The following is a 43,256-nucleotide window of genomic DNA, read 5'->3' as shown; positions in this document are numbered from 1 at the left end:
GCTGGCTTACTACTGAAGCGGGTTGCTGTCTTTGAACAACTTCAGCTTAGCGTCAGGCAGTACAGCCAGTCCACCTGTTTTCTTTACGTAGCGCTTAAGGTAGTGCCATGGGGATCTGACCCCAATTCATTGACCGCCAGTGACCCGCTGCCCAACACACCAGGAAACCCACCATGTTCCCCACCCCCCAACCCTTGGTGCCCTCGCTGCAAGCGCGTGTGCACCCCGATGAATGGCAAGCGCGTTTGCAGCTGGCCGCGTGCTACCGGGTGTTCGCACTGCTCGGCTGGACCGAGATGATCTACAACCACATCACGCTGCGCCTGCCGGACAGCGTCACGGGGGGTGAGAAACATTTTTTGATCAACCCCTTCGGGCTGCACTACAGCGAAGTCACCGCCAGCAACCTGGTCAAGATCGACGTGCAAGGACGCAAACTCGATGGCTCTCCCTACCCCGTCAACCCGGCGGGTTTCACGGTGCATGCGGCGGTGCACGAAGGCCTGGCCGGGGCGCACTGCGTGATGCACACCCACACCACCGCAGGGGTGGGTGTGGCCTGTTTGCAAGGCGGCTTGCAGCAGACGAATTTTTACAGCGCTCAGTTGCACAACATGGTGGCCTACCATGACTTCGAAGGCATCACCATCCACGCCGAAGAAGCACCGCGCCTGCTGCGCAGCATCGGCAACAAGCAAGCCGTCATTTTGCGCAACCACGGCCTGCTGGCCTGGGGCCACACCTTGGCACAGACCTTTGCGGTGCTGTGGACTTTGCAGCGCGCCTGTGAAATCCAGCTGGCCACGCTGAGCATGGGCGAGCCCATTGTGGTGCCCGAAGCGGTTGCGGACCAATGCACCCGTGACGCGCTGCAGTTCAACCCGAACCACGGCGCGGGTGAAGACGTTTTCCAAGCACTGGTTCGCCAGATTGACCGACAAGACACAGGGTGGCGCGCATGAAAGTTTGTATCTACGGCGCAGGTGCCATTGGCGGCTGGATCGGGGCGCACCTGGCGCAGCAAGGCTGCAGCCTGAGCGCGGTGGCGCGAGGCGCCACACTCGAAGCCTTGCAACAAAACGGCCTGGTGCTGCTGCAAGGCGGCCAAGAGATGCGCACCTCATTGGTCGCCCGCGAGAACCCGGCCGATCTGGGCGTGCAAGACCTGGTGATCGTGGCCGTGAAAGCCCCCGCCATGGCCGACGTGGCCCGGCGCATCGGACCACTCATCGGCCCAGACACGGTGGTGCTCACGGCCATGAACGGCGTGCCGTGGTGGTTTTTGCAGGGCTTTGGTGGTGCGCTGTCGGGCACCCATCTGGACTCGGTGGACCCGGGCGGCGTGATCGCGCAGCACATCCCGGCGGCGCACATTGTGGGTGGCGTGGTGCACGCCAGCTGCTCGGTCGATGTGCCGGGCGTGATCCGGCACCACTTTGGCAATGGCCTGATTGTGGGTGAGCCCAGCGGGGTGGATTCGCCCCGCGTGCAGGCGCTGGCCGCCTTGTTGGTGCAAGCGGGCTTCAACGCCACGGTCTCGCCCCAAATCCAGAAAGACGTCTGGTACAAGCTCTGGGGCAACATGACCATCAACCCCATCAGCGCCTTCACCGGGGCCACCACCGACGTGATTTTGGACGACCCGCTGGTGCGCGATTTTGTCTCGCGCATCATGCTCGAAGCCAAGGCCATTGGTGAGCACATCGGCATCCCGATCGCGCAAACCCCCGAAGACCGCCACGCCGTCACACGCAAGCTGGGGGCGTTTCGCACCTCGATGCTGCAAGACGTGGACGCGGGCAAACCGGTCGAGCTCGACGCCCTGGTGGCCGCCGTGCGCGAGCTGGGCCAGCTGAGCCATGTGGCCACCCCCTTCACCGATGCCTTGCTGGGCCTGTCTCGCCTGCATGCCCGGGGCCTGGGTCTCTACCCGTGAGCACAATGGCCAAACCGGGCTTGAGCGGCGCGGCCTTTGGCACCTTGCTGCTGGTCGCCTTCATGATGGGGGCCAACCATGTGGCCGCCCGCACCGCTTTCAACCACGGGCTGGATGTGGTGACGGCGGTGACGGTGCGCAGCGTCATCACGGCCACCGTGGTGGCGCTGATCTTGTGGCAGCAAAAGGTGGCCTGGCGTGTTTTGCCCGGGCAGCGCAAATACCTGGGCGCGGTGGGCCTGCTGATCGCGGTGCAAAGCGTGTGCCTGTACTCGGCGGTGGAGCGTTTGCCCGTGGCGCTGGCCTTGTTGGCCTTCAACACGTACCCGCTGACCACGGCCCTGTGGGCCAGGATTTTGTACGGTCACCAACCGGAACGCGCCGTGCTGTGGGCCATGCCGGTCATGATGGCCGGGCTGGCCCTGGCACTGGACGTGCTGGGCGCGGCCTCGGGCCTGGGCGCGGAGCGTCATTGGGCAGAAATCGGGGCGGGTGTGGGTTTTGCATTGGCTGCTTCGGCCACTTTTGGCCTGGCCTTGGTGCTCACCCAGCACGAGACGGTGGGGGTGGACGGGCGTCTGCGCACCTTCACCACCATGGCCACCGTGGGTGTGCTGGCCGCCAGCGTGGCGCTCACACAAGGCGGGTTTCAGTGGCCGCAGGCTGTGCCCGGATGGTGGGGGCTGGGGCTACTCACCTTTTTGTACGGCACGGCCTTCACCATCATGTTCACCGTGCTGCCCAAGCTGGGCGTGGTGGGCAACTCGGCCATCATGAATGTGGAGCCCATCTTTGCACTGGTGCTGGCTTGGGCGCTGCTGGGTCAGGCCATCGCCCCCATGCAATTGCTGGGGGCGGCGGTGGTGGTGGCCACAGTCATGTGGCTGGGTTTGCGAAAACGCTGAAAGGGCCTTTTCTGCCGCTGGACCCGGGTTTCAAGGACCAGGGTTCAGTGGTTTGGGGGCGCTGCCTGGCCGCATGCGCTTGAGTATGAAGTACAGCCAGGACAGCACGGAACAAGCCGCAAAAGTCATCAGGGCCACCCGATAGGCCATGACAGGGTACAAGTCCATGGCCAGCCCCAAGTCAATGACCAGGCCAATGCCCCATTGCACGCAGAAAATGCCGGACAACACCACCAAGTTGTAGGCCGACAAAGCCCGGCCAGCCAAATGGACGGGAAATTTCAAGCCGACGGCAGGCTGAATCAAGGAGACGACCGAACTGCCCACACAAAACACGGTCAATACGGCAGCGGCCCCTGATCCCACCGCTGGACCTGCCGTCACCAAGACCAACAAGGCGGCAAAGGTCATGGGCAAACACCAGGTGATCAGGGTCTCCATGCGGACACCGGCCTTGGCCAGCCGTGGCGTGATCAGGCCCCACAGCCAAAAACTGATGAGCATGCCCAGATTGATCACAAACAAGCCGCCCGCCGCGTCTGTGGCGTTCCAACCAGCCACTTGGGTCATCCATTGGCCTGCCCACAAAGTCTGAATGGCGACCATGCCCCCATGACAAAAAAAGCCGATCGGCACCATTCGCCAAAAATAAGGGCTTTGCCAAATCAAGCGGTAACCGTCGGATGTTGTGGTGTTCAGCGCGACCGGGTCGGCGCGTTGGGAAGGAGGCGACCAGTGGGGTACCAGCAACAAGACCAGCGCCATGGTGACGACCACCATGGCGGCCAACACGATGAACAAGGGCCGCCAGCCCCAAAGCGGCATGAGCCATTGCACAGGCAAAGTGGCCGCCAGCATGCCCGTAGAGCCGGTCATGAGCATCCATGAATTGGCCCTGAGCTGGGTGTTGCGATCAAACCAGCGCCGGTAGGCTGTCAAGGGTGCCATCAAGCAGGCGCTCACACCCATGCCGCACAACACCCTGGCCGCCAGCAAGCTGTGAAATTGCTCTGCCCACGCAAAGGCCAGGCAGCCCATCACTGCAACGCTCAAGAAGGCCAAAATCACCTTTTTGGGGCCGTGCAGGTCCAGCCATCGACCCAGAGGCAGTTGGGTCAGTGAAAACCCCAAAAAATAGCCACCCGCCAACAAACCCAAGTCTTGTGCACTCAGGGCAAATTCAGCCGTCAGGCTGGGCGACAAGGTCGCTGTGATGGCCCGGATCAAGGATGACAGAAAGTAGGCCAGTGCAAACGCCAGAAAAACGAGGATCACCCTGCGCCTTGGCAGGTATGGTGATGCTTGGATCGTCATGCCTGCGTGCCGCAGGCCAGAGCCAGAATGGGTGGGACAGGGGCCTGCGGCCAGACAACAGTGTCAGCCCAACGGGGGAGACAAGAACCTCGGGCGGTGTGCTGCGAAGGTGGCGTGGGGCTTGGTGAAAAATCAAACCGTGAACAGCGAAAGTTGGGCAAGGCCATGTCAGCAAGGGTCATCCCCCGATTATCCAAGCTTGCGATTCAAATATGACAATAAAAAACTATTTCACTTTTAATAAATATACAAAGGTATTCATAAATTTCAGAGATAAAAAAGAAAAAACCGAAGTGCAATCCCCTGAAAATCAACGGTTTTTGAGCGCCAAGGCTTGTTCGTAAAGCCCGTTTTTGGATTCGCCGGTGATGTCTGCGGCCAGCTTGACAGCGGTCTTCAACGGCAATTCGGCCAGCAGCAACTGCAACACCTTCAGGCCTTGGCCGGTGGACTCGCTGACCGGGGTGTTGTGCAGCACCAGCACAAATTCCCCGCGCTGGCGTTCGGGCTTTTCGGCCAGCCAAGCGGGCAAATCGGCGGCCGCCAGCGTGTGCAATTGTTCAAACTGCTTGGTCAACTCGCGCCCCACCGTGACCGGGCGCGAACCCAAAGCGCTCAGCGCCAGGGCCAGGGCTTCAATGCGATGAGGGGCCTCCAACAAGACCACTGCGCGTGCTTCTTGTGCCAGGGCTTGGACGGCTTGCATGCGCTCGCCTGATTTGCTGGACAAAAAACCCGCAAAAACAAAGCCTGTCTCGCCCGTCATGCCCGAAGCGCTGAGGGCGGTGGTCACACTGCTGGGCCCAGGCAAAGGCAACACCCGAAAACCTGCTTGCCTGACGGCCGCCACCAAGCGTGCGCCGGGGTCACTGACCGCTGGCGTGCCCGCATCGCTGACATAGGCGACCCGTTCTCCCTGGGCCAAGCGGTCAATCACGCTTTGAGCCGATTGCGCCTCGTTGTGTTGGTGAACCGCCAAAAGTTGAGCAGAGGGCCGTTCCAGGCCATAAGCGCGCAGCAACTGTTGGGTGTGCCGGGTGTCTTCGCAAGCCACGGCATCGACGCGCGACAGGACGTGCAAAGCGCGAAGGCTGATGTCGGCGAGGTTGCCAATCGGGGTGGCCACGACATACAGTGTGCTGGCCGGGTGGTTTTGTGACCCGGCAGCGTCGTGCGCCGCCTCCAGGGCTTTGGCAAACGAGGCAGACAAGGGAGACGGAGTCAATGCAATTCCTCAAAAAAAACACAGGCAGAGCCACCTCGACCAAGGCCCAAGGCGATGCGGGCGAAGACGAGGCGCTGGCTTATTTGCAAGCACAGGGATTGCGCTTGCTGCAGCGCAATTATCGGACGCCCGGGCGGGGTGGGGGAGAAATCGACCTGATCATGCAAACGGCCGACGGGACGGTGGTGTTCGTTGAGGTGCGCAAGCGCAGCCGCAGCGACTTTGGAGGGGCGGCAGCGACCATTGGTGCGACCAAGCGGCGGCGCATTGTTTTTGCGGCCCAGCATTACTTTTTGAGTTGGTCTCGCTTGCCCCCGGCCCGCTTCGATGTGGTGACCTTGGACGGGGCGGGCCCCCAGTGGTTACAAGCGGCCTTTGATGCCGGTTGAGGCCATCCGGTGATTGGACACACACCGGGCGGGGCAAAGTGAAAGTTTGCCTGCGCTGGCGGTTATCATCGCGGCCATGTTAGACCTGCGCATTCAACAGCATTTCATCGACAGTGCCGACCTGCATTACCAGGTGGCACAGGGCTTGGCCAAACCGGTGGAAGCCGCCGTTCAAGCAGTCCTCGCTTGTGTGACGGGCGGGGGCAAAGTGCTCACCGCCGGCATGGGGCCTTCGACAGGCTTGGCGCAGTACCTGGCCAGCTTGCTCGTGGGGGGCTTTGAGCGTGAGCGGCCGGGTTTGTCGGCTCTGGCCTTGTCGGCCGATGCTTTGATGGCCACACTGTGGTCCGATGCACAAGGTTTGGCCAGTCAGGTGCGGGCGCTGGGCCACACCGGCGATGTGCTGTTTTTGATCAGTGCCCTCGGCGACGAGCCCATTTTGGTCCAGGCTGTCCATGCTGCTCACGAGCGGGAAATGAGTGTGGTGGCGTTGACGGGTCACCAAGGTGGCGTGTTGGCGCGTCAACTGCGCGAAACGGATGTGCATGTGTGTGTGCCCCATGACCGTGTGGCACGCATTCGGGAGGTGCAACATTTGGTGCTGCATTGTCTGTGTGATGGAATTGACACCCAGTTGTTGGGTGAACAGGAGCCTCTTTAAATGAAACGCAATCTTCAGTCCTTGGTGCTTTCGGGTGCCGTTTTGACCGCTGTCTTGTCCAGTTTGAGCGCCTGTGCCCCCTTGATTGTGGGGGGGGCGGTCATGACGGGTGTGGTCGCCACAGACCGCCGCACCGCTGGCACACAGGTCGAAGATGAAAGCATCGAAATCAAGGTCGCCAGCGCTGTTCGCCAAGAGCTGGGCGAGCGTGTGAACCTGACGGTGACCAGCTTCAACCGCAAAGTGTTGCTCAGCGGTGAGGCGCGTTCGGCGGCAGACAAAGACAGAGCTGAGAAGTTGGCGCAAAGCCAGGAAAACGTTCAGTCGGTGGTCAACGACTTGGCCGTGATGCCCACCTCATCCCTGACGCAATTGTCCAAAGACACGGTCACCACGGGCCAAGTCAAAGCGGCGTTTGTGGATGCCAAAGATTTGCAGGTCAACGCCTTCAAGGTGGTCACGCAGCGTGGCGTGGTGTATTTGATGGGGCGGGTCACCACCCGGGAAGCCAAACGGGCCACCGACATCGCCCGCAGCATCGGGGGTGTGACCAAGGTGGTGCGTGTGTTTGAAGAAATTTCTGAGCAAGAGCTGGAACGCCTGAGCCGTCCAACCCGTTAAGCCTGTCACACCGCTTCCCAGGGTGAGTCCGGCTCAACCCCAAATTGGCTGAGCCAAATGGGGTTGAGAAAGCCCTGAAGCTCAGCGCAAACGGCGGATCAGGCTCGAAGTGTCCCAGCGGCCACCGCCCATTTTTTGCACATCGGCGTAGAACTGGTCCACCAGGGCCGTGACGGGCAGGCGGGCGCCGTTGCGCTTGGCTTCGTCCAGCACCAGGCCCAAGTCTTTGCGCATCCAGTCCACCGCAAAGCCAAATTCGAACTTGTCGTCGGCCATGGTCTTGCCCCGGTTGTCCAGTTGCCAGCTTTGCGCAGCACCCTTGCCGATCACATCCAGCACCTGGTGCATGTCTAGCCCGGCTTGTTGGCCGAACGCTATGGCTTCGGACAGGCCTTGCACCAAACCGGCAATGCAAATCTGGTTGACCATCTTGGCCAGCTGACCCGCGCCCGATGCACCCAACAAGGTGAAGGCCCGAGAAAACGCCATGGCAGCGGGCTTCACATCGTCAAACGCCGCGGTGTCGCCACCACACATCACCGTCAGCATGCCGTTTTGTGCACCGGCTTGGCCACCAGAGACGGGCGCGTCCACAAAGTGCAGGCCCAGCTGTTGGGCTTGGGCATACAACTCGCGGGCCACTTTGGCGGACGCCGTGGTGTGGTCCACAAAAATCGCGCCGGGTTTCATGCCGGCAAAAGCGCCATCGGCACCGAGCACCACGCTGCGCAAATCGGCGTCATTGCCCACGCAGGCAAACACGATGTCGGCACCGCCAACTGCTTCGCGCGGGGTGGGTGCGCTGGCGTTGCCGGGGCACTCGGCGGTCCAAGCGGCGGCTTTGGCGGCGCTGCGGTTGTACACGGTGACGTGGTGACCGGCGCGGGCCAAGTGGCCCGCCATGGGGTAGCCCATGACGCCCAGGCCCAAAAAGGCCACTTTCCGGGCGGGGGTGGGTTCGTAGGTTTTGGCTGCAATCTGGCTCATGGTTGTCTCGCTGGAGGTCGTTGAAAGGGGCTAATTTAGCAGTCTGGCAGTGCACAGGTTCGTGCCGGGTGCTTTTGTCTGCCGGGTTGGCGACAGTTGGACGCGCGTCAAGAAGGCTTGTTCGAGGTTTGGTACGCTCAGGCCATGAACAACTTCATTGCCGAAAACCTGTCGCGTGTCCGGACGCAAATGGAAGCCGCTTGCCAGGCTGCTGGCCGCCTGCCTCACAGCGTGTCTTTGTTGGCGGTGTCCAAAACCTGGGGGGCAGAGGCCGTGCGGGCCGCCCATGCCGCAGGACAGACCGCTTTTGGCGAAAACTACATCCAAGAGGCGGTGGGCAAGATCGGGGCCTTGCGCGACTTGCCCCTGCAATGGCACTGCATCGGCCCCATCCAGAGCAACAAAACACGCTTGGTGGCTGAGCACTTTGACTGGGTGCACAGCGTGGACCGCCTCAAAATTGCCCAGCGCCTGAGTGAGCAGCGCCCGCCCCACTTGCCGCCCTTGCAGGTGTGCATTCAGGTGAATGTGGACGGCGGCGAGACCAAATCGGGCATCAGCCCGCAGGAACTTCCCGCGCTGGCGCAGGCCGTGGCCGCTTTGCCGCGCTTGCAGTTGCGAGGCCTGATGACCATTCCCGAGTCGGCCGAGACCGACGCCCAAATGCGGGCGGTGCACGCCCAAGCCAAAGCCTTGTTCGAGTCATTGCGCCAGCAAGGCTTGCCGCTGGACACCTTGTCCATGGGCATGAGCGCCGACATGGCGGCCGCCATTGCCGAAGGCAGCACGATGGTGCGGGTGGGTACGGCGATTTTTGGCCGCCGCTGAAGATGCCATCCCTCTCAGACCACCACCCATCGCCCCGGGGGCGGGGCTCCCACAAAGAAGTGATGCCTGACCTTTTGGGCGATGCCTGATCTTGTAGGAGCGACGCACTCGTCGCGAAAAACCGCTCGCAGACCACCACCCACCGCCCAGGGACTGGATCAATCAAAAGTCTGTAGCTGAAACACACTGCGCCGTTCACCCACCGGCACCCCCGCCACGTTCAGCAGCACCTGCGCACGCCAGGGTTCCAGTTCCTGGCGCTGCGCATCGTCCAGCCAACCCAGTTGGTCCAAGGCCTCCACGGTCGCGGCAAACAGCGCCGCTTTGTTGCCATCCATGATCTTGATGGCCAGGGCCTGGCCCCTTGAGCGGCTGCCCACCACCTGCACGCCGTCCGCGCCCACCTTGGTGACCCAGTCGCCCCGACCGGCGCGCATGAAATCGGCATCGTTGCGGCCGGTGCCCGAGACCAGCTCGGGGTGGGCGCTCATGGCCTGGCCAAGCTGCTGCAGGCTCTCGCCGTAAAGGCCGTCCGATTCGGGTTGCGCCAGTCGGGCATAGCTGCGCGCCAACCGTGACAAAGGCATGGCGTAGTTGGGTGCGGAACAACCGTCGATGCCCAGCGCCAGCTCTTGCTCATCTAACCCGGCCAAGTGCGCCACGGCCTGGCGAATTTTTTGTTGCAGCGGATGGTCCACCTCGGTGTAGCTGTCGGTGGGCAAGCCGTGCTGCACGCAATACGCCAAAAAGCCGCTGTGCTTGCCGCTGCAGTTGTGGTGCCGCTCGTCGTAGGCAAAGCCCTCAGGCATGGGGTGGTCGAAAAACGTGAAGCGGTAAGGCACATGGCAGCCGCAGCGCATCTGGCGCGTGCTGCAGCCGCTTTTGCGCAGGATGGACGACACCTGTTCAACGTGCATTTCTTCACCGTTGTGGCTGGCGCACATCATGGCAAGTTCTGAAGGCGTGAGGCCAAAATGCGCCACACCGCCCGATTGAATCAGCGGCAAGGCCTGCATGGCCTTGAGGGTGGAGCGGGTGAAGCACAGCCAGTGCGGATTGCCCACCTGAGCCAGCACGCGACCCTCGGTGTCGGTCACGGCCAGGGCACCCATGTGCACGCATTCCTGGATGCCATTGCGGGTCAGCTCAATGAGGGGGTGAAAGTTCATGGGGCCGGAGGTCCTTGTTGAAAGCCAGTGGAAAATGCCCATCCCTTGCACCGCTGTCACCGCGAAAGCGCTGGGGCAGGGTGATCAGCGGGATGAAAAAAGGCTGCCAGCGTTGCAGCCGGAGTGTCAATGGCTGCCCAGCACCACCGGAATTTCGGTGGCGGGGGGTGTGTTGCGGCTGCGGCCGCAACGCACCAGGCCGTCGATCATGACCATGCCAATGCCGGGAATGTCGCCCAGCTGAACGCTCTCCAGCAGGGTTTTGCCTGCGGTGTGCTGTGCGCGGTCCATGAATACAAAATCGGCTGCCCGACCGACTTCGATCAAGCCACAGTTCAAGTTGCGGATGCGTGCCGTGTTGCCTGTCGCAAAGCAAAACACCAACTCGGCCGGGATGTTGGCCAGACTCGACAGCAAGGCCACCATGCGCAACATGCCCAAGGGTTGCACGCCAGAGCCTGCCGGGCCATCGGTGCCCAAAATGATGCGGTGCGGGCACTTGAGTTCGAGCGCCGCACGCGCCGCTGCAATGGCCACCCGTTCGTTGCCGTTGTGCACGATCTCGATGGCGCGTGAGGATTTTTCACACAACTCGCAGACATGGGCCTCAGGCAGCGAGGTGTGCCCGCCGTTGATGTGACCAATGACGTCGGCATCGGCTTCGAGCACCACATCCTTGTCTATCATGCCCGAGCCCGGAATCGAGGGACCGCCGGTGTGGATCGTGCTTTGGATGCCGTGCTTGCGAGCCCAGGCCACCATTTGCTGGGCCTCGTACCCTGCCTTGACCGAGCCCAAGCCGACTTCGCCCAGCAGCGTGACGCCCGCGTCGGCCAGGTCCTTGAAGTCTTGCTCGGTCATGCCTTTTTCAATGATGGGCGCGCCCGCGATCACTTTCACGCCTCCGGGGCGAAAGTTGTCAAAAGCGCGTTGTGCCGTGATGGCCAGGGCCTTGAGGCCCACGATGTCTTTGGGGCGGCCAGGCAAATGCACTTCACCGGCCGAGACCATGGTCGTCACGCCGCCGTTCATGGTGGAGTCGATCCAGCCGATCTGGTTTTGGCGCGGTGTCCAGTCGCCAAACACCGGATGTACATGGCTGTCGATCAAGCCCGGGCAGACACAGGTTTGCCTGGCGTCGATCACGGTTTGGGCACCTTCCAGATCGCAATCTTTCTCGCGGCCTACGGCAGTGATGAGGCCGTCCTGCACGACGATGGTGTCAGCCTGCAAGATGGGCTGATCCAAGTCGCCCGAGAGCAACAAGCCAATGTTTTTGATGACGACTTTGCCGGATGCGCCGGTGGTGCTGATGTCTGCCATGAGGGGGCTCCTTAGGGATTGGATGGATGGGGGACATTGACCACGCGGAACACGGTGTCAATGACGAAAGATTTCCACTGCGCGACAGCCTGTGGCGCGTCGATGTTTTCGCCCAAAAATGCCGATAAGGTGTACCGGTTGGACATGTAGAAATAACCGGTGGCCGCAATCAACAGGTAAACGTCGCGTGCCGATATGTCGGCACGAAACAGACCCTGCGATACACCGGCGCGCAAGATGTCATGGATCACGGCGATCGCCGGTGAAGAGAACTCGCGCGCCCGAAGCGACTTCACGATGTGCTTGCCTTTGTGCAGGTTTTCCGTGTTGAGCAGGGTGACGAACTCCGGATGATTGCGGTAGTAGTCGAGGACAAAATGAATCACTTTCTCCAAGGCAAGCAGGGGTGTGCTCACATCGATGGCCAATTGCGCTTCAGCATCGTTCATGCGGCGGTAAATCGTTTCCAGCACTTCGATGAACAAGCCTTCCTTGCTGCCGAAGTAGTAATAGATCATGCGGTCATAGGACTTGGCCTGCCGCGAAATCTTTTCGACACTGCCGCCTTCGTAACCGTGCTGCGCAAAAACCTTGATGGCGGCGCGCAAAATGCTTTCACGTGTTTGTTGCGCGCTGTGTTCGCGCACCCCTACCACGCGCTTGGCACCAGGCTTGGCCAGGCTGGACTTGGGTTGGCGTGCTGCAGTCACCATGTGTATTTATTTCTCGACAAATGCCCGTTCAATCACAAAGTCACCAGGAATGCTGGTGTTGCCCTCTACAAAGCCCTGAGTCTCCAGCATGTGCTTGAGGTCGTTGAGCATGCCCGGGCTGCCGCACAACATGACCCGGTCCTCGGTCGGGTTTATGGCGGGCAGGGCCAGGTCCGTAAACAGTTTGCCACTTTCAATCAGCGCCGTCACACGGCCCATGTTGCGGTAAGTCTCGCGCGTGACTGTCGGGTAGTAGCGCAGCTGCTGGCCAATCATTTCGCCCAGAAATTCGTGTTGCGGCAAGTGATCGATGATCAGGTCGTGGTAAGCCAACTCATCCACCTGACGCACACCATGGACCACCACCACGCTTTCAAATTTTGCATAGGTCTCGGGGTCTCGGATGATGCTCAGGAAGGGTGCCAAGCCCGTCCCCGTTGACAGCAGGTACAAGCGTTTGGCTGGCGTCAGGTAGTCGATCAGCAAGGTGCCTGTGGGCTTTTTGCCAACGATGATGGTGTCGCCCACCTGGATGTGCTGAAGGTGGGAAGTCAAGGGGCCTTCTTCGACCTTGATGCTCAGAAATTCAAGATGTTCTTCGTAGTTGGGGCTGGCGATGCTGTACGCCCGAAGCAGCGGTTTGCCATTCAAGCGCAGTCCAATCATGGTGAAGTGACCATTTGAAAAACGCAGCGATGGATCGCGTGTGGTGGTAAATGAAAACAGGCGGTCTGTCCAATGGTGCACGCTCAATACGCGTTCTTCAAGAAAGGCGCTCATGGTTTATCAAGGTCAGGTTGAACAAAGCAAAAACCCTTTGCAGGGCTGTGCACGACAGCTTGGGGAAAACACTGTTGCACAGCAAAACAGGATGCGCTACATTAACTTTAATGTAGTGAACACAACATTTTGGTGTTGTGAATACTACACAAAATGAAAACGTCGTGCAAGCGCGCACTTCGGCTTTTTCACAGGCACACACCGAGATGACCGAACACTCAAAAACCGATGGGCTTCCCGGCATGGAGACACTGGCGATGCCGCAAGTGCCAGAGCGTGCCAAGCTGCGCAATGAGCGCATGAGTGGTGCCAAGATCGAGTGCAATGCCTGTCCCGTCCTTTGCCAAATTTCAGAAGGACGGCTCGGGGCCTGTGACCGTTATGCCAACCGCGAAGGGCTGCTGGTGCGTGTGGACCCGGTGGTTTTTTTGCGGCGCACGCTCGAGAAAGATGAGCCAGTGCTCGTGCCGTTTGCTGCAGGTGCATCCGATGAAGGGCCAACGGCGTGGAGCGGTGATCTGCTGAACAGCGATCAGGTGTTTGTGACGGGCGTGGGCTCGTCCACCACCTATCCCGACTACAAGCCAGCGCCTTTCATCGTGTCTTCGCAGGTCGACGGGGTGGACATGGTGACGGTGGTCACCGAAGGCATTTTCAGCTACTGCAGTTTCAAGGTGAAGATCGACACCGACCGTTTTCTGGGTGCTGAGCAAGCCAATGTGCGCATGAAGGGCGAGGTGGTGGGGCATGTCACCACCGCTGAATATGGCTCGCAAATGCTCTCGCTCGGCGGGGTGCACCACCTGACCGGCGGCAGCAAAAAAGAAGGCCGCGTCACCGTGGACATGATGCAGGCGTTGGGCAACAAGCAGGCGGTAGAACTGACCATTGATGGCGGCGCGCAGCTGGTGATCCAGGCTGGGCACGCGCCCATCGTCAACGGCGTGCAGGAGCAGCGCATGCGCGTGGGCTGCGGCTCGGCCGTGGTGGGTATTTTTGCCAAGCAATTTTTGGGCTTGGCCGACGAGGTGGTGGTGTTGGACGACCACATCACCGGCGTCCTGACCGAGCACCAGGCGGGGCGCTGCCTGAACATGAAGCCCTCGGGCATCGACATGCGGGGACGCAAATCGACCCCTGGGCGGTACTTTCAGGTGGCCAACCCGGGCAATGGCTGGGGGGGCACCGACATTGACGATCCCTTGTCCATCATCGAAGGCTGGGACCCACAGGTGGCCTGGCCGGGCTTGCGAATGCTCATGACCTCGACCACAGGCGAGCATGCAGCTTGGTATGTACTGAACGAGCAACTGCAGGCCGTGCAGCAAGACATGCCTGCAGCGGTGCGGGTCATTGTTGAACGCATTGGCGAGAATTGCGAGCCTTCGTTGTGCAGTGTGATGTTTCTGGGGGGTGCGGGTGGCAGTTTGCGTGCCGGCGTCACCGAAAACCCGGTCTTGCTCACACGTGCCATCAAGCAGGCTTTGGTCAATGTGACGTGTGGCGGAGCCCCAGCTTTTGTCTGGCCAGGTGGCGGCATCACCGTGATGTCGGATGTGTTGCGCATGCCAGACAACAGTTTTGGCACGGTGCCCACGCCCGCCATCATTGCCCCGATTGAATTCAGCATGCGACTGTCCGACTACCAGGCCTTGGGAGGACACATGGCGTATGTGCGCTCGTTGCAGGATGTCTTGAAGCAAGGTTCCTGGCACAGCGACGGCGCCCCAACGGCCCTGTCATGGCAGGCCCAAGCGCAGGCCAACCCCTGGCCGCTCGGGCAAGACCCGATGCTTGGATGAGGTGCCCCGCGTGAGTGCTACTCGTCACCGCTTGCCCGACGGCCGCTGGCATTTCCAACATGGCCCCATGGACATCGTGATCGGTGCCGACCCTTGGGGGCCGGACGGTGAATTGGCTGTGGCGCTCGCGCACGAACTAGCCTGGACGCGCTTTGAGCCCTTGCTGGCGGAGTTGATGGCACAGTGGCAAGTTTTGCGCTTGCCTGTGCAAGCGGGCACGGCATGTCCTTTGCAAGGCAACGTGGCGCGCCGCATGTGGCAGGCTTGCGCACCTTGGGCAGACCAGACCTACATCACGCCCATGGCCGCAGTGGCAGGCAGTGTGGCGCAAGAGCTGCTGGCTTGTTATGCCCGCGCAGGCGTGGCACGGGCCTGGGTCAACAATGGCGGCGACATCGCCTTGCACCTGGCACCCGGTCAGTCGGTGCGGGTGGGCTTGTATGCCGATTTGGCACGTTTACAAGTGCAGGAGTTGATGCATGGCCTGAAGCTCGATGGTGCATTTGAAATTGCCCACACCATGCCCGTGCGCGGCGTGGCTACCAGTGGCTGGCGGGGCCGCAGTTTTTCTTTGGGCATTGCCGACAGCGTGACGGTGTTGGCCGCTACGGCGGCGCAAGCCGATGCGGCGGCCAGCATCATTGCCAATGCGGTCAATGTGGCGCATCCAGGCATCGTTCGTCAGCCCGCCAACAGCCTGCGCGACATGACCGATCTGGATGATTTGGCGGTGACAGTGGAGGTGCCGAGCTTGCCTTTAGAGTGGGTACAGCGCGCCCTTCAGGCGGGTTGGCAGCGAGCACGAGAATGTCAGGCGCAGGGCTTGATCGCAGCGGCGGCTCTGGTGTGTCAGGGGCAAACGCGCTTGTTGCCCATGGCGGCAGCGGCTGAGCCCTTATCCTTTGAGGACAATCCTCTGGCCTTGGCCTGAGAAATGCTTATGGTGACGAAATGATTGAAATACGACGTGTGTTCACCCAGGTGGAAGAAATTTTCCATGAATTCGGTCCTGCACCGGACCAGCCCCTGCTGCGCGGCGCCATCGGTGCGGTGATGACCAACCCCTACGCGGGCCGTTACGAGCCCAACATCTTGCCGATGATGGATGCCTTGCAGGATGTGGGCATTGACATGGCGCGCCAGCTGCTGGTGGCCATGGATGTGCCAGCCGAACGCATTGCCACGTATGGCAAGGGGGCGATTGTGGGTGAGCTGGGTGAGCTCGAACATGGCGCGCTGTGGCATGTGCCGGGTGGCTACGCCATGCGCGAATTGCTGGGCTGGAAGGGTGACCGCGCCGCGTACAAGTCAGGCAAGGTCGACGAGAAGCCCACCGGCCAGCCCGGCAATGCCTTGGCCATCGTGCCTTCGACCAAAAAAGTCGGCCCGCCTGGTGCCACGCTCGACGTGCCGCTGACCAACATCAATGCTTCTTATGTGCGCGGCCAGTTTGACGCCATCGAGGTGCGTGTGCCTGGTGCCCCTTTGCCTGATGAAATCGTCTTCATTCTGGCCATGACCACCGGCTACCGCATCCATGATCGCGTGGGTGGCTTGCGTGCCAAAGACATCAACCAGTGGAACGGCCTGCGCTGATTCCGCACGACCACCCCACACACCCTCAAGGAGACGTCTTCGATGCCCGCACAAATCCGAAAAATCATTGTTCAAGTGGACGAGACACGGCTTGAAATGGGCCGTGCCGTCAACCCCCCCACGCGTCGCGCTTTGGCCATGGCCGTGATTGCCAACCCCTATGCCGGGCGTTACAGCGAAAACCTGGACGAGTTGATCGCCATAGGCGAAGAGCTGGGCGCCCTGCTGGGGCAAAAATGCGTGCAGGCTTTGGGGATCGAGCCTGGCCAGGCGCAAAGTTATGGCAAGGCCGCCATCGTGGGTGAAGCCGGTGAGCTGGAACACGCCGCCGCCATCTTGCACCCCAAGCTGGGTGCGCCCTTGCGCGCAGCGGTTGAAAAAGGCGCGGCACTGGTGCCTTCGGCCAAAAAACGTGGCGGCATGGGCACCACCATTGATGTGCCCTTGGGCCACAAGGATGCGGCTTTTGTGCGCAGTCATTTTGATGCCATGGAAGCGCGTGTGAGCGATGCGCCGCGCGCCCAAGAAATTGTGGTCGCTGTGGTGGTCACGGACAGCGGTCGTCCACTGCCGCGCATCGGCGGTTTGCAAGTGCATGAGATTCAAGGTCAGGACGGTTTGCGCTGACGTGCAGACCCCCTTATTCAGAGATCGTTTTTTTCACCCTACCCAAGGAGATCCTTCATGAAAGCAGCCAACCCTCTCCGCCGCGCGATTGCGCTGGCGGCACTTGCCTGGGTCGCCGTGCCCGCGCAGGCCCAAAACACCTTCAAAATCGGAGAACTCAACAGCTACAAAGCCCAGCCCGCTTTCCTGGAGCCCTACAAGAAGGGCATGGAGCTGGCCATTGAAGAGATCAATGCAGCGGGTGGCGTGATGGGCAAGAAGTTCGAGCTGATCACGCGCGACGACAACGCCAACCCGGGTGATGCTGTGCGCGTGGCCGAAGAGCTGATCTCGCGTGAAAAGATCGATGTGCTGACAGGCACATTCCTGTCCAACACCGGTTTGGCCGTGGCCGATTTTGCCAAGCAGAAAAAAGCTTTCTTCCTGGCCGGGGAACCGCTGACCGACAAGCTGACCTGGCAAGGCGGCAACGCCTACACTTTCCGTTTGCGCCCCGGCACCTACATGCAGGCGGCCATGTTGGTGCCTGAGGCGGTCAAGCTCAAGAAAAAACGCTGGGCTGTGGTTTACCCCAACTATGAATATGGCCAGTCAGCTGCTGCCGCATTCAAGACCTTGCTCAAAGCCGCCCAGCCTGACGTTGAGTTTGTGGCCGAGCAGGCCCCACCGCTGGGCAGGCTCGACGCGGGCAGCGTGGTGCAGGCCCTGGCTGATGCCAAGCCCGATGCGATCTACAACGTGTTGTTTGGTGCCGACCTGTCCAAGTTTGTGCGTGAAGGCAATACCCGAGGCTTGTTCCAGGGGCGTGAAGTCGTCAGCATGCTGACCGGCGAACCCGAGTACCTGGACCCACTCAAGGACGAAACCCCGAACGGCTGGATCGTGACGGGTTACCCCTGGAACAATCACAACACCCGAGAGCACAACGCTTTCTTGCAGGCTTATCAAGCCAAGTTCAAGGATTACCCTCGCTTGGGCTCCGTGGTGGGTTACGCCATGATCAAGTCGGTGGCTGCCGGTGTGGCCAAGGCCCAGAGCGCCGATTCTGAAAAACTGCGTGTGGCCTTCCGTGGCCTGCAGGTGGACACACCGTTTGGCAAGATCACCTACCGCGCTGAAGACCACCAGTCGACCATGGGTGCTTTTGTGGGCCGCACCAAGAACGAAGGTGGCAAAGGCGTGATGGTTGATTCGCGTTATCTGGATGGTGCGCAGTACCAACCTCCAGCCGCCGAAGTCAAGAAGTCGCGCAACGCGGATTGACCGATTGGATTCACGCTTGAGTGATGGACACCCACTGGGGCCGTGCCCCAGGGGGTGCCACGACCGGGCCTTTCTTGAAATGATCCCCTCATGAGCTTTTCCGGATTTCTCGTTCAACTCCTCAATGGTTTGGCTGCGGCGTCCTCGCTGTTTTTTGTGGCGGCGGGCTTGTCACTGATTTTTGGCGTGACACGCATTGTGAATTTTGCGCACGGCTCGTTTTTCATGGCGGGCATCTACATCGCCTACAGCGTGGTGGAGCGCTTCTCCAGCAGCATCGGGTTTTGGCCTTCGCTGGCCGTGGCTGCCTTGGCTGTGGGTGTGCTGGGGGCGGTCATCGAGATGCTGCTGTTGCGCCGCATTTACAAGGCCCCCGAGTTGTTCCAGTTGCTGGCCACATTTGCCTTGGTGCTGGTGCTCAAAGACGCGGTGCTGTGGCTGTGGGGCCCTGAAGAACTGTTGGGGCCACGCGCGCCGGGCCTGGCCGGTTCAGTCTCTATATTGGGTCGGCAGTTTCCCATGTATGACCTGTTTTTGATCGTGGCGGGGCCGGTGGTGCTGGCGCTGCTGTGGCTGCTGCTCACCCGCACACGTTTTGGCACGCTGGTGCGTGCGGCCACGCAAGACCGCGAAATGGTCAGTGCCTTGGGCGTGAACCAGGCCTGGTTGTTCACCACCGTGTTTGCGTTGGGTGCTTTGCTGGCTGGCTTAGGCGGTGCCTTGCAGTTGCCCCGCGAGCCCGCCAACCTCGAGATGGACCTGCACATCATCGGTGCGGCCTTTGTCGTGGTGGTGGTGGGGGGCATGGGCTCGATCCCCGGGGCGTATCTGGCGGCCTTGCTGATTGCCGAGGTCAAGGCCGTGTGCATCTGGCTTGGTGTGGTGGATGTGTTCGGTGTGTCGGTGTCTTTTTCCAAGCTCACCCTGGTGGTGGACTTTTTGGTGATGGCGGTGGTGCTGGTGTGGCGGCCCTGGGGGCTGCTGGGCAAAGCCCAAGCGCCCAGCCGCTATGTGGGCATGCGCGAGGAGCCTTTGCGCCCCGCCAGCAAGGCCTACTTGGTGGCCGCATCGGTTTTTGGTCTGGTGATGGTGGCCATGCCCCTGCTCACGGCCAGCTCGCCTTACACCACGGTGCTTTTGATTGACTTGCTGATTGCTGCGTTGTTTGCGGCCAGCTTGCACTTCATCATGGGGCCTGCGGGTATGCATTCTTTCGGGCATGCGGCTTACTTTGGTTTGGGGGCTTACGGCGCGGCGCTGTTGGTGCGCGCTTTAGGCTTGTCCATGGAGATGGCGCTGCTGGTCGCGCCGCTGGTGGCGGCCTTGGGTGCTTTGATTTTTGGCTGGTTTGCCGTGCGCTTGTCGGGCGTTTACCTGGCCATGCTCACGCTGGCTTTTGCGCAGATCACTTGGGCCATCACCTACCAGTGGGACAGTTTCACCGGTGGCAGCAATGGCTTGACGGGCGTGTGGCCTTCCGAGTTGTTCAGCGACAAGCGCATGTATTACTGGCTCACCCTGGGTCTGGTGGCGGCGGGTGTGTTGTGGCTGCGCCGTGTCTTGTTCTCGCCTTTTGGCTTTGCCTTGCGTGCTGGGCGTGACTCGGTGCTGCGGGCCGATGCGATTGGCATCGATGTCAAGCGCATGCAATGGCTGGCCTTCATTATGGCGGGCGGTGTGGCCGGTCTGGCGGGGGCGCTGTATGCCTTCTCCAAAGGCAGCATCTCGCCCGAATCCTTGAGTGTTGCCAAGTCGGTGGATGGTCTGGTGATGGTTTTGCTCGGGGGCATCCAAACTCTGGCAGGGCCTGTGGTGGGCGCTTTCAGCTTCACTTGGCTGCATGACGTGGTGGCGCGCAACACCGATTATTGGCGTGCCATGCTGGGTGCCATCATCCTGATTTTGGTGCTCTTGTTCCCCCAAGGCATTGCCGGATCGGTGCAAGGGCTGTGGGAGCGACTGCGGTCCAGATCTTCTGCCACATCTTCGACTGCAGGGAGGAACGCATCATGAGCGCACCACTTTTGCAAGTGAACAACCTGGGCAAGTCCTTTGGCGGCGTCAAGGCCGTCGACGGTATCAGCTTTGATCTGTCCCCGGGCGAACTGCTGGCCCTGATCGGCCCCAATGGGGCTGGCAAGACCACCACCTTCAACATGGTCAACGGTCAGCTGAAAGCCGACCAAGGCTCCATCCAGCTCCAGGGCCAAGAACTGGTGGGCCGAAAACCCCGCGACATCTGGCGACAGGGTGTGGGGCGGACCTTCCAGATTGCAGAAACCTTCGCCTCGCTCACGGTGGTGGAAAACGTGCAAATGGCTTTGCTCTCGCACGATGACCTCTTGTTGTCCATGTGGCGCCGTGCCGCAGGCCACCGCCGTGATGACGCGCTGGCTCTGCTCGACCAGGTGGGCATGAAGGCGCAGGCCGACCGGCCTTGCAATGTGCTGGCCTATGGCGATGTCAAACGGGTGGAGTTGGCGGTGGCCATGGCCAACAGCCCCAAGCTCTTGTTGATGGACGAGCCCACCGCAGGCATGGCGCCCAAAGAGCGCAATGAACTCATGGCCCTGACCAAAGACCTGGTCATCCAGCGCGGCATGGCGGTGTTGTTCACCGAGCACAGCATGGACGTGGTGTTTGCCTATGCCGACCGCATGATTGTGCTGGCCCGGGGCCGCTTGATTGCGCAAGGCAAACCCCTGGAAATTCGGGACCACCCCAAGGTGCAGGAAGTCTATTTCGGCACCGGCAAGACATTTGAAAAGAGCAAGGCATGAGCACATCAGACATTCTGCTCGACGCCAAAGGCCTGGCCGCCTGGTATGGCGCAGCGCAAATCCTGTACGACGTGGACCTGCAGGTGCGCCGTGGCGAGGTGGTGGCCCTCATGGGGCGCAACGGCGCGGGCAAGTCCACCACCCTCAAGGCCTTGATCGGCATGCTCGGGCGCAGACGCGGACAAATCACATTCATGGGGCATGACCTGTCGCACAGCGAACCACACCATGCCGCGCGGCTGGGTCTGGGTTTTGTGCCGGAAGACCGCCGGGTGTTCACCGATCTCACCGTCATGGAAAATCTGGAAGTCGGCCGTCAGCGCGTGCGCCAGTGGCCCGATGGCAAGGTTGCTCCGCACTGGACGCCCGAGCGCCTGTTTGAGCTGTTTCCCAACCTGGGCGAAATGCCGCAGCGCCACGGTGGCAGCATGAGCGGCGGCGAGCAACAAATGCTCACCGTGGCCCGCACCCTCATGGGCAATCCGTTTTTGGTGTTGCTCGACGAGCCTTCAGAAGGCGTGGCGCCGGTCATCGTGGAGCAGATGGTGCAGATGATTCTGGCGCTCAAGGCCCAGGGTGTGAGCATCTTGCTGTCCGAGCAAAACATGCACTTTGCCGAGCTGGTGTCTGACCGGGCCTATGTGCTTGAAAAAGGCCAGATCCGCTACCAGGCGAGCATGCAGGAATTGGCCGCCAACGAAGAGGTCAGGCGCTCGTATCTGAGCGTTTGAACTGCTTCAACCCAGCATGCCCTTGCCATGACCGAAGCCTTTGTTCAAGTCAATCAGGTCCGGCATGCCTTGACCGAGACCACGCGCCGCGCCACCTTGCTGCAATTGCTGCGCAATGACCTGCAGCTCAACGGCCCCAAATACGGCTGTGGCCTGGGCGAGTGTGGTGCCTGCACCGTGTGGGTGGACGGGGTGGCCGCAAGAGCCTGCGTGATCCCTGCGCATGGGGTGGCTGGCCGCAGCATCACGACCTTGGAGGGCTTGCCCGCGCTGCACGCTGGAGAGGGCGAATTGCACCCGGTTCAGCAAGCCTTTGTCGACGCCCAGGCTGCCCAGTGCGGTTATTGCCTCAATGGCATGGTCATGATGGCAGCCGCCTTGTTGGCCCGCAATCCAAACCCGAGTGAGGCCGATGTGCGCAGAGAGTTGTCCGGTAATTTGTGCCGTTGCGGCACGCACCTTGAAATCATCCAGGCGGTGCTGTTGGCTGCCGAACGCATGGGCCAACCGACATGACACGCCGAGCCGAACTGCCAAAGCGGCGCGCTGATTTTCATGCGGCACAGGGTGTGTTGCTCATCACGCGTGAGCCGCCACCCCCGCCGCCACCCGTCAAAGGGCAGCCCATGGCGGTGCCGGGCAACCCGGCCGAGGGTGTGGAAATATTGTTGGCCGTGTGGGACGACGGCAGTGTGACTGCGCTCAACGGCCATGTGGACTTGGGCACGGGCATTCGCACCGCGCTGTCGCAGCTGGTGGCCGATGAACTGGATGTGGCGCTGTCCGAGGTGCACACGGTGCTGGGCAGCACCACGCTGGCCCCCAACCAGGGGGCCACCATTGCCAGTGCCACGCTGCAAATCCATGCCGTGCCTTTGCGAGCCGCTGCGGCGCAGGCCCGCGCCTGGTTGCTGGCTCAGGCCGCAGTCAAAATGGGTGTTCCGGCCGATGACCTCCAAGTGCAAGGCGGTGTGGTGTCTTCGCGCTCGGACCCATCGCGGCAGTGCGCCTATGGCCAGCTGCTGCAGGCGCAACACGTCGCCCTCACCCTGGAGCTGGCGACGCCTTTGAAGCCCGCCAGTGAGCACCGCCTCATTGGTCAGAGCGTGCATCGGGTGGACATTCCGGCCAAGGTCAGCGGTGAGCAGGTGTTTGTGCACGACATGCGTGTGCCCGGCATGCTGCACGGGCGCGTGGTGAGGCCCCCGTATGCCGGGGCTGACCATGGGGACTTCATCGGCAACACGCTGGCGTCTGTGGACGAGTCTTCCATCGCGCACATTCCGGGTGTGCGTGCGGTGGTGGTGATCCGTGATTTTGTGGGGGTGGTCGCCGAGCGCGAAGAGCAGGCCGAGCAAGCCATGCGCGAGTTGCGTGTGCAATGGAAAGACTGGCCCGGACTGCCTGCGCTGGACGATGTTCAGCAAGCCCTGCGCAACAACCCGTCCACCCAGCGCCGACTGGTGGACGAGGGCGATGTGGACGCGGCGTTGGCCCAGGCCTCACAGCGTTTGTCGCGCACCTATGTGTGGCCCTACCAGCTGCACGGCTCGATTGGCCCGTCTTGTGCCGTGGCCTTGTGGCAGGGGCAAGCGCCGGATGCTGCAGAGGCGACGCCTCCCAACCAGCCTGGCCTCATCGTCTGGGCGGGCACGCAAAACCCGCATGTGCTGCGCGCTGATTTGGCCCGGCTCATGGGCTTGGCCGACACCGCCATCGATGTGGTCCGCATGGAGGCGGCCGGTTGTTATGGCCGCAACGGCGCCGACGATGTGGCCGCCGATGCCGCCTTGCTGTCCCGTGCGGTGGGCGCGCCTGTGCGTGTGCAACTCACGCGCGAACAAGAACATGCCTGGGAACCCAAGGGCGCAGCCCAGCTGATGGATGTGCGTGGTGGGCTGAACGCCGATGGTTCGGTGGCGGCCTATGATTTTGAAACCAGCTACCCCTCCAACGGTGCGCCCACATTGGCGCTTTTGCTCACCCGCACGGTGGAGCCTCTGGCGCAAGCCTATGAAATGGGTGACCGCACCGCACGCCCACCCTACGACTACAGCAATTTGCGGGTGAGTGTGAACGACATGGCTCCGATTTTGCGGGCCTCTTGGTTGCGTGGTGTGTCGGCCTTGCCCAATTCGTTTGCCCACGAAAGCTACATCGACGAGCTGGCCGCCGCCGCCGGGGTGGACCCGGTCGAATTCCGTTTGCAGTACCTCAAAGACCCGCGTGCAGCCGAGTTGCTGGCGACCACCGCCGAGCGCGCAGGCTGGCAGCAGCGCACAGCGCCCCGGCAGCAAGCGGTGGCGGGCACAAACGGTGAGGTGGTGCGGGGCCAGGGCGTGGCCTATGCGCGCTATGTGCACAGCAAGTGGCCGGGATTTGGCGCGGCCTGGGCGGCCTGGGTGGCCGATGTCGAGGTCAACCGGCGCACGGGCGAGGTGCATGTCAGCCGCGTGGTGGTGGGCCATGACGCGGGCATGATGATCAATCCCGCTGGCGTGGAGCACCAGATCCACGGCAACGTGTTGCAGACCACCAGCCGTGCATTGCATGAGCAAGTGCAAATCGAGCCGCTCAAAAACACCGTGGCCACACAAGAGTGGGGCAGCTACCCGATTTTGAATTTTCGCAATGTGCCGGTGGTCGAGGTCGTCACCATGCCCCGCCAGCACGAAGCCCCCTTGGGTTCGGGTGAGTCGTCGTCGGTGCCCGGCACGGCGGCCATTGCGAATGCGATTTTTGACGCCACCGGCGTGCGCTTTCGGGAGCCGCCCTTCACCCCCGAGCGGGTGCGTGCGGCCTTGCACGGCGACGCCCCCCCAACCGAGTCGCCGACGCCCCAGCCCATGCGCGCGCCCACGGTGATGCCGCAAGGCGTGCGCTGGCCCCAGCGCTGGCCGGTCTGGTCGCGAGCCGGAGCGGTTTTGTTGGGGGTCTTGGGTACTGCTTTTGCGCTGCTGGGCGGGCGTGCGGCCATTGCGCCGGTCAGCTACAGCCCCGGCACTTTGTACACCGCCGAAACCATTGAGCGGGGCCGCCAGTTGGCCGCAGCCGGAGACTGCGTGGTGTGTCACACTGCACCGGGCGGCGTGCCCAACGCCGGGGGACGCGCCATGAGCACCCCGTTTGGCACCGTTTTCACCACCAACCTCACGCCCGACCCCGAGCACGGCATCGGGCAATGGTCGTTCAGCGCCTTTCAACGCGCCATGCGCGAAGGCATCTCGCGTGACGGTCGGCATTTGTACCCTGCTTTCCCATTCACCTCGTTTGCCAAAATGAGCGACGACGATTTGATGGCGCTTTACGGCTACCTGATGGTCCAGCCTGCCGTGGCGTCGGCTCCGCCCACCACATCGCTGGACTTTCCTTTCAACCAGCGTGCTTTCATGGCGACCTGGAATGGCCTGTTCCACGATGCAAAGCCCTGGGTGCCCACTCCTGACCAACCCGCCGAATGGAACCGCGGTGCTTATCTGGTCAACGCTGTGGGCCACTGCGGTGCATGCCACACGCCGCGCAACGCTTTGGGGGCAGAGCGCAGCGGCCAGGCATTTTTGAGCGGTGCCATGGTGGACGGATGGGAAGCGCCAGCTCTGACGGCTTTGTCGCGTGCGCCCGTGCCCTGGAGTGCCGAAGAGCTGTACCGCTACCTGCGCCATGGGCACACCGAACACCATGGCATGGCAGCAGGCCCCATGGCCCCGGTGGTGCAGCAACTGGCCCAGGTGCCCGACAGCGACATCCGTGCCATGGCCATCTACCTGGCCAGCTTTAACCCGCCCGAAACCGACAGTGCCACCTTGGCCCGGCAGGTGGTGCAACAAGCGGCCGAGCAGCGCACCCGGCTGGTGGGCAGCGCCGGTCAGCGTTTGTTTGATGGCGCTTGCAGTGCCTGCCACCACGAAGGCGATGGCCCCAAGCTGCTGGGCGTGAACCGGCCTTTGGCGCTGAACACCAACCTGCACAGCGAACGGCCTGACAACTTGCTGCGTGTGATCCTGGATGGCGTGCAGGAAGTGCCGGGGCCACAAGTGGGGTTCATGCCGGGTTTTCGCCATGCGCTCAACGACCAGCAAATCGCCGATCTGGCACGCTACATGCGTCAGCGCTATGCACCCCAACAACCCGCCTGGACCGCGCTGGAAAGCGCTGTAGCGCGGGTGCGCAGCGTCGGCCGCGGCCACTGAGGCACCAAGATCAAGGGCCTTGGGTGATGGGGCCTGATCAGGTTGCGCCATTGTCCCGAACTTGACCGGTGGCCCTTTGGGGCGCGCCGCACAATCGTTGGATGCAAGACATTCGATCTCCCCTTCAAGCACAAGTGGTGCAGTGGCTAGTGGCTGCCGGCGATACCGTGGCCACGGGCGATGTGCTGGTGATTTTGGAAGCCATGAAGATGGAGCACGAAATCCGCTCGCCCCATGCTGGATGTTTGACCGAACTGTATTTCCAGGTGGGTGAGACGGTGGGGGATGGCGATGTGCTGGTGTCATTGGCACCGTTGACTGAGCCTGTGGCCAGCCCTGCGCCCGATCAGTCCCGGCTTGTTGAGCCGCCGGTGGCACCTGCCGAACGGGCCGATCTGAAAAAGCTGCAAGACCGCCTGGCTTTCACGCAAGACGCACAGCGCCCCGAAGCGGTGGCCAAGCGCCATGCCACGGGCTTGCGCACCGCGCGCGAGAACATTGCCGATCTGTGTGACCCTGACTCATTTGTGGAATATGGCGCTTTGGCCGTGGCCGCGCAAAGCCGCCGCCGCACGGCGGACGACCTGATGCGCAACACGCCTGCTGACGGCATGGTCACCGGCATTGGTTGCATCCACGGCCAGCGGGTGGTGGTCATGGCCTACGACTTTACCGTGTTGGCCGGCACGCAAGGCATGCGCAACCACCAAAAAACCGACCGCATGCTGGGCGTGGCCTTGCAAAACAAGTTGCCCGTGGTGCTGTTCGCCGAAGGTGGCGGGGGCAGGCCAGGTGATGTGGATGTGGCCATCGTCGCGGGTTTGAACCTGGCCACCTTCGCCTCGTTTGCCCGGCTCAATGGCCGAGTGCCGGTGGTGGGCGTGGTGGCGGGGCGCTGCTTTGCGGGCAACGCGGCTTTGCTGGGTTGCTGCGACGTGATCATTGCGACGGCAGGCAGCAACATCGGCATGGGCGGCCCGGCCATGGTCGAAGGCGGAGGACTGGGCGTTTTCAAGCCGGAGCAGATTGGCCCCAGCGATGTGCAGCACGGCAACGGCGTGATCGACATTCTGGTGGACAACGAAGCGCAAGCGGTGTCGGCAGCGCGGCATTACCTGTTGTGCTTTCAAGGCGCGCAAACCGAATGGCAAGCGCCGCCTGCCGAGGCGCTGCGCCATGTGGTCCCCGAAAACCGTGTGCGCGTGTACGACACCCGCGCCGCCATGCAGGGCATTGCCGACGAGGGCAGCCTTTTGCATTTGCGCAACGGTTTTGGCGTAGGCATCCACACGGCATTGGCGCGAATCGCGGGGCGTCCGGTGGGCCTCATGGCCAACAATCCGTTGCACCTGGGCGGCGCGATCGATGCCGACGGTGCCGACAAAGCCGCGCGTTTCATGCAGCTGTGCAATGCACACGGTTTGCCCATCGTGAGCTTGGTGGACACGCCCGGCTTCATGGTCGGGCCTGACATCGAAGCGCTGGCACAGGTGCGCCATGTCTCGCGCATGTTTGTGGCGGCCGCGCACCTGCGGGTGCCACTGCTGAGCGTGGTGCTGCGCAAGGGTTATGGCCTGGGCGCGATGGCCATGACCGGCGGAGGCTTTCATGAAACCCTGAGCACGGTGGCCTGGCCCACGGGTGAGTTTGGCGGCATGGGCCTGGAGGGCGCGGTGCGGCTGGGTTACCGCAAGGAACTCGCAGCCCTGCCCGAAGGCCCTGAGCGCGAAGCGTTGTTTGATCAGCTGCTGGCTCAGCAATACGAGAACGGCAGCGCGATCAATATGGCGGCCACGTTAGAAATTGATGCGGTCATCGACCCGGCCACCACGCGTGATTGGCTGGTGGCTGGGCTAGAGGCGGGGCAAGTCAGGCCCTTCGATGGCGCACTGGCCATCGACACCTGGTGAGCGAGGGAGGTGATGCCTGCCCCGTGTAGGAGCGACGCCCTCGTCGCGATGAGCCTGGCAGACCACAACCCATCGCCCCGGGGGCGGGGCTCCCACAAAGAGGTGATCCCTGTTTCTGGTGGGCGCGACGCCCTCGTCGCGATGAGCCTGGCAGACCACCCCCCATCGCCCCGGGGGCGGGTCTCCTACAAAAGGGTGATGCCTGCCCCGTGTAGGAGCGACGCCCTCGTCGCGATGAGCCGCTGCCGTTCAGCCCTTCAACGCCCGTGCAGGCAATACCGTGCCCGCACACTCGCCAAAGCCAATGCGCGCAGCACCCGCTTTTTCGCACCAGCCGCGCAGCACCACGCTGTCGCCGTCTTCCAGCCAGGTGCGCTGCTCGCCATTGGGCAGGGCGATCGGGTTCTTGCCGCCGGTGGTCAGCTCGATCAAAGCGCCCGCCTGGTCGAGTGTGGGGCCAGAGAGCGTGCCGCTGCCCAGCAGGTCACCCGGCTGCAGGTTGCAGCCGTTCACCGTGTGGTGCGTGACCATTTGTGCCACTGTCCAGTAAGCGTGGCGGTAGCTGGTGCGGCAGATGTTGGCCTCAAGCTGGCCGTCTGCACGCATCTTGGGCGTTTGCAGACCCACCTGCAGCTGAATGTCGAAAGCGCCGCCGCTGCGGTTGGCGGGGGAGTCCAGATAAGCCATGGGCTGCGGATCACCCTCGGGCCGTGTGAAGGCCACGCGGTAAGGGGCCAGCGCTTCGAGCGTGACGACCCAGGGCGACACGGTGGAGGCAAAGTTTTTGGCAAGGAAAGGCCCGAGCGGCTGGTATTCCCAGCCTTGGATGTCACGGGCCGACCAGTCGTTGAGCAGGCAGATGCCAAACACATGGTCTTCGGCTTCGTTCATGTGCACTGCATCGCCCAGCGCATTGCCGCTGCCGATGAAGATGCCCAGCTCCAGTTCGATGTCCAGCCGCTTGCAAGGGCCGAACGACGGCTCGGTGGCACCGGGCGGCATGGTCTGGCCCACAGGGCGGCGGAATTGCTGGCCCGACACGCCAATGCTGGATGCGCGGCCGTGGTAGCCAATCGGCACCCATTTGTAGTTGGGCAGCAGCGGGTTGTCGGGGCGGAACTGCTTGCCGATGTTGGTCGCGTGGTAGACCGAGGTGTAGAAGTCGGTGTAGTCGCCAATGCGGGCAGGCACGTCATATTCGGCTTCGGCTTGGGGCACGAGGCAGCTTTGCAGCGCGGCTTGGTCCGCTGATCCTTCACGCAGGGCGCGTGACAGGGCCAGGCGCAGGGCGCTCCAGGCCGATGTGCCCAGCGCCATCAGCGCATTGAGCTTGTCTTGTGCGCCCGCTTGCGCGGCAGCAGCAGCTTCGCCTGTCAGCACGCCTGATTGGGAGACGGCCGCCAGGTCCAGGATCTGGTCGCCAATGGCCACGCCGCCCCGAAAGACTTCACCAGCACCTTTGCGGCGGAACACCGCAAATGGCAGGTTCTGGATGGGGAAGTCGGTACCTGCGGCGTTGGCCGAGGCCACCCAGCTCTGGTGTTTGGGGTCGTGGGTTTCGTTCAGGAAGGTCATGGCAGTTGTTGAGTTGCGCAAGTCGTGTGTGTGCAGGCGTGATCGGAATCGGGCGTGTGAAAGTCTTCAGGCGGCCATGCTGCCGTCGTGCATCCAGGCGGCGTGCTTGGGGGCGCGCTTGGTTTGGCTCCACTCTTCAAGCATGTCCCACTTCACCTCGTCGAGCTTTTGCATCATCTCGGGCGTGCCGCAGTCGGCCGCCAATTCGAGGCGGTGGCCGCTGGGGTCAAAGAAGTAAATGCTCTTGAAGATGGTGTGGTCCACTGGGCCAAGCACCTCGACACCCCCAGCCACCAGCTTGTCCTTGGCCGCCAGCAGTGTTTCCATCGAGTCCACTTTCAGCGCCAGGTGCTGCACCCAGGCGGGGGTGTTTTGGTCGCGGTCCATCGGCGGCTGGCTGGGCAGCTCAAAGAAGGCCAACACATTGCCGTGGCCTGCATCCAGAAAGATGTGCATGTAGGGGTCGGGGGCTTTGGTGGAGGGCACTTCGTTTTCGGCAATGGCCAGCACGAATTTCATGTCGAGATGTTTTTGGTACCAAAGAACGGTTTCTTTGGCGTCTTTGCAGCGGTAAGCGACGTGGTGAACGGATTGAACGAGCATGGGAGTCTCCTGGGTGGTCGTGTGATCAGAGGTCTTGCAAGGCAGCGGTGATCTGCTGCTGGAACAGGGTTTCGTCGGCCAGGGCGTTGGCGTTGAGCAAGGCGAGCTTGACGAGGAACAGCTGTGCCTTGTCAGCGCCGGCTTGGTCAATGGCTGTGGCCAGGGCGTCGTAGACGGTTTCGAGGCCGCCGATGGTGAGTTGATTGTGGGTCATCATTTTCCTTATTGCGGCAAGGCGTTGATCAGAGCGGCTTGCAGCCGTGTGGCGTCCAGTGTGATCCAGCGCGCACAAACGTGTTGGTCGGGACGCAGCAAATAGGCACCGCCATTGGCCGGGATGCCATAACGCTGTCGCAGGTGGCCATCGGCGTCGGGCAAGTACTGGTCTGCACCCGCTACGGGCTGGGTCGCACCGATGGCGGTCACGTTCAATGGCATGCCTGTGATTTGCGCGGCGCTGATCACTTGTTGCAGCGCCTCGGGCAAGGTGCTGTCGGTGAAGTACAGCAGGTCAAAGCCGCCGCCCAGGTGGTCGAGCAAAAAGTCGTTCGCGCCCAGGCGCACGTTTTGTGGCGGTGCGCCGTGCGCTGGGCCGCTCTTGAACAAGCCGTTGTCGTCGCCCATGCAGTTGAGCACCGAATGCGTGTATTCATGTGGCCGCGAGGTGCGCCAGTGGTACAGCGGTCGCACAAAGTCCTGTGTGAGCGAGAGCGACAGCACCGCATCGCGCAGCAACCGAAAGCCCGGGCTGGGTGGCGCCATGAAGCGGGTGCTTTTGCCCGCTTCGGTGATGATCTCGCGCGCCGCGCCCACGCGCTCGGTGCTGTGGTTGGCCAGCAGGTTTTTACCCGCCAAGCCCTTGACCACAAAAGCCAGATGCCAGCCCAGCGACTGGGCGTCCTGGAAGGCCGTGTTCGCCCCGCGCACCCCAAAAATCGGCAGCAGGTGCGCTGCGTCACCGGTGAAGACCACGCTGCCGTGCACAAAGTCGGGCAAGGTGAGTGTGCGGGCCGAGTAGACCGAAGACCAGTCCATTTCCCACTTCAGGCCCGCGTGGCCGATCATGGCCAGCTGTGCGTCGATGCGGGTCTTGAGCGACTCGGGGCGCAGCGCTTCTTCGGGCGTTTCGCCCGGGGGCAGTTGGTAGTCCACACGCCAGATGCCGTTCGGTTCGCGGTGCATCAAGATGGTGTTGCCGGGGTTCCAGTCGGGGTCGAAATAAGCCAGTCGCTCGGTGGGAAAGGGCAGATCGATCTTGATATCGGCGATCACGAAAAAGCCTTCGTAAGAAGCGCCTTCCATTTGCAGGTTCATGGCGCTGCGGATGCTTGAGCGGCCACCATCGGCGGCCACCACCCAGTCGCTCTCCAAGGCATAAGGGCCTTCGGGTGTGTCCACTTCGAGCACGGCATAGCCGTCCTTCTGGTCAATTTTTTCCAGCTTGTTGCCCCAGCGGAAGTCGATCAGGGGGTTGGCTTTGCAAGCGTCGTGCAGGTACTCCTCCATGAACTGCTGCTGCACGTTGATGATCGGGAAAAACCGGTCATCGGGGTCGTGCGGCGCTTCCATGCGGAACACGCGCTGGCCCCGGTAATAAGAGTTGCCAAAACGCCAAGGCAAACCGCCTGCGGTCATGCGGTCAGCCACGCCGACTTGCTGCAGGATTTCCATCGAGCGGCGGGTGAAACAAATCGCCCGGCTGCCCTGCGAGAACTGCAACTCGGCTGACAGCACCACGCTGGGCACGCCGTGACGGGCCAGCTCCAGCGCAGTGACCATGCCGGCGGGGCCTGCGCCGACGATCACGACCTTTTGGCGGTCTTGTGCGGGGTGTGTCGAGGGCAGCCAGGGCTTGAAAACCTCGTAGGTGTAATAGAGCGAAGGACGGGCTTCGGTGTTGGGGGTGTGCATGGTCTGGTGTTGGGGTTTGAGGATCAGCGGTGCTGGATGAATCACTGAACACCTTGCGGGGCATCTGTCACAACACCCGGGCGGGCATGGGCAATCAGCCGGTCAAACAGGCTGCTCAATGTGGCTTGTTCTTTGTCGGTCAGGCAGCCAAAAATGTCCTGGTTGCGTTGGTGCACCATGGCCATGGCGCGCTCAAACACCTCGCGCCCGGCAGGCGTCAGCGTCAACACCACGCCCCGGCCATCACCCGGGTGGTCGGCTTTGAGCACCAGCCCTTGATCAACCAGCGCTTGTGCTGCGCGGCTGGCTTGGCCCTTGTTCAGGTTGCCTTTGTCGGCCAGTTCTTTGACCGACAAAGGTTCAAAAGTCCCAATCGTCGTCAGGCACCGCCCGTCGCTCATCGACAGGCCCGTGCGCTCTGGATAGACCGACTGGCTGCCCATGTCGGTCAGCTTGTGCAGTTGGTGCAGGCGGTAGGTCAGCGTGCGGTCGAGTGGCGTGTTCATGAAATGAGCGTGTTGTAGACGGCATATATTAAGGCAACTTGGTTGCGCGCGCAACCAAGTTGGGATTGATGAATTTTTGTAGGTCGGTGGCTTCAGCCCCGACATGGTGGAGCGCATGCACTTGTCGGGGCTGAAGCCACCGACCTACAAATGCCTTGTCAAAATGAATGCTTGATAACTCATAAAAAGAGTGGCTCAATCCATTCAAAAAGGGAGAGCCCGCCATGCAATACCGTCGATCGAACATTCCAGGTGGCACTTACTTTTTCACCGTCGTGACCCATCAGCGTGCACCGTGGCTGCGAGAGGCGTGTGCGGTGACCGCCTTGGGTGATGTGATGAGGAAAGTGCGCGAGCACCGGCCCTTTGAGACCCTGGCGATGGTGGTGATGCCAGATCACCTGCATTGCATCTGGCGCTTGCCTGCTGATGACGCTGATTTTTCGACCCGCTGGATGCTGATCAAGCAAGGCGTTGTGCATCGCTTGCGCGGGCGCAATGGCGTTCAGGCTTTATGGCAATACCGCTTTTGGGAACACACCTTGCGTGACGAGCGGGATGTGGAGCAGCACACGCATTACATCCATTTCAACCCGGTCAAGCATGGGCTTGTGCCGCAGGTCGGTGATTGGCCGCACAGCACTTTTCACCGGTATGTGAAGAACGGCATTTACCCTGCTGATTGGGGCACGGCCCCCAGCGTGTTGCCTGGCGTCAGAGAGTGAAGCGTTTGTAGGTCGGCGGCTTCAGCCTCGACAAGTGCGAGTGGTTCATCATGTCGGGGCTAAAGCCGCCGACCTACAGAAGACTACCAAGCCACGGTTTTCCGTAGGTCGGAGCTTCAGCTCCGACGACGCCTTCGGTGGCGTTGCCGATGCCAGATTTGCCAAGGTCGCACGTCGGGGCTAAAGCCGCCGACCTACAGAAGACTACAAATCCACGGGTTTCACGTAGGTCGGAGCTTCAGCTCCGACGACGTCTTGGTGGCGTCGGCGATGCCAGATTTGCCAAGGCCGCACGTCGGGGCCAAAGCCGCCGACCTACAAAAAACCAACAGTTCAAAACCTCGGCAAATCCGGGTGCTTGATGGCCCCCGCCCGCACCAGCATCTTGCCGTATTCGGCGCAGCGGTTCAGCGTCGGAATCACTTTGCCGGGGTTGAGCAAGCCCTGCGGGTCAAAGGCGCGTTTGACCGCGAACATCTGCTCGTTTTCTTCGGCTGAAAACTGCACGCACATGCTGTTCACTTTTTCGATGCCCACGCCGTGCTCGCCCGTGACGGTGCCGCCCATGGCCACGCTGGTTTCGAGGATCTCGGCACCAAACAGTTCGCAGCGGCGCAGCTGGTCGGCGTCGTTCGCGTCGAACAGGATCAGCGGGTGCAGGTTGCCGTCACCCGCGTGGAACACGTTCAGGCAGCGCAGCGCGTATTTGGTTTCCATCTCGGAGATGGCTTGCAGAATGTCGGCCAGGCGCTTGCGCGGGATGGTCGAGTCCATGCACATGTAATCAGGGCTGATGCGGCCCGACGCCGGGAAGGCATTCTTGCGGCCACTCCAGAACTTCATACGCTGGGCTTCGTCGCGGCTCACGGTGATGGCGGTCGCGCCGCAGCCCCGCAGCACGTCGCTCATGCGGCCGATTTCCTCTTCGACTTCTTCGGGCGTGCCGTCGCTCTCACACAGCAAAATCGCCGCCGCGCTCAGGTCGTAGCCTGCGTGGACAAAGTCTTCGACGGCGATGGTCATGGGGCCGTCCATCATCTCCAAACCGGCCGGAATGATGCCCGCAGCGATGACGGCAGCCACCGCGTCGCCCGCTTTGCGTACGTCGTCAAAGCTGGCCATGATGCAGCGGGCCAGTTGGGGCTTGGGCACCAGCTTGACGGTGACTTCGGTGGTCACGGCCAGCATGCCTTCGCTGCCCACCAGCACGGCCAACAGGTCGTAGCCGGAGGTGTCCAGCGCGTCGCTGCCAAATTCAATCGGGTCACCCTCGATGGTGAAGCCGCGCACTTTGAGCACGTTATGCACCGTCAGGCCGTATTTGAGGCAGTGCACACCGCCTGAGTTTTCGGCCACGTTGCCGCCAATGGTGCAGGCGATCTGGCTGGACGGGTCGGGCGCGTAGTACAGGCCATAGGGCGCAGCCGCTTCGCTGATGGCCAGGTTGCGCACGCCGCACTGCACCACGGCGGTGCGGCTCACGGGGTCCACGGTTTTGATCTGGTTGAAGCGGGCCATGGACAGCGTCACGCCCATGCGGTGCGGCATGGCACCGCCTGACAAGCCTGTGCCCGCGCCGCGTGCCACCACGGGAACCGCCAGGGCGTGGCAGGCTTTGAGCACGGCCTGAACTTGGGCTTCGGTTTCGGGGAGCGCCACCACCAATGGCCGCTCGCGGTAGGCGGTCAGGCCGTCGCACTCGTAGGGCGTGGTGTCTTCGGGGGTGTAAAGGATGGCGTCGGCCGGCAGCACCCGGCCCAGGGCCTGCACCACAGCGCGTTGGCGCTCGGCACGTTCGGTGGCGGTCAGTTGCTGTGTTTCGTCAGGGGTGTGGGCGCTCATGGCAGTCAAGACCTGTGGTGAAGCTTCAACTGTAAGCGCAAGCCCGGTGCGTGGGGCTGAAGAATCTTTGAGGGACTTGTGAATTTGCTCGCATGCGGCATGGGTCGTGTCATCGCCGAGGCTCAAATGTGAGAGCCCCGCCCTCGGGGTGAATGCCAGTGCACAGCGAAAGCCTGATCGCGGCGAGGGTGCCGTTTCTCAAGAGAAATGCCCTTCAGGCCAGTGCTTTTTTCAACCAGTCGGCAAAAGTCGCGCATTCCCAGCGCTCCATGGTGCCGGTGCGCCAGCACAGGTAGTGGGCGTGCGGGCTGGGCACGCTGCGCTCGAACAGGCGCACCAGTTGGCCGCTTTCCACCCAAGGCGCGCCCAGCTTGGTGCGGATCAGGCCCACGCCCAGGCCTTGGGCTGCGGCGTCGCACATCAGGCCGATGTCATTGAAGGACGAGCCGTCGATGGGCTCAGGCCAGTCCAGGTCGTGCGCTGCGAACCAGGTGCGCCAGGGCTCCAGCGGGCTGCGCAACAAGGGCACGCGCTGCAGATCTTCCACGCTGGCAAAGGGGCCGTTTTCGCGCAGCCAGGCGGGCGAGGCCAAGGGCGTCACATCGTCTTTGGCCAGGCAAATGTGCTCCACGTCCGAATAGCGTCCGGTGCCAAAACGCACCGTCAAATCGGCGTCTTCGGCCACCACGTCCAGCAGGGGAATGCTGACTTGCAGGGTGATGTCGATTTCGGGGTAAGCGTCCAGAAAATGTTTGAGCCTGGGCATGAGCACCGAGCGGGCAAAAGTGGGCGTGACCGCCAGGCGCAGCTTGCGGCGGCCGGGCGTGTTGCTGGCGCTGGGAAAGCGCTGCAGCGACACCAGACCTTCACGCACATGGGCCAGGTATTCATTGCCTTCGGTGGTGAGCGAAAAATCGGCCCGGCCAAACAGCTTGGTGCCAATGATTTGTTCGAGCTGTTTGACCCGGTGGCTCACCGCGCTGGGCGTGACGCACAGCTCTTCAGCGGCCTGCGTCACGCTGCGCAATCGCGCCAGGGCTTCAAAAGTCAAAAGGCACTGAATGGGCGGGATGCGTGAGTTGGCAGACATGACAGCAGGCCTTTTTTATTTGAAGATCACGGTTTTGTGGCCGTTGATCAGCACGCGGTGCTCGCTGTGCCATTTCACGGCGCGGGCCAGCACCTGGCTTTCGGTGTCGCGGCCCTGTGCGGTCAGGTCTTCGACGGTCTTGCTGTGGTCCACGCGGGCCACGTCTTGCTCGATGATCGGGCCTTCGTCCAAGTCGGCTGTCACATAGTGGGCGGTGGCACCGATCAGTTTCACGCCCCGGTCGTGCGCTTGGTAATAAGGCTTGGCCCCCTTGAAGCTGGGCAAAAAGCTGTGGTGGATGTTGATGGCGCGACCGGCCAGCTTGCGGCACAGGTCGTCGCTCAAAATTTGCATGTAACGGGCCAATACCACCAGCTCGGCACCTTCGGCCTGGATGATTTCGAATTGCTTGGCTTCAGCCTGTTGTTTGGTGGCGGCGGTCACCGGGATGTGGTGAAAGGGCACGTTGTAGCTGGCCGCCAGTTGGTAGAACTCGCGGTGGTTGCTCACGATGGCGCGGATGTCCAGTGGCAACAGGCCACTTTTCCAGCGAAACAGCAGGTCGTTCAGGCAATGGCCTTCCTTGCTGACCATGATCACCGTGCGCATGGGCTGGGCTGTGGCGTGCAGGTCCCACTTCATGTCAAAGGTCTGGGCAAATGCGGCCCACTGGGCGTTCAGGGTGTCGCCGTCGATCTGGTCACAGGCAAACTGGACGCGCATGAAAAACAGACCCGTGTCGTGGTCGTTGTACTGGGCCGCTTCTTCGATGTTGCCCCCGCGCTCCAGCAAAAAACCCGACACGGCATGCACGATGCCGGTGCGGTCAGGGCAGGAGAGGGTCAGGATGTAGGTGGTCGTCGCAATGGGATTCATGGGGTGAGATTGTCGCGCATTGCACAAAGTACCTGCCATCCGACCCCATCAAACCTTCAAGCTGGGACCCGCAGAACTTGGCCCGGGAAAATGTGTTCGGGGGCGGCCAGCACCCTGGGGTTGGCTTCAAACAGTCGTTTGTATTGGTGGGGGTCGCCGTACATGCGTCTGGCAATCGCCCAAAGGGTGTCACCTGTACGCACAACGTAGGTTTGTGCTTCGGCCTCGTGCAGGGTGGCCTCTTTTTTCAGTGCACCGGTCAGTGCATCTTGGGTGGGAAGGGCTTGTGAAGCTTTGTGCGAGGCAAGTACCGCTTTTTCTAAATCTTGGGCTGAGGCGTGGCTTGCGGTGGCGGTGACGCGATTGGTCACTGATCGGTTGTGCGCTTGCAGGGCATCAGGTTGGGTAGCTAAACGGTCCAGGTGCGCTTTGACTTGTTCCGGTGTTTCTTGTGACTGTCGCAAGTAGTCTTGTTGTGCCTGAACAAATTGCTTCTCGTTGCCCGATGGTGGGGAGACGTTTTGCAAAGAGGCCGAAACGGCGGCTTGCAGGGTTGAGGTGCTGTTTGTGGGTGAGGGGCGGGTTTGCGTCAACGATGAAGCCGCAGCTTGGGGCAATGGGGTCGTGGGCGCCGTTGCGGCCAAAGACGATGTGGGTTGGACAGGGGCTGGCCACACGGACAGTGTGGCCACTGAAGGTGTGGTGGTTGGTGGCGTGGCTTGGTATTGGCCGAACAAATAGCCTCCCATGCCGGTGGCGAGCAAGGTGGCGACGAGCCATGCGGCTTTGTAAAGGCGGCGATGTTCGGCTTCGTGGGCGGTGACGATGCGCCCGTTTTTGATGACAACGTCAGGAATGGCTTGCATGAGGGTTCTCCAAAAAAAGGGACAGGTGAGGACTTCTCAGGAGGGGGTCACCGCAGCGGGCACCACGGTGGTCAGGCCCAAGGACTTCCAGGCTTGCATGCCACCCCGGTAGTACTTGAGCTTGGCGGGCGGATAGCCCAAGCTGAGCAATGACCGAATGGCACGCGAAGATTGGTCGCACCAAGGACCGTTACACCACAAGGCCAGGGACTTGGCTTTTTGGTAGTTCCAACGTTTGTTGCTGCCTTGTTCTGCCCCCAAGGCGCTCAGGATCTGGCCAATGTGCGGGTTGTCGGCTTTGATGACCGTGAAGGGAATGTTGATGGAGGTGGGGATGGTTTCGATTTTGTGGAAATCAGGCAAGCGAGCGTCGATCACCAAGCCTTTGCCGCTGGTCACTTGCTGGCTCATGAAGTCCAACAATTCCAACTCGCCCAAGGTTTCCACGCCAGGCGCGACGACCATCGCATGGATACAGAACTCCGGACAGGGGCGAGAGGTTTTGGCGAAGTCGTCAATGATTTTGTGGCCCGTGTCTTGGATGCGTTGTATCCGCACGGCTTCCCCCCCATGAACCACATCCACAGCACTCAAAGTGGGCGTGATTTTGACTTTGAGCTCTTGTGCTGCCAAGACGCTGGAGCCCAGCGCGGCCCACAGCAGAACCCATGGCATTGTTTTTGATGTGTGCATACCACCTCATATTTAATTAAAAAGCATTCTTTTATTTTGATGGATTCTGGTCGTCAGGAACAGGGGGTATCCGTTCGGGCAGAAGAAAAATGCTGCAAACGGTGTGTCAAAGTGGCTTTGAGAGGGGGTATTGAGGTCGCGGTCTCATCAGCCCTGCATTGGCTTTGTGTCATTCACGCGCCTGCATGGGGCGTGGCCGTCCTTTAAACTAGAAGCCACCTGATTCAACCCAAGGAGTGCGTTCGTGAACAACCATGACATCCCCATGGACAACCAATGGTTGCCCTTCACCCCCAACCGCACATTCCGCCAGGACCCCCGGGTCTTTGTGGGGGCCGAAGGCATGCACTTCACCACGCACGATGGCAAAAAGGTCATCGACGGCATCTCCAGCCTGTGGTGCGTGGGCGCTGGACACAACCGCAAACCCATCAACGAGGCCATCAAAAACCAGTTGGACACGCTGGACTACGCCACGGCTTTTCAGGCCAGCAACGACAAAGCCTTCAAAGCGGCGCAGATGATTGCCGACATGGCCCCCGGTGACCTGAACAAGGTGCTGTTTTGCAACTCCGGCTCAGAAGCGGCCGACACCGCCTTGAAAGTGGCGCTGGCCTATCACCGCGCTCGGGGCGAGGGGCACCGCACGGTGTTCATTGGGCGTGAAAAGGGTTATCACGGCGTCAACTTTGGCGGCATGAGCGTGGGTGGCCTGCCGGCCAACCGCAAGGCCTTCGGTGCGCAACTGCTGCCCCGGGTTGACCACATGCGCTTCATTCATGACCCGGTGAACCACCCCTACATCCACCACGAAGAACCTGTGTGGGCCGAAGACCCGCTGTTGGAGCTTGAAAACCGCATTTTGGTGTTGCATGACCCGAGCAACGTGGCCGCCGTGATCGTCGAGCCCATTGCAGGCAGCGCGGGTTGGTACATCCCGCCCCAAGGCTATGTCAAGCGCTTGCGCGAGATTTGCGACAAACACGGCATCTTGCTGATTTTTGACGAAGTGATCACCGGTTTTGGTCGCTTGGGCGTGAACTTTGGCGCTGACTACTACGGTGTGGTGCCCGACATGCTGAACTTCGCCAAGGCCGTGACCAACGGCGTGATTCCCTTGGGCGGTGTGATTTGCCGCGATTTCATCTACGACGCGATGATGAACGCCAATTCACCGCAGCATGCCATCGAGTTTTTCCACGGCTACACCTATTCCGGCCACCCTGTGGCTTGCGCAGCGGCCATTGCCACGCTGGACTTGATGAAAGAAGAAAACCTGTTTGCCCGTGCGGGCCAGCAAGGCCGGGTGCTGGGCGACGCGATGCACAGCGCCTTGAAGGGCTTGCCCAATGTCATTGGCATCCGCACGCTGGGTCTGGCGGGCGCGGTCGAATTGGCCAGCATCCCCGGCACGCCTGGCAAGCGGGCCTATGACATCTTCATGGACTGCTTCCACAAAGGCGTTTGGGTGCGTCCGGCGGGTGAAAATATTGTCATTTGCCCGCCCTACATCGTGGAAGACGCGCACATCGACCAGATTGTGCAGACCGTGGCCGACAGCATCCGCCGTCACGCCTGACGGCCCTTTGATGACCATCCCCCGACCGCCCGTTTGGGCGGTCTTTTTTTGAGCCGATGAATTTTCATGACCTGACCCGTGTGGCGCTGACCTTGATGCTGGCGCTGGTTGCGGCCGAGCTGTGCGTGTGGCTGCACACACCCATTCCCTGGATGCTGGGGCCTTTGTTGGCGACGGCGCTGGCTTCGGTGCTGGGTGCCCCCACACGCAGTGCCCACATGCCGCGCAACGCCGGGCAATGGGTCATTGGCGCAGCTTTGGGCCTGTATTTCACGCCGCAAGTCAGCGCCCTGGTGGTCAGCCTGTGGTGGGCGATTGTGCTGGCTGTGCTGTGGGCGCTGGTGCTGGGCGGCTTGTTTGGCCTGTGGCTGCAACGCCAACATGCGGCCGATTTTGCGCACCTGCCGCTCGGTGCAGGGCGAGCCACCAGCTACTTTGCCAGTGCCATTGGCGGCGCGTCCGAGATGACCTTGCTGGCCGAGCGCCATGGGGGACGCACCGATTTGGTGGCGGCAGCGCACAGCGTAAGGCTGGTCATTGTGGTGATGTCGGTGCCTTTTGCGATGCAGTGGGCGCAAAGCCATTGGGGCTTGCAGGTCGATGCGCGTTTGTTGTCGGGACCGCGTGTGGCGCAGTGGCCTGGCTTGTTTTGGCTGGGGCTGGCCACGGCAGCAGGTGCGCTGGTCATGAGGTGGCTCAAGCGCAGCAACCCGTGGTTCATGGGCGCTTTGCTGGCCTCGATGTGTCTGACTTTGTCGGGCGTGAACTGGTCGGCGGTGCCGACGGACTTGTCGAATGCCGCGCAGTTGGTCATTGGCGTGAGTCTGGGGGTGCGGTTTCAGCGTGAGTTTTTGCACACCGCGCCGCGCTGGTTGGTGTCGGCCGCGATCGGTAGTGGGGTCATGATGGCTTTGTCCGTCGGGTTTGGCGGCTTGCTGGCCTGGGCCACCGGGCTGCACCCGGCCACGCTGATTTTGGGCACTTCGCCCGGTGGCATTGCCGAGATGGCGATCACGGCCAAGGTCTTGCAGTTGGGGGTGCCCGTGGTCACGGCGTTTCAGGTTTGCCGTCTGGTGGCGGTGCTGATGTTGGTGGGGCCGCTGTTCCAGTGGATCAACAGGCGTAAAAAAACCGCCTGAGGGCGGTTTTTTGCAGCTTGGTGGCTTGAGCCCCGACAGGATGGATCACCGGTGTTGGTAGGGGCTGAAGCCACCGACCTGGAGCCATCGCCAAGTGGGGTCAGTGCACCACCACAGGCTGCTGGGCCAGACCTGTGTAGCCTTCGAGCGTGTCTTCGACTTCTTCTTGTGTAGGGGTGTGCTGCTGCCAGGCTTGAATTTGTTGCTGAAACATTTCGGCCCAAGAGCCGTCCAGGTACACCTCTTTGCCCGAGCGTTTGTCCACGATTTCAAAACCATGTCGCTCCAGCATGGGTTTGCTGGGGGCGGGCGATGATTCGCTGGGCGCATTGGCCAGCATGTGCATCACAGCAAAAGTTTCAGATTCATAGAGCAAGTTCATGACTTCATTCTCCCTCAAGTTGTCCCCGTCAAGTCAGGCGGTTTGTAACAACGTGAGTCGCAAGGGGTTTTTAACCGGGTGTGTTGCTGGCGGGCAAAGGGGGCAAGGGGGCTTGGCCTATCAGGTTCAGGTCAATGAAGTTGCCGTTGACTTGGGTGATGCGAATGCGCACGGGCAACCACTGGTGTTCGCGGGCCACCCAAAACTCGACTTGGGCGTCAAAACGGTTGCGCGGTTGACACACCCATTTGGTGGCCTGCAGGTCCACGCCATTGGCGGTGATGGTTTCCACCTTGTCCAAGGTCAGCAGCCAGGGCAAAGCGTCGCGCACGGTGGCAATCTGGATTTGCAAACGGGTGCCCGGCACAAAACGTGCGCCATCGGCGGCCATGGCAGCCGCCAATTGGGCGTACAGGCTGATTTGGTCTTGCGCACCGGCTTGCAAAACTGCCGTTGGTGCATTGCTGCTGAACACGATGCGCTGGCCAGCCTGGTCAAAATGGCTGGCACGTTCGCTGCGCCAACTGTCCGAAAACCGGGTGGGCATCAGTCCTGTGGGTGCAATTTGGCCTTGGCTGCGCCATTGCCGCGAGCCAAGCAAAAACGCTTTGACCGTCAGTGTCATGTCGTAGCGGGCATCGTTGTGTTGCCAGCTCAAGCTGCCACTGGCGGTGTACTGGAGGCCTTTTTCTTGGCCTGTTAAGCGGTAACTGAGCAAAGTCGAAGATGGCACTGCGCCCAAAGGGATGCCGGGCAGGGCCATGGTGGCCGACGCAATCGGCTCCGCTGGCGTGATCGGCACAGCTTGGGGTTCGGCCGGTGACGATGCGTCCACCCCCGGATTGACGGGTGGAGTCACCTCAGTGGGGGGGGCGCTGGTCGGTAGATCGGTTGTGTTGGTGTTGTTGGGATCAAGCTGGGCCAAGGGCGCTGAATGGGGGGCTGAAGCCGAGGCATCCGGTGGGGCTTCATCGGGTGCTTTGGCCACGTCGTCAGGGGTGGCGGTGACTGCCAGCTCTGGACTTTGGGCTGGGGCCGGCACCGGTACTGAAGGCTTGGGTGCAACAGGGGGCTTGACCACTTGCGCTATGCGGGTTTGGCTGGACGCCTGAGGTTTGGGCGTTGAAAGACGTATGGGGCTGACGGTGGCGCTTGCAATGGTGCGGGTTTGCATGGCCCCCACGCGCGTGGGCGGGTCTTGCAAACGCCAGATCCGAGCATCACCCATGCCCAGCAGCAAAGCCATGTGCACAGCCAAGACCGCCACGGCCAAAAGCAAGAGCGTCTTTTTGGCGGGTCTGCCCGTCCGTGAAGAGAAGGGGTGCGGGGCCGTCATGGACGCCGTGCTCAAGTTGGACGCCAACCCAAATCGCTGGAAAGCAAAGCGGCAAAGGCACGCAAAGGTTTGGCCACCGAGCCGTGCCAGTCGGTGTCAAGCGTGGCAGAAGAACCCAAAGCCACCACGCCCAAGGCCAAATGCCCATCGGCATTGAACACAGGCGCACAAAAGCCCGAGATGCCGGGCAACAAGACGTTGACCACCCGACCCAACCCTTGGTGGCGGGTTTCTTCCAAAATGGCACGCACTTGGGCCTGTGTCGAGGGCAAGTCGGTGCGACCGAGTTTGCGGACCAAAGCCAGTTCTGATTCGATCATGGGTTGGGCTTTGTCGACCCCACCGCCGTGGCCCATGAAGGCGGCAAAACAACGGCCGGTGGC

Annotated in this window: 41 protein-coding genes (1 of these 41 running past the window's edge); 21 read left to right on the top strand and 20 right to left on the bottom strand. The window is 61.6% G+C overall.

Features of this window, described 5'->3' with window-relative positions; genetic code table 11:
* Positions 1–173: 173 nt before the first annotated feature.
* The 3 genes from B9Z48_RS13650 to B9Z48_RS13640 are packed head-to-tail and all read left to right on the top strand — an operon-like array spanning position 174 to position 2,841.
* On the top strand, positions 174–962 hold the full coding sequence (locus B9Z48_RS13650; protein ID WP_108379078.1) for a class II aldolase/adducin family protein: 789 nt from the start codon (positions 174–176) through the stop codon (positions 960–962).
* A complete protein-coding gene (locus tag B9Z48_RS13645) occupies positions 959–1,936 on the top strand; it encodes a 2-dehydropantoate 2-reductase (RefSeq protein WP_108379076.1) in 978 nt (325 codons plus the stop codon). Before B9Z48_RS13650 ends, B9Z48_RS13645 begins: the two co-directional genes overlap by 4 nt.
* Positions 1,937–1,941: 5 nt before the next feature.
* Complete coding sequence (locus tag B9Z48_RS13640; protein ID WP_108379075.1) at positions 1,942–2,841, top strand: DMT family transporter; 900 nt, start codon at positions 1,942–1,944, stop codon at positions 2,839–2,841.
* Positions 2,842–2,871: 30 nt separating this feature from the next.
* Here the strand turns inward: B9Z48_RS13640 and B9Z48_RS13635 are convergent, their stop codons facing one another.
* Positions 2,872–4,155 (bottom strand): MFS transporter, encoded by a 1,284-nt coding sequence (locus tag B9Z48_RS13635; RefSeq protein ID WP_108379073.1) that lies wholly within the window; start codon positions 4,153–4,155, stop codon positions 2,872–2,874.
* Positions 4,156–4,465: 310 nt separating this feature from the next.
* Positions 4,466–5,365: a 16S rRNA (cytidine(1402)-2'-O)-methyltransferase gene (rsmI, locus tag B9Z48_RS13630; RefSeq protein WP_089952181.1), complete on the bottom strand. Its 900-nt coding sequence runs from the start codon at positions 5,363–5,365 to the stop codon at positions 4,466–4,468.
* Between the two features lie 14 nt (positions 5,366–5,379).
* Here rsmI and B9Z48_RS13625 point away from each other — a divergent pair, with 14 nt between their 5' ends.
* The 3 genes from B9Z48_RS13625 to B9Z48_RS13615 all read left to right on the top strand — a co-directional run bounded on the left by B9Z48_RS13625 (position 5,380) and on the right by B9Z48_RS13615 (position 7,051).
* Entirely contained in the window at positions 5,380–5,769 is a 390-nt protein-coding gene (locus B9Z48_RS13625; RefSeq protein WP_108379071.1) for a YraN family protein, read from the top strand.
* Between the two features lie 76 nt (positions 5,770–5,845).
* On the top strand, positions 5,846–6,430 hold the full coding sequence (locus B9Z48_RS13620; RefSeq protein WP_089952589.1) for an SIS domain-containing protein: 585 nt from the start codon (positions 5,846–5,848) through the stop codon (positions 6,428–6,430).
* Positions 6,431–7,051, top strand: coding sequence for a BON domain-containing protein (locus B9Z48_RS13615; protein ID WP_089952176.1), 621 nt, complete (start codon positions 6,431–6,433; stop codon positions 7,049–7,051). It abuts the gene before it with no gap.
* A gap of 81 nt (positions 7,052–7,132) precedes the next feature.
* Here the strand turns inward: B9Z48_RS13615 and B9Z48_RS13610 are convergent, their stop codons facing one another.
* Positions 7,133–8,038: an NAD(P)-dependent oxidoreductase gene (locus tag B9Z48_RS13610; RefSeq protein WP_108379069.1), complete on the bottom strand. Its 906-nt coding sequence runs from the start codon at positions 8,036–8,038 to the stop codon at positions 7,133–7,135.
* A 144-nt stretch (positions 8,039–8,182) separates the two neighbouring features.
* Here B9Z48_RS13610 and B9Z48_RS13605 point away from each other — a divergent pair, with 144 nt between their 5' ends.
* Complete coding sequence (locus tag B9Z48_RS13605; RefSeq protein WP_108379110.1) at positions 8,183–8,866, top strand: YggS family pyridoxal phosphate-dependent enzyme; 684 nt, start codon at positions 8,183–8,185, stop codon at positions 8,864–8,866.
* Positions 8,867–9,024: 158 nt separating this feature from the next.
* Here B9Z48_RS13605 and B9Z48_RS13600 read toward each other — a convergent pair whose 3' ends face one another.
* The 4 genes from B9Z48_RS13600 to B9Z48_RS13585 all read right to left on the bottom strand — a co-directional run bounded on the left by B9Z48_RS13600 (position 9,025) and on the right by B9Z48_RS13585 (position 12,851).
* Positions 9,025–10,035, bottom strand: a complete 1,011-nt coding sequence (locus tag B9Z48_RS13600; protein WP_089952172.1) for an asparaginase — start codon at positions 10,033–10,035, stop codon at positions 9,025–9,027.
* Positions 10,036–10,161: 126 nt separating this feature from the next.
* A complete protein-coding gene (locus B9Z48_RS13595; protein WP_089952170.1) occupies positions 10,162–11,358 on the bottom strand; it encodes an amidohydrolase family protein in 1,197 nt (398 codons plus the stop codon).
* A gap of 11 nt (positions 11,359–11,369) precedes the next feature.
* The gene (locus tag B9Z48_RS13590; protein WP_089952168.1) at positions 11,370–12,071 is read right to left on the bottom strand and encodes a TetR family transcriptional regulator; all 702 of its coding nucleotides are present in this window, start codon (positions 12,069–12,071) and stop codon (positions 11,370–11,372) included.
* Positions 12,072–12,077: 6 nt separating this feature from the next.
* The gene (locus tag B9Z48_RS13585) at positions 12,078–12,851 is read right to left on the bottom strand and encodes a ferredoxin--NADP reductase (RefSeq protein WP_089952166.1); all 774 of its coding nucleotides are present in this window, start codon (positions 12,849–12,851) and stop codon (positions 12,078–12,080) included.
* Positions 12,852–13,057: 206 nt separating this feature from the next.
* On the opposite strand from B9Z48_RS13585, the gene B9Z48_RS13580 reads away from it, so the two are divergent.
* From B9Z48_RS13580 to B9Z48_RS13530, 11 genes are all read left to right on the top strand, one after another.
* Complete coding sequence (locus B9Z48_RS13580) at positions 13,058–14,653, top strand: 6-hydroxynicotinate reductase (RefSeq protein WP_089952584.1); 1,596 nt, start codon at positions 13,058–13,060, stop codon at positions 14,651–14,653.
* A 10-nt stretch (positions 14,654–14,663) separates the two neighbouring features.
* Complete coding sequence (locus tag B9Z48_RS13575) at positions 14,664–15,584, top strand: UPF0280 family protein (protein WP_108379108.1); 921 nt, start codon at positions 14,664–14,666, stop codon at positions 15,582–15,584.
* A gap of 20 nt (positions 15,585–15,604) precedes the next feature.
* Positions 15,605–16,249, top strand: coding sequence for an amino acid synthesis family protein (locus tag B9Z48_RS13570; RefSeq protein WP_089952164.1), 645 nt, complete (start codon positions 15,605–15,607; stop codon positions 16,247–16,249).
* A gap of 42 nt (positions 16,250–16,291) precedes the next feature.
* Positions 16,292–16,876: an amino acid synthesis family protein gene (locus B9Z48_RS13565; protein ID WP_089952162.1), complete on the top strand. Its 585-nt coding sequence runs from the start codon at positions 16,292–16,294 to the stop codon at positions 16,874–16,876.
* Positions 16,877–16,933: 57 nt separating this feature from the next.
* Positions 16,934–18,139 (top strand): ABC transporter substrate-binding protein, encoded by a 1,206-nt coding sequence (locus tag B9Z48_RS13560; protein ID WP_089952160.1) that lies wholly within the window; start codon positions 16,934–16,936, stop codon positions 18,137–18,139.
* Positions 18,140–18,229: 90 nt separating this feature from the next.
* Entirely contained in the window at positions 18,230–20,152 is a 1,923-nt protein-coding gene (locus B9Z48_RS13555; protein WP_108379068.1) for an ABC transporter permease, read from the top strand.
* Positions 20,149–20,919 carry an ABC transporter ATP-binding protein gene (locus B9Z48_RS13550; protein ID WP_108379067.1) on the top strand — a complete coding sequence of 257 codons (771 nt, stop codon included), beginning with the start codon at positions 20,149–20,151 and terminating at the stop codon, positions 20,917–20,919. Before B9Z48_RS13555 ends, B9Z48_RS13550 begins: the two co-directional genes overlap by 4 nt.
* Positions 20,916–21,650, top strand: a complete 735-nt coding sequence (locus tag B9Z48_RS13545) for an ABC transporter ATP-binding protein (protein ID WP_089952154.1) — start codon at positions 20,916–20,918, stop codon at positions 21,648–21,650. Before B9Z48_RS13550 ends, B9Z48_RS13545 begins: the two co-directional genes overlap by 4 nt.
* A gap of 27 nt (positions 21,651–21,677) precedes the next feature.
* Positions 21,678–22,166 carry a (2Fe-2S)-binding protein gene (locus B9Z48_RS13540; protein ID WP_089952152.1) on the top strand — a complete coding sequence of 163 codons (489 nt, stop codon included), beginning with the start codon at positions 21,678–21,680 and terminating at the stop codon, positions 22,164–22,166.
* The gene (locus B9Z48_RS13535; protein WP_108379065.1) at positions 22,163–25,840 is read left to right on the top strand and encodes a molybdopterin cofactor-binding domain-containing protein; all 3,678 of its coding nucleotides are present in this window, start codon (positions 22,163–22,165) and stop codon (positions 25,838–25,840) included. The genes B9Z48_RS13540 and B9Z48_RS13535 overlap by 4 nt, the downstream gene beginning before the upstream one ends.
* Positions 25,841–25,950: 110 nt before the next feature.
* Entirely contained in the window at positions 25,951–27,750 is a 1,800-nt protein-coding gene (locus B9Z48_RS13530; RefSeq protein WP_368665922.1) for a carboxyl transferase domain-containing protein, read from the top strand.
* A 249-nt stretch (positions 27,751–27,999) separates the two neighbouring features.
* Here B9Z48_RS13530 and fahA read toward each other — a convergent pair whose 3' ends face one another.
* From fahA to B9Z48_RS13505, 5 genes are all read right to left on the bottom strand, one after another.
* A complete protein-coding gene (fahA, locus tag B9Z48_RS13525; protein WP_108379061.1) occupies positions 28,000–29,325 on the bottom strand; it encodes a fumarylacetoacetase in 1,326 nt (441 codons plus the stop codon).
* Between the two features lie 66 nt (positions 29,326–29,391).
* Positions 29,392–29,928 (bottom strand): VOC family protein, encoded by a 537-nt coding sequence (locus B9Z48_RS13520; protein ID WP_108379059.1) that lies wholly within the window; start codon positions 29,926–29,928, stop codon positions 29,392–29,394.
* A 25-nt stretch (positions 29,929–29,953) separates the two neighbouring features.
* Positions 29,954–30,142 carry a DUF2783 domain-containing protein gene (locus tag B9Z48_RS13515; protein ID WP_108379106.1) on the bottom strand — a complete coding sequence of 63 codons (189 nt, stop codon included), beginning with the start codon at positions 30,140–30,142 and terminating at the stop codon, positions 29,954–29,956.
* Positions 30,143–30,150: 8 nt separating this feature from the next.
* The gene (locus B9Z48_RS13510; protein ID WP_108379104.1) at positions 30,151–31,839 is read right to left on the bottom strand and encodes an FAD-dependent monooxygenase; all 1,689 of its coding nucleotides are present in this window, start codon (positions 31,837–31,839) and stop codon (positions 30,151–30,153) included.
* 41 nt (positions 31,840–31,880) lie between these two features.
* Entirely contained in the window at positions 31,881–32,345 is a 465-nt protein-coding gene (locus tag B9Z48_RS13505; RefSeq protein WP_108379057.1) for a MarR family winged helix-turn-helix transcriptional regulator, read from the bottom strand.
* Positions 32,346–32,569: 224 nt separating this feature from the next.
* Here B9Z48_RS13505 and B9Z48_RS13495 point away from each other — a divergent pair, with 224 nt between their 5' ends.
* Complete coding sequence (locus B9Z48_RS13495) at positions 32,570–33,070, top strand: transposase (RefSeq protein WP_108379053.1); 501 nt, start codon at positions 32,570–32,572, stop codon at positions 33,068–33,070.
* A 333-nt stretch (positions 33,071–33,403) separates the two neighbouring features.
* Here B9Z48_RS13495 and B9Z48_RS13490 read toward each other — a convergent pair whose 3' ends face one another.
* From B9Z48_RS13490 to B9Z48_RS13470, 5 genes are all read right to left on the bottom strand, one after another.
* Complete coding sequence (locus tag B9Z48_RS13490; protein WP_108379051.1) at positions 33,404–34,912, bottom strand: FAD-linked oxidase C-terminal domain-containing protein; 1,509 nt, start codon at positions 34,910–34,912, stop codon at positions 33,404–33,406.
* Positions 34,913–35,126: 214 nt separating this feature from the next.
* Positions 35,127–36,002 (bottom strand): LysR substrate-binding domain-containing protein, encoded by an 876-nt coding sequence (locus B9Z48_RS13485; protein WP_108379049.1) that lies wholly within the window; start codon positions 36,000–36,002, stop codon positions 35,127–35,129.
* A 15-nt stretch (positions 36,003–36,017) separates the two neighbouring features.
* On the bottom strand, positions 36,018–36,878 hold the full coding sequence (gene purU / locus B9Z48_RS13480; protein WP_089952129.1) for a formyltetrahydrofolate deformylase: 861 nt from the start codon (positions 36,876–36,878) through the stop codon (positions 36,018–36,020).
* A gap of 56 nt (positions 36,879–36,934) precedes the next feature.
* Positions 36,935–37,744 carry a LysM peptidoglycan-binding domain-containing protein gene (locus B9Z48_RS13475; RefSeq protein ID WP_108379047.1) on the bottom strand — a complete coding sequence of 270 codons (810 nt, stop codon included), beginning with the start codon at positions 37,742–37,744 and terminating at the stop codon, positions 36,935–36,937.
* Positions 37,745–37,780: 36 nt separating this feature from the next.
* The gene (locus tag B9Z48_RS13470; protein ID WP_108379102.1) at positions 37,781–38,419 is read right to left on the bottom strand and encodes a rhodanese-like domain-containing protein; all 639 of its coding nucleotides are present in this window, start codon (positions 38,417–38,419) and stop codon (positions 37,781–37,783) included.
* A 283-nt stretch (positions 38,420–38,702) separates the two neighbouring features.
* Between B9Z48_RS13470 and B9Z48_RS13465 the strand changes: the two genes are divergently transcribed.
* Both B9Z48_RS13465 and B9Z48_RS13460 read left to right on the top strand, forming a co-directional pair.
* A complete protein-coding gene (locus tag B9Z48_RS13465) occupies positions 38,703–40,016 on the top strand; it encodes an aminotransferase class III-fold pyridoxal phosphate-dependent enzyme (RefSeq protein WP_108379100.1) in 1,314 nt (437 codons plus the stop codon).
* A gap of 56 nt (positions 40,017–40,072) precedes the next feature.
* Positions 40,073–41,155, top strand: a complete 1,083-nt coding sequence (locus tag B9Z48_RS13460; RefSeq protein WP_108379045.1) for an AbrB family transcriptional regulator — start codon at positions 40,073–40,075, stop codon at positions 41,153–41,155.
* Positions 41,156–41,255: 100 nt separating this feature from the next.
* On the opposite strand, the gene B9Z48_RS13455 is transcribed toward B9Z48_RS13460, so the two are convergent.
* The 3 genes from B9Z48_RS13455 to B9Z48_RS13445 all read right to left on the bottom strand — a co-directional run.
* Complete coding sequence (locus tag B9Z48_RS13455) at positions 41,256–41,537, bottom strand: DUF3567 domain-containing protein (RefSeq protein ID WP_089952122.1); 282 nt, start codon at positions 41,535–41,537, stop codon at positions 41,256–41,258.
* A gap of 70 nt (positions 41,538–41,607) precedes the next feature.
* Positions 41,608–42,888 carry a DUF3108 domain-containing protein gene (locus B9Z48_RS13450; protein ID WP_233261124.1) on the bottom strand — a complete coding sequence of 427 codons (1,281 nt, stop codon included), beginning with the start codon at positions 42,886–42,888 and terminating at the stop codon, positions 41,608–41,610.
* On the bottom strand, positions 42,885–43,256 hold the 3' end of the coding sequence (locus B9Z48_RS13445) for an IclR family transcriptional regulator (protein ID WP_108379041.1). The gene runs 456 nt beyond the window's last position; the window shows 372 of its 828 coding nt (coding positions 457–828); the start codon falls outside the window, past its right edge; it ends in the stop codon at positions 42,885–42,887. The genes B9Z48_RS13450 and B9Z48_RS13445 overlap by 4 nt, the downstream gene beginning before the upstream one ends.

It is taken from the genome of Limnohabitans sp. WS1 (assembly GCF_003063265.1).
In the GTDB taxonomy this organism is placed as follows: Bacteria; Pseudomonadota; Gammaproteobacteria; order Burkholderiales; family Burkholderiaceae_C; genus Limnohabitans_A.
This window is presented reverse-complemented; position numbering and strand designations above follow the sequence as displayed.

What these genes read in the sequence shown, in the direction of transcription:
- B9Z48_RS13650 (WP_108379078.1), top strand. Translation starts at nt 174, where the DNA reads ATGTTCCCCACCCCCCAACCCTTGGTGCCCTCGCTGCAAGCGCGTGTG.
- B9Z48_RS13645 (WP_108379076.1), top strand. Translation starts at nt 959, where the DNA reads ATGAAAGTTTGTATCTACGGCGCAGGTGCCATTGGCGGCTGGATCGGG.
- B9Z48_RS13640 (WP_108379075.1), top strand. Translation starts at nt 1,942, where the DNA reads ATGGCCAAACCGGGCTTGAGCGGCGCGGCCTTTGGCACCTTGCTGCTG.
- B9Z48_RS13635 (WP_108379073.1), bottom strand. Translation starts at nt 4,155, where the DNA reads ATGACGATCCAAGCATCACCATACCTGCCAAGGCGCAGGGTGATCCTC.
- B9Z48_RS13625 (WP_108379071.1), top strand. Translation starts at nt 5,380, where the DNA reads ATGCAATTCCTCAAAAAAAACACAGGCAGAGCCACCTCGACCAAGGCC.
- B9Z48_RS13620 (WP_089952589.1), top strand. Translation starts at nt 5,846, where the DNA reads ATGTTAGACCTGCGCATTCAACAGCATTTCATCGACAGTGCCGACCTG.
- B9Z48_RS13615 (WP_089952176.1), top strand. Translation starts at nt 6,431, where the DNA reads ATGAAACGCAATCTTCAGTCCTTGGTGCTTTCGGGTGCCGTTTTGACC.
- B9Z48_RS13610 (WP_108379069.1), bottom strand. Translation starts at nt 8,038, where the DNA reads ATGAGCCAGATTGCAGCCAAAACCTACGAACCCACCCCCGCCCGGAAA.
- B9Z48_RS13605 (WP_108379110.1), top strand. Translation starts at nt 8,183, where the DNA reads ATGAACAACTTCATTGCCGAAAACCTGTCGCGTGTCCGGACGCAAATG.
- B9Z48_RS13600 (WP_089952172.1), bottom strand. Translation starts at nt 10,035, where the DNA reads ATGAACTTTCACCCCCTCATTGAGCTGACCCGCAATGGCATCCAGGAA.
- B9Z48_RS13595 (WP_089952170.1), bottom strand. Translation starts at nt 11,358, where the DNA reads ATGGCAGACATCAGCACCACCGGCGCATCCGGCAAAGTCGTCATCAAA.
- B9Z48_RS13590 (WP_089952168.1), bottom strand. Translation starts at nt 12,071, where the DNA reads ATGGTGACTGCAGCACGCCAACCCAAGTCCAGCCTGGCCAAGCCTGGT.
- B9Z48_RS13585 (WP_089952166.1), bottom strand. Translation starts at nt 12,851, where the DNA reads ATGAGCGCCTTTCTTGAAGAACGCGTATTGAGCGTGCACCATTGGACA.
- B9Z48_RS13580 (WP_089952584.1), top strand. Translation starts at nt 13,058, where the DNA reads ATGACCGAACACTCAAAAACCGATGGGCTTCCCGGCATGGAGACACTG.
- B9Z48_RS13570 (WP_089952164.1), top strand. Translation starts at nt 15,605, where the DNA reads ATGATTGAAATACGACGTGTGTTCACCCAGGTGGAAGAAATTTTCCAT.
- B9Z48_RS13565 (WP_089952162.1), top strand. Translation starts at nt 16,292, where the DNA reads ATGCCCGCACAAATCCGAAAAATCATTGTTCAAGTGGACGAGACACGG.
- B9Z48_RS13560 (WP_089952160.1), top strand. Translation starts at nt 16,934, where the DNA reads ATGAAAGCAGCCAACCCTCTCCGCCGCGCGATTGCGCTGGCGGCACTT.
- B9Z48_RS13555 (WP_108379068.1), top strand. Translation starts at nt 18,230, where the DNA reads ATGAGCTTTTCCGGATTTCTCGTTCAACTCCTCAATGGTTTGGCTGCG.
- B9Z48_RS13550 (WP_108379067.1), top strand. Translation starts at nt 20,149, where the DNA reads ATGAGCGCACCACTTTTGCAAGTGAACAACCTGGGCAAGTCCTTTGGC.
- B9Z48_RS13545 (WP_089952154.1), top strand. Translation starts at nt 20,916, where the DNA reads ATGAGCACATCAGACATTCTGCTCGACGCCAAAGGCCTGGCCGCCTGG.
- B9Z48_RS13540 (WP_089952152.1), top strand. Translation starts at nt 21,678, where the DNA reads ATGACCGAAGCCTTTGTTCAAGTCAATCAGGTCCGGCATGCCTTGACC.
- B9Z48_RS13535 (WP_108379065.1), top strand. Translation starts at nt 22,163, where the DNA reads ATGACACGCCGAGCCGAACTGCCAAAGCGGCGCGCTGATTTTCATGCG.
- fahA (WP_108379061.1), bottom strand. Translation starts at nt 29,325, where the DNA reads ATGACCTTCCTGAACGAAACCCACGACCCCAAACACCAGAGCTGGGTG.
- B9Z48_RS13520 (WP_108379059.1), bottom strand. Translation starts at nt 29,928, where the DNA reads ATGCTCGTTCAATCCGTTCACCACGTCGCTTACCGCTGCAAAGACGCC.
- B9Z48_RS13515 (WP_108379106.1), bottom strand. Translation starts at nt 30,142, where the DNA reads ATGACCCACAATCAACTCACCATCGGCGGCCTCGAAACCGTCTACGAC.
- B9Z48_RS13510 (WP_108379104.1), bottom strand. Translation starts at nt 31,839, where the DNA reads ATGCACACCCCCAACACCGAAGCCCGTCCTTCGCTCTATTACACCTAC.
- B9Z48_RS13505 (WP_108379057.1), bottom strand. Translation starts at nt 32,345, where the DNA reads ATGAACACGCCACTCGACCGCACGCTGACCTACCGCCTGCACCAACTG.
- B9Z48_RS13495 (WP_108379053.1), top strand. Translation starts at nt 32,570, where the DNA reads ATGCAATACCGTCGATCGAACATTCCAGGTGGCACTTACTTTTTCACC.
- B9Z48_RS13490 (WP_108379051.1), bottom strand. Translation starts at nt 34,912, where the DNA reads ATGAGCGCCCACACCCCTGACGAAACACAGCAACTGACCGCCACCGAA.
- B9Z48_RS13485 (WP_108379049.1), bottom strand. Translation starts at nt 36,002, where the DNA reads ATGTCTGCCAACTCACGCATCCCGCCCATTCAGTGCCTTTTGACTTTT.
- purU (WP_089952129.1), bottom strand. Translation starts at nt 36,878, where the DNA reads ATGAATCCCATTGCGACGACCACCTACATCCTGACCCTCTCCTGCCCT.
- B9Z48_RS13475 (WP_108379047.1), bottom strand. Translation starts at nt 37,744, where the DNA reads ATGCAAGCCATTCCTGACGTTGTCATCAAAAACGGGCGCATCGTCACC.
- B9Z48_RS13470 (WP_108379102.1), bottom strand. Translation starts at nt 38,419, where the DNA reads ATGCCATGGGTTCTGCTGTGGGCCGCGCTGGGCTCCAGCGTCTTGGCA.
- B9Z48_RS13465 (WP_108379100.1), top strand. Translation starts at nt 38,703, where the DNA reads ATGGACAACCAATGGTTGCCCTTCACCCCCAACCGCACATTCCGCCAG.
- B9Z48_RS13460 (WP_108379045.1), top strand. Translation starts at nt 40,073, where the DNA reads ATGAATTTTCATGACCTGACCCGTGTGGCGCTGACCTTGATGCTGGCG.
- B9Z48_RS13455 (WP_089952122.1), bottom strand. Translation starts at nt 41,537, where the DNA reads ATGAACTTGCTCTATGAATCTGAAACTTTTGCTGTGATGCACATGCTG.